Annotated in this window: 58 protein-coding genes (1 of these 58 running past the window's edge); 20 read left to right on the top strand and 38 right to left on the bottom strand. The window is 63.6% G+C overall.

Going from position 1 to position 55,433, the window contains the following annotated elements; translation table 11 throughout:
- Positions 1–269: 269 nt before the first annotated feature.
- From NCS58_RS16040 to NCS58_RS16025, 4 genes are all read right to left on the bottom strand, one after another.
- Complete coding sequence (locus NCS58_RS16040; RefSeq protein ID WP_061116003.1) at positions 270–944, bottom strand: DUF799 domain-containing protein; 675 nt, start codon at positions 942–944, stop codon at positions 270–272.
- Between the two features lie 9 nt (positions 945–953).
- The gene (locus NCS58_RS16035) at positions 954–1,316 is read right to left on the bottom strand and encodes a DUF4810 domain-containing protein (RefSeq protein WP_061116004.1); all 363 of its coding nucleotides are present in this window, start codon (positions 1,314–1,316) and stop codon (positions 954–956) included.
- A 24-nt stretch (positions 1,317–1,340) separates the two neighbouring features.
- Positions 1,341–2,018, bottom strand: a complete 678-nt coding sequence (locus NCS58_RS16030; protein ID WP_061116005.1) for a CsgG/HfaB family protein — start codon at positions 2,016–2,018, stop codon at positions 1,341–1,343.
- A gap of 176 nt (positions 2,019–2,194) precedes the next feature.
- Entirely contained in the window at positions 2,195–7,060 is a 4,866-nt protein-coding gene (locus NCS58_RS16025; protein ID WP_250538641.1) for an NAD-glutamate dehydrogenase, read from the bottom strand.
- A 224-nt stretch (positions 7,061–7,284) separates the two neighbouring features.
- On the opposite strand from NCS58_RS16025, the gene NCS58_RS16020 reads away from it, so the two are divergent.
- Positions 7,285–7,710 (top strand): cupin domain-containing protein, encoded by a 426-nt coding sequence (locus tag NCS58_RS16020; protein ID WP_061116007.1) that lies wholly within the window; start codon positions 7,285–7,287, stop codon positions 7,708–7,710.
- Here the strand turns inward: NCS58_RS16020 and NCS58_RS16015 are convergent.
- Entirely contained in the window at positions 7,707–8,201 is a 495-nt protein-coding gene (locus NCS58_RS16015; RefSeq protein WP_061116008.1) for an LEA type 2 family protein, read from the bottom strand. The genes NCS58_RS16020 and NCS58_RS16015 overlap by 4 nt on opposite strands.
- A gap of 27 nt (positions 8,202–8,228) precedes the next feature.
- Complete coding sequence (locus tag NCS58_RS16010) at positions 8,229–8,768, bottom strand: metal-dependent hydrolase (RefSeq protein ID WP_061116009.1); 540 nt, start codon at positions 8,766–8,768, stop codon at positions 8,229–8,231.
- A gap of 260 nt (positions 8,769–9,028) precedes the next feature.
- Here NCS58_RS16010 and NCS58_RS16005 point away from each other — a divergent pair, with 260 nt between their 5' ends.
- The gene (locus NCS58_RS16005) at positions 9,029–9,535 is read left to right on the top strand and encodes a M48 family metallopeptidase (RefSeq protein WP_061116010.1); all 507 of its coding nucleotides are present in this window, start codon (positions 9,029–9,031) and stop codon (positions 9,533–9,535) included.
- A 16-nt stretch (positions 9,536–9,551) separates the two neighbouring features.
- Here the strand turns inward: NCS58_RS16005 and NCS58_RS16000 are convergent, their stop codons facing one another.
- Genes NCS58_RS16000 through nthA form a run of 5 tightly spaced genes read right to left on the bottom strand, consistent with a single transcriptional unit; the run spans position 9,552 to position 12,777 of the window.
- Positions 9,552–10,253, bottom strand: a complete 702-nt coding sequence (locus tag NCS58_RS16000; RefSeq protein ID WP_061116011.1) for a 4'-phosphopantetheinyl transferase superfamily protein — start codon at positions 10,251–10,253, stop codon at positions 9,552–9,554.
- Positions 10,250–10,636, bottom strand: a complete 387-nt coding sequence (locus NCS58_RS15995; protein ID WP_061116012.1) for a tautomerase family protein — start codon at positions 10,634–10,636, stop codon at positions 10,250–10,252. The genes NCS58_RS16000 and NCS58_RS15995 overlap by 4 nt, the downstream gene beginning before the upstream one ends.
- A 23-nt stretch (positions 10,637–10,659) precedes the next feature.
- Complete coding sequence (locus NCS58_RS15990; protein WP_061116121.1) at positions 10,660–11,457, bottom strand: nitrile hydratase accessory protein; 798 nt, start codon at positions 11,455–11,457, stop codon at positions 10,660–10,662.
- A 1-nt stretch (position 11,458) separates the two neighbouring features.
- The gene (gene nthB / locus NCS58_RS15985; RefSeq protein ID WP_061116013.1) at positions 11,459–12,133 is read right to left on the bottom strand and encodes a nitrile hydratase subunit beta; all 675 of its coding nucleotides are present in this window, start codon (positions 12,131–12,133) and stop codon (positions 11,459–11,461) included.
- Complete coding sequence (gene nthA, locus NCS58_RS15980; RefSeq protein ID WP_061116014.1) at positions 12,130–12,777, bottom strand: nitrile hydratase subunit alpha; 648 nt, start codon at positions 12,775–12,777, stop codon at positions 12,130–12,132. The genes nthB and nthA overlap by 4 nt, the downstream gene beginning before the upstream one ends.
- 111 nt (positions 12,778–12,888) lie before the next feature.
- Between nthA and NCS58_RS15975 the strand changes: the two genes are divergently transcribed.
- On the top strand, positions 12,889–13,083 hold the full coding sequence (locus NCS58_RS15975; protein ID WP_061116015.1) for a DUF1059 domain-containing protein: 195 nt from the start codon (positions 12,889–12,891) through the stop codon (positions 13,081–13,083).
- Between the two features lie 17 nt (positions 13,084–13,100).
- Here NCS58_RS15975 and NCS58_RS15970 read toward each other — a convergent pair whose 3' ends face one another.
- The 5 genes from NCS58_RS15970 to NCS58_RS15950 form a co-directional block, all read right to left on the bottom strand.
- Positions 13,101–13,931 (bottom strand): GNAT family N-acetyltransferase, encoded by an 831-nt coding sequence (locus tag NCS58_RS15970; protein WP_250477342.1) that lies wholly within the window; start codon positions 13,929–13,931, stop codon positions 13,101–13,103.
- Positions 13,932–14,132: 201 nt separating this feature from the next.
- Positions 14,133–14,372 carry a hypothetical protein gene (locus NCS58_RS15965; protein ID WP_061116016.1) on the bottom strand — a complete coding sequence of 80 codons (240 nt, stop codon included), beginning with the start codon at positions 14,370–14,372 and terminating at the stop codon, positions 14,133–14,135.
- Between the two features lie 280 nt (positions 14,373–14,652).
- Complete coding sequence (locus tag NCS58_RS15960) at positions 14,653–15,159, bottom strand: cupin domain-containing protein (RefSeq protein ID WP_250538632.1); 507 nt, start codon at positions 15,157–15,159, stop codon at positions 14,653–14,655.
- 19 nt (positions 15,160–15,178) lie between these two features.
- Positions 15,179–15,973, bottom strand: coding sequence for an alpha/beta fold hydrolase (locus tag NCS58_RS15955; RefSeq protein WP_061116124.1), 795 nt, complete (start codon positions 15,971–15,973; stop codon positions 15,179–15,181).
- Entirely contained in the window at positions 15,970–17,007 is a 1,038-nt protein-coding gene (locus NCS58_RS15950) for a M14 family zinc carboxypeptidase (RefSeq protein ID WP_061116017.1), read from the bottom strand. Before NCS58_RS15950 ends, NCS58_RS15955 begins: the two co-directional genes overlap by 4 nt.
- A gap of 237 nt (positions 17,008–17,244) precedes the next feature.
- On the opposite strand from NCS58_RS15950, the gene NCS58_RS15945 reads away from it, so the two are divergent.
- On the top strand, positions 17,245–17,496 hold the full coding sequence (locus NCS58_RS15945; RefSeq protein ID WP_061116018.1) for a DUF4148 domain-containing protein: 252 nt from the start codon (positions 17,245–17,247) through the stop codon (positions 17,494–17,496).
- Positions 17,497–17,506: 10 nt separating this feature from the next.
- On the opposite strand, the gene NCS58_RS15940 is transcribed toward NCS58_RS15945, so the two are convergent.
- Together NCS58_RS15940 and NCS58_RS15935 are read right to left on the bottom strand one after the other, a co-directional pair.
- Positions 17,507–18,688 carry an acyl-CoA dehydrogenase family protein gene (locus NCS58_RS15940; protein ID WP_061116019.1) on the bottom strand — a complete coding sequence of 394 codons (1,182 nt, stop codon included), beginning with the start codon at positions 18,686–18,688 and terminating at the stop codon, positions 17,507–17,509.
- A gap of 82 nt (positions 18,689–18,770) precedes the next feature.
- Complete coding sequence (locus tag NCS58_RS15935; RefSeq protein WP_061116020.1) at positions 18,771–19,151, bottom strand: nucleotide pyrophosphohydrolase; 381 nt, start codon at positions 19,149–19,151, stop codon at positions 18,771–18,773.
- 290 nt (positions 19,152–19,441) lie between these two features.
- Between NCS58_RS15935 and NCS58_RS15930 the strand changes: the two genes are divergently transcribed.
- Positions 19,442–20,647, top strand: coding sequence for an NAD(P)/FAD-dependent oxidoreductase (locus NCS58_RS15930; protein ID WP_061116021.1), 1,206 nt, complete (start codon positions 19,442–19,444; stop codon positions 20,645–20,647).
- Positions 20,648–20,651: 4 nt separating this feature from the next.
- Here the strand turns inward: NCS58_RS15930 and NCS58_RS15925 are convergent, their stop codons facing one another.
- Both NCS58_RS15925 and NCS58_RS15920 read right to left on the bottom strand, forming a co-directional pair.
- Positions 20,652–21,635 (bottom strand): 2-dehydropantoate 2-reductase, encoded by a 984-nt coding sequence (locus NCS58_RS15925; RefSeq protein WP_061116022.1) that lies wholly within the window; start codon positions 21,633–21,635, stop codon positions 20,652–20,654.
- A gap of 71 nt (positions 21,636–21,706) precedes the next feature.
- Complete coding sequence (locus NCS58_RS15920) at positions 21,707–21,895, bottom strand: DUF2970 domain-containing protein (RefSeq protein ID WP_061116125.1); 189 nt, start codon at positions 21,893–21,895, stop codon at positions 21,707–21,709.
- 212 nt (positions 21,896–22,107) lie between these two features.
- Here NCS58_RS15920 and NCS58_RS15915 point away from each other — a divergent pair, with 212 nt between their 5' ends.
- The 8 genes from NCS58_RS15915 (at position 22,108) to NCS58_RS15880 (ending at position 29,415) form a co-directional block, all read left to right on the top strand.
- The gene (locus tag NCS58_RS15915; protein ID WP_061116023.1) at positions 22,108–23,865 is read left to right on the top strand and encodes a nitrite/sulfite reductase; all 1,758 of its coding nucleotides are present in this window, start codon (positions 22,108–22,110) and stop codon (positions 23,863–23,865) included.
- Positions 23,862–24,239: a DUF934 domain-containing protein gene (locus NCS58_RS15910; protein ID WP_061116024.1), complete on the top strand. Its 378-nt coding sequence runs from the start codon at positions 23,862–23,864 to the stop codon at positions 24,237–24,239. Before NCS58_RS15915 ends, NCS58_RS15910 begins: the two co-directional genes overlap by 4 nt.
- 202 nt (positions 24,240–24,441) lie before the next feature.
- Positions 24,442–24,876: an Hsp20/alpha crystallin family protein gene (locus NCS58_RS15905; protein ID WP_061116025.1), complete on the top strand. Its 435-nt coding sequence runs from the start codon at positions 24,442–24,444 to the stop codon at positions 24,874–24,876.
- 13 nt (positions 24,877–24,889) lie between these two features.
- A complete protein-coding gene (locus NCS58_RS15900) occupies positions 24,890–25,294 on the top strand; it encodes an Hsp20/alpha crystallin family protein (protein WP_250477340.1) in 405 nt (134 codons plus the stop codon).
- A 151-nt stretch (positions 25,295–25,445) separates the two neighbouring features.
- Complete coding sequence (locus NCS58_RS15895) at positions 25,446–26,225, top strand: ABC transporter substrate-binding protein (protein WP_061116027.1); 780 nt, start codon at positions 25,446–25,448, stop codon at positions 26,223–26,225.
- A gap of 15 nt (positions 26,226–26,240) precedes the next feature.
- A complete protein-coding gene (locus tag NCS58_RS15890; protein ID WP_061116028.1) occupies positions 26,241–27,029 on the top strand; it encodes a class I SAM-dependent methyltransferase in 789 nt (262 codons plus the stop codon).
- Positions 27,030–27,201: 172 nt separating this feature from the next.
- The gene (gene hpnR / locus NCS58_RS15885) at positions 27,202–28,740 is read left to right on the top strand and encodes a hopanoid C-3 methylase HpnR (protein ID WP_061116029.1); all 1,539 of its coding nucleotides are present in this window, start codon (positions 27,202–27,204) and stop codon (positions 28,738–28,740) included.
- Positions 28,741–28,782: 42 nt separating this feature from the next.
- Positions 28,783–29,415: an H-NS histone family protein gene (locus tag NCS58_RS15880; RefSeq protein WP_250538631.1), complete on the top strand. Its 633-nt coding sequence runs from the start codon at positions 28,783–28,785 to the stop codon at positions 29,413–29,415.
- A gap of 7 nt (positions 29,416–29,422) precedes the next feature.
- On the opposite strand, the gene NCS58_RS15875 is transcribed toward NCS58_RS15880, so the two are convergent.
- Positions 29,423–29,758 (bottom strand): hypothetical protein, encoded by a 336-nt coding sequence (locus NCS58_RS15875; protein WP_250477339.1) that lies wholly within the window; start codon positions 29,756–29,758, stop codon positions 29,423–29,425.
- 235 nt (positions 29,759–29,993) lie between these two features.
- On the opposite strand from NCS58_RS15875, the gene NCS58_RS15870 reads away from it, so the two are divergent.
- Positions 29,994–30,254 carry a hypothetical protein gene (locus NCS58_RS15870; protein WP_061116032.1) on the top strand — a complete coding sequence of 87 codons (261 nt, stop codon included), beginning with the start codon at positions 29,994–29,996 and terminating at the stop codon, positions 30,252–30,254.
- Between the two features lie 44 nt (positions 30,255–30,298).
- Here NCS58_RS15870 and NCS58_RS15865 read toward each other — a convergent pair whose 3' ends face one another.
- Positions 30,299–31,714 carry a PLP-dependent aminotransferase family protein gene (locus tag NCS58_RS15865; RefSeq protein WP_061116126.1) on the bottom strand — a complete coding sequence of 472 codons (1,416 nt, stop codon included), beginning with the start codon at positions 31,712–31,714 and terminating at the stop codon, positions 30,299–30,301.
- Positions 31,715–31,869: 155 nt separating this feature from the next.
- Here NCS58_RS15865 and NCS58_RS15860 point away from each other — a divergent pair, with 155 nt between their 5' ends.
- Complete coding sequence (locus NCS58_RS15860; RefSeq protein ID WP_061116033.1) at positions 31,870–33,198, top strand: aspartate aminotransferase family protein; 1,329 nt, start codon at positions 31,870–31,872, stop codon at positions 33,196–33,198.
- Positions 33,199–33,259: 61 nt separating this feature from the next.
- Here the strand turns inward: NCS58_RS15860 and NCS58_RS15855 are convergent, their stop codons facing one another.
- The 5 genes from NCS58_RS15855 to NCS58_RS15835 all read right to left on the bottom strand — a co-directional run bounded on the left by NCS58_RS15855 (position 33,260) and on the right by NCS58_RS15835 (position 38,959).
- Positions 33,260–33,709 (bottom strand): PaaI family thioesterase, encoded by a 450-nt coding sequence (locus NCS58_RS15855; RefSeq protein ID WP_061116034.1) that lies wholly within the window; start codon positions 33,707–33,709, stop codon positions 33,260–33,262.
- On the bottom strand, positions 33,706–35,169 hold the full coding sequence (locus NCS58_RS15850; protein ID WP_061116127.1) for an efflux transporter outer membrane subunit: 1,464 nt from the start codon (positions 35,167–35,169) through the stop codon (positions 33,706–33,708). Before NCS58_RS15850 ends, NCS58_RS15855 begins: the two co-directional genes overlap by 4 nt.
- A gap of 16 nt (positions 35,170–35,185) precedes the next feature.
- Positions 35,186–36,760, bottom strand: coding sequence for a DHA2 family efflux MFS transporter permease subunit (locus tag NCS58_RS15845; protein ID WP_061116035.1), 1,575 nt, complete (start codon positions 36,758–36,760; stop codon positions 35,186–35,188).
- Positions 36,761–36,771: 11 nt separating this feature from the next.
- Complete coding sequence (locus tag NCS58_RS15840) at positions 36,772–37,863, bottom strand: HlyD family secretion protein (protein ID WP_061116036.1); 1,092 nt, start codon at positions 37,861–37,863, stop codon at positions 36,772–36,774.
- A 157-nt stretch (positions 37,864–38,020) separates the two neighbouring features.
- A complete protein-coding gene (locus NCS58_RS15835) occupies positions 38,021–38,959 on the bottom strand; it encodes a LysR family transcriptional regulator (protein WP_061116037.1) in 939 nt (312 codons plus the stop codon).
- 176 nt (positions 38,960–39,135) lie between these two features.
- On the opposite strand from NCS58_RS15835, the gene NCS58_RS15830 reads away from it, so the two are divergent.
- Positions 39,136–39,672, top strand: a complete 537-nt coding sequence (locus tag NCS58_RS15830; RefSeq protein WP_061116038.1) for a carboxymuconolactone decarboxylase family protein — start codon at positions 39,136–39,138, stop codon at positions 39,670–39,672.
- A 1-nt stretch (position 39,673) separates the two neighbouring features.
- On the opposite strand, the gene NCS58_RS15825 is transcribed toward NCS58_RS15830, so the two are convergent.
- From NCS58_RS15825 to NCS58_RS15815, 3 genes are all read right to left on the bottom strand, one after another.
- Positions 39,674–40,441 carry a slipin family protein gene (locus NCS58_RS15825; RefSeq protein WP_061116039.1) on the bottom strand — a complete coding sequence of 256 codons (768 nt, stop codon included), beginning with the start codon at positions 40,439–40,441 and terminating at the stop codon, positions 39,674–39,676.
- A gap of 25 nt (positions 40,442–40,466) precedes the next feature.
- On the bottom strand, positions 40,467–41,873 hold the full coding sequence (locus NCS58_RS15820; RefSeq protein WP_061116040.1) for a nodulation protein NfeD: 1,407 nt from the start codon (positions 41,871–41,873) through the stop codon (positions 40,467–40,469).
- Positions 41,874–41,947: 74 nt separating this feature from the next.
- A complete protein-coding gene (locus NCS58_RS15815; protein WP_061116128.1) occupies positions 41,948–42,433 on the bottom strand; it encodes a hypothetical protein in 486 nt (161 codons plus the stop codon).
- A gap of 125 nt (positions 42,434–42,558) precedes the next feature.
- On the opposite strand from NCS58_RS15815, the gene NCS58_RS15810 reads away from it, so the two are divergent.
- The 3 genes from NCS58_RS15810 to NCS58_RS15800 all read left to right on the top strand — a co-directional run bounded on the left by NCS58_RS15810 (position 42,559) and on the right by NCS58_RS15800 (position 44,728).
- On the top strand, positions 42,559–42,978 hold the full coding sequence (locus NCS58_RS15810; RefSeq protein WP_061116041.1) for a secondary thiamine-phosphate synthase enzyme YjbQ: 420 nt from the start codon (positions 42,559–42,561) through the stop codon (positions 42,976–42,978).
- Between the two features lie 81 nt (positions 42,979–43,059).
- Complete coding sequence (locus NCS58_RS15805; protein WP_061116042.1) at positions 43,060–44,301, top strand: aspartate carbamoyltransferase; 1,242 nt, start codon at positions 43,060–43,062, stop codon at positions 44,299–44,301.
- A 94-nt stretch (positions 44,302–44,395) separates the two neighbouring features.
- Complete coding sequence (locus NCS58_RS15800; RefSeq protein ID WP_061116043.1) at positions 44,396–44,728, top strand: hypothetical protein; 333 nt, start codon at positions 44,396–44,398, stop codon at positions 44,726–44,728.
- Positions 44,729–44,865: 137 nt separating this feature from the next.
- Here NCS58_RS15800 and NCS58_RS15795 read toward each other — a convergent pair whose 3' ends face one another.
- The 6 genes from NCS58_RS15795 to NCS58_RS15770 all read right to left on the bottom strand — a co-directional run bounded on the left by NCS58_RS15795 (position 44,866) and on the right by NCS58_RS15770 (position 53,494).
- Entirely contained in the window at positions 44,866–45,630 is a 765-nt protein-coding gene (locus NCS58_RS15795) for a CDP-diacylglycerol diphosphatase (RefSeq protein WP_250490432.1), read from the bottom strand.
- 124 nt (positions 45,631–45,754) lie between these two features.
- On the bottom strand, positions 45,755–47,218 hold the full coding sequence (gene hydA, locus NCS58_RS15790; protein WP_061118159.1) for a dihydropyrimidinase: 1,464 nt from the start codon (positions 47,216–47,218) through the stop codon (positions 45,755–45,757).
- A gap of 708 nt (positions 47,219–47,926) precedes the next feature.
- Positions 47,927–49,414, bottom strand: coding sequence for an NCS1 family nucleobase:cation symporter-1 (locus NCS58_RS15785; protein ID WP_250538630.1), 1,488 nt, complete (start codon positions 49,412–49,414; stop codon positions 47,927–47,929).
- Positions 49,415–49,481: 67 nt separating this feature from the next.
- A complete protein-coding gene (gene preA / locus NCS58_RS15780; protein ID WP_061118161.1) occupies positions 49,482–50,768 on the bottom strand; it encodes an NAD-dependent dihydropyrimidine dehydrogenase subunit PreA in 1,287 nt (428 codons plus the stop codon).
- Positions 50,769–50,791: 23 nt separating this feature from the next.
- Positions 50,792–52,126 carry an NAD(P)-dependent oxidoreductase gene (locus NCS58_RS15775; RefSeq protein ID WP_061118162.1) on the bottom strand — a complete coding sequence of 445 codons (1,335 nt, stop codon included), beginning with the start codon at positions 52,124–52,126 and terminating at the stop codon, positions 50,792–50,794.
- An 87-nt stretch (positions 52,127–52,213) separates the two neighbouring features.
- The gene (locus NCS58_RS15770; protein WP_061118163.1) at positions 52,214–53,494 is read right to left on the bottom strand and encodes a Zn-dependent hydrolase; all 1,281 of its coding nucleotides are present in this window, start codon (positions 53,492–53,494) and stop codon (positions 52,214–52,216) included.
- A gap of 375 nt (positions 53,495–53,869) precedes the next feature.
- Here NCS58_RS15770 and NCS58_RS15765 point away from each other — a divergent pair, with 375 nt between their 5' ends.
- Positions 53,870–54,577, top strand: coding sequence for a TetR/AcrR family transcriptional regulator (locus tag NCS58_RS15765; RefSeq protein WP_061118164.1), 708 nt, complete (start codon positions 53,870–53,872; stop codon positions 54,575–54,577).
- 212 nt (positions 54,578–54,789) lie between these two features.
- Here NCS58_RS15765 and NCS58_RS15760 read toward each other — a convergent pair whose 3' ends face one another.
- Positions 54,790–55,113 carry a DUF4148 domain-containing protein gene (locus NCS58_RS15760; RefSeq protein WP_061118342.1) on the bottom strand — a complete coding sequence of 108 codons (324 nt, stop codon included), beginning with the start codon at positions 55,111–55,113 and terminating at the stop codon, positions 54,790–54,792.
- A gap of 303 nt (positions 55,114–55,416) precedes the next feature.
- Positions 55,417–55,433, bottom strand: partial view of an N-formylglutamate deformylase gene (gene hutG, locus NCS58_RS15755; protein ID WP_061118165.1) — the final stretch only. Its footprint extends 787 nt past the window's final position; only the last 17 of its 804 coding nucleotides appear in the window; its start codon lies beyond the right edge, outside the window; its stop codon occupies positions 55,417–55,419.

Raw genomic sequence — 55,433 nt, 5'->3', positions numbered from 1 at the left:
GGAATGGATCGCGGCAAGCGCACGCTTCGACCGCTCGTTGATTTAATGCCTCGGGTTACGCAATGTAAAGTGCCCGACCAGTGAATTCATGCATGCGATCTAGCATGTATCGGACAAAGTTGCCGATCAGATCGAAGAGCGAATGCAGCGCTTCATTCGTTTTATGTGTATTCCTTATTTAAGGATATTTTTAAGGAAGCCACGGTTTAACAGCCCAAAAAAAACGCGCCGACGAATCGGCGCGTTTTCGCTCATCCATTACGTGTCGATCAGTTCGAATCGTACTTCGGCGAGCGCGGGCCATACAGCATGCCGTTCGTTCCGCCCGTTGCCAGCAGGCGCTGGCTGGTCAGTCCCGCGACGCTCCATGCCTTGTCGGTGGTGACATTGACGACGTGCTTGACGGCGTTCTGCACGAGCGCGCCGACGAGGCCCGAGCCTACGCTGAAGTCGCCGCCGACCTCGCTGCCGTTCGCCGTCGCCGAGCCGCTCCAGAGCAGGTCGCCCGAGCGCAGATCGACCAGTTTGGCTTGCGCCGCGACCACGGTCCTGTTCGCGATGACCCGATAGGACGAGCCGTAATCGGTGATCTTCGTGTACAACGCCGCGTCCGCGCCGAAGATACTGCGCAACTTCTCGGGCGCGACATTCTGAATGTCGTTGGCAGTCGTCAGGCCGTTGCGCCTGAAGGTTTCCTCCATTTCGGCGACCGGCACCACGTAGTAACCGCCTTCGGCGAGCGGCATCGTCATCTGGGACAACATGCCGTATGTCGCGTTGACGTCGTTCGTATCGTTGAGCGGCGGCAGAACGAGAACCGAGCGCGGCTTGTTGCTGCGAAATGCCGCGTGGTCGGTCTGGCTCGGAGAATGTGAAGCGCACGCGGACAGCATCAGCAATACCGATACGACCGCGACGAGTTTGCGGGAAATAAGGAAGGTCATAGTGGGCGCTTACTGAAGTTTGCTCAACAGGAAATCCATGTACGCGGAGGATTCGGGGAAGCGTTCCTTTTCTTCCGTCAATTGCTGGCGAGCCTCGGCGCCTTTGCCGACGCTCGCGTACAGCATGCCCAGGTGGGCGCGAAAGCCGGGCGGCAACGCTTTGTTCTGCGCCAGGGTTTTCTCGCGCGAAGCCTCGAGCGCCGCGATCTGTTCGGCCGCGCCCTTTTGCCCCTTGAAGTATTCGTAGACTTGAGGCTGATAGCCGTCCCATTGATAGAGCGGCGCGGTCTGCGTTGCGCACCCCGTCAGCAGCGCGCACGCCGCCGCGACCGGCAGCGCGAGCGCGGTCAGTTTGTTGTTCTTCGAGATCATGTTCTTCGGATATGAGTGAGGAGATTACTTCGCGGTTTGCAGCGCGCCCGCATCGACTTGCTCGGCCAGACGATTGACCGCCTCGCCGATGGCGAGATCGAGCACCTTGCCGCTCAGCGTGGAGTCGTAACTCGAGGTTCCGCCGAAGCCGATCACTTCACGGGTCGACAGGCTGTACTCGCCCGCGCCCTGGCTCGACGTCACCACCTCGGAGGTGGCCGTATCGACGATATTCAGACTGACCTTCGCATAGGCCACCTGCGTTTTTCCTTGTCCGAGAAGACCGAACAACTCGCGATCGCCGACTTCCTTGCGGCCGAACTCCGTCACGTTGCCGGTGATGACATAGTTCGCGCCCCGGATCGACTGGGCCTTGTTTGCGAAGCCGGCTTCCAGTTTCGTTTCGGCGAGATTGTCGCGATCCAGCACGGCAAAGCGGCGGCTGCGCTGCAAGGAAGTGACGAGAATGGTCTTCGCCTGACCCCCGAGGCGATCGACGCCGTCCGAGAACACGCCGCGCATGTAGCTCGATTGATTGTCGAACTTGCCGATGGACACCGGAACGGCTTTGCCTGCGAAAGGCTTCTGGGCGCTCGCCAGTTCGGGTACCGCCAGCGTGCGCGACGCTTCGTTCGCGCATCCGCCCAATATCGCCGCAACGGACGCGATGACGATCGTCAATTGTCCTTTTGTGAAATTCATTAATTGCCTTTTCAACGTCGGAAATCGAAATCGCCTGTCTTTGATCAGGCGATTTCAAAAACCGGTGATTATTTGGCAATTCCGGACATTCGAAAAGAAAGAGAATTCCTAAAACTGAGCGGCGATGGCGGCGATGGCGGCGATTGCGCCGCCATCGCCGTCGTGCCTGCCATGGGTCAGGCCCGCTCCAGCACCGCCATCTCCCGCACCACCACCAGCAACATCGAAAGACTCGCCCCGCCGCTCGCGCGCAGTTCCGCCAGCAGCCGCGTATAGCGATCCAGCGCGTCCTGCCGCTTCGCACGCCAGCTCTCGACGATCACATCGGGCGCATCGATGCCGCGCGATTGTTCGAGCGCGCTCACGGTCAGCGCGCGCTTCAGGCGCGCGAGCTCTTCCAGCGCCGCCGCGCGCGCGAGCAGGTCCCAGTGCGTCGCGATCGGCAACGCCATCGCCCGTTCGGCGATGCCGCGATAGTCGAGCAGCGTGCCGATGCCGAAGTACACGCTCGCGACGAGTTCGAGACTGCGCTCCGAGCACGCCGCCACTTCGGCGCTGTCGAGCACCGCCGTCGCGATCTCGCCGCTCGCCACGCGCGCCGCGAGGCTGCTCTCGACGCCCGCATCTTCCAGTTCGCGCCGGCGCGCATACCACGCGTCGAGCTGCGGCGCGGGCAGGAGCGCGGGCAGTTGCGGCGCGAGCCGCTGCGCCGCCTCCCGGCAGCGCGCGAGCAGGCCTCGCGCTTCGTGGGCGCCCGACCCGTTGTGCTTCAGATGCCGCAGGAACCAGAGCGACGTATCGTCGAGCAGACGCACGAGATCCACGAACATGCGTGCCTGCACTTCGTCCGCGACGATATTGTCGAGCCCGTCGATGCTGCGCCACAGATCGTCGAGATCGAATACGTCACGCACCATCAATGCCGCGCGCACGATATCGCTCGGGCACGCATCGGTCTCCTCCATCAGCCGATGCACGAACGTGCAGCCCACGCGATTGACGAGCGCATTGGTCAGATGCGTCGCGAGGATTTCGCGCTTCAACGGATGGCGCTGCATCGTCTCGCTATAGCGCTGCTGCAGGGGCTTCGGGAAATAATCGGGCAGCATGTCCGCGACGAGCGCGTCTTCCGGCACGCTCGATTCGAGCAGTTCGTCGTAGAGCCACATCTTTCCGTATGCGAGCAGCACCGCGCGCTCGGGCGATGTCAGTCCCGACTTCGCCGCAGCGCGCTCGGCGATTTCGTCATCCGAAGGCAGGAACTCGATCCTGCGCTTCAGGCGGCCCGCGCGTTCGAGGAAGCGCATCATGCGCGCCTCGGCATCGAGCGTCTCGGCTTCGTGACGCTTCGCGATCGAGAGCGCCTGCGTCTGCGCGTAGTTGTCCTTCAGCACGAGCAGGCCGACTTCATCGGTCATCTCGGCGAGCAGCGCGTTGCGTTGCTTCTCGGTCATCTCGCCATCCGCGACGACGAGGCCGAGCAGGATCTTGATGTTGACCTCGTGATCCGAGCAATCGACGCCGGCGGAATTGTCGATCGCATCCGTGTTGATGCGCCCGCCGCGCTGCGCGAATTCGATGCGCCCCAGTTGCGTGAGTCCGAGATTGCCGCCTTCCGCGACGACCTTCACGCGCAGCTCCGCGCCGTTCACGCGCACGGCGTCATTGGTGCGGTCGCCGACTTGCTGATGCGTCTCCGCGCTCGATTTCACATACGTGCCCACGCCGCCGTTGTAGAGCAGATCCGCTTCGGCAAGCAGGATCGCGCGGATGAGTTCGTTCGGCGCGAGCACCGATGCGCTGATGCCGAGCGCCGCCTGCACTTGCGGCGAGATCGGAATCGACTTCGCCGTGCGCGGATAGACGCCGCCGCCCGTCGAGATCAGCGCGGCATCGTAATCGGCCCAACTGGAACGCGGCAGCGCGAAAAGACGCGCGCGCTCCTCGAAGCTCGTCGCCGCATCGGGCGTCGGATCGAGAAACACATGCCGATGATCGAACGCCGCGATCAATCTGATATGACGCGACAGCAGCATGCCGTTGCCGAACACGTCGCCGGACATGTCGCCGACGCCGACCACGGTGAAATCCGTCGACTGGGTATCGAAGTTCATCTCGCGGAAATGGCGCTTCACCGATTCCCACGCGCCGCGCGCGGTGATGCCCATTTTCTTGTGGTCGTAACCGACCGAGCCGCCGGACGCGAACGCGTCGTCGAGCCAGAAGCCGTATTCTCGCGCGATCGCGTTCGCGTAGTCCGAGAACGTCGCCGTGCCCTTGTCCGCGGCGACGACGAGATACGGATCGTCGGGATCGTGGCGCACGACGTCCGGCGGCGGCACGACGCCATCGGGCGTGCGGTTGTCGGTCACATCGAGCAGGCCGCGCAGGAACATCTGATAGCACGCGACGCCCTCGTTCAGAAACGCTTCGCGGTCCGTCGCGGGCGGCGGATTCTTCACGACGAAGCCGCCTTTCGATCCGACCGGCACGATCACCGTGTTCTTCACCATCTGCGCTTTCATGAGGCCCAGCACTTCTGTGCGGAAGTCCTCACGCCTGTCCGACCAGCGCAGCCCGCCACGCGCGACGCGTCCGCCGCGCAGATGCACGCCCTCGACGCGCGGCGCATAGACCCAGATCTCGAACATCGGCTTGGGCTCGGGCAGGCCCGGCACCTTCGACGGATCGAGCTTGAACGACACATACGGACGCGGCTGGCCGTTCGAATCGCGATGGAAGTGGTTCGTGCGCACCGTCGCCGTGATGACGCCGAGGAACTGACGCAGGATGCGGTCTTCATCGAGGTTCGGCACCTGGTCGAGCGCCGCCTCGATATCGGCGAGCACGCGTTGCGCGGCCTTGTCGCGATCCTCGGCCGACCCGCCGCGCGCAGGATCGAAACGCACCATGAAAAGTTGCAGCAGCTTCTTCGCGATCAACGGATTGCCGATCAGCGCGCGCTCGATATACGCATCGCTGAAAGTCGAGCCGACTTGCCGCAGATACTTCGCATACGCCCGCATGATGGTCACGTCGCGCGCGCCGAACTGCGCGCGCAGCACGAGACGGTTGTAGTCGTCGTTCTCGATCTCGCCCGACCACACACTCGCGAACGCGTTTTCGAAGAGCGGCTTCACACGGTCGATATCGAACTCGACGTCGTCCTGCAATTCGAGCCCGAAATCGTGGACCCATGCGTGGGGCGCACCGGTCGGCTCGATCAGATACGGACGCTCTTCATCGACACGCACGCCGAGATGTTCGAGCATCGGCAGGCTGTGCGACAGCGCGATCGGGTCGCCTACGCGATAGACCTTGAAACGGAATGCGCGGCGCCCGGCTTCGATCGGCCGGTACAGACTCATCGACAAGCCGCCGGGCCGCGTGTGCGTCGCCTCGATCAGTTCGATGTCGCGCACCGCCGTGCGCGCCGGATAGTCCTCGCGATAACCGGCGGGAAACGAATCGGCATAGCGCTGCAACAGACGATTGCCCGCCTCCTCGCCGTGACTGTCGATGAGCGCATCGGCGAGATCGTCCTGCCAGCGGCGCGCGACCTGCACGATGCGTGCTTCGAGTTCGCGCGTATCGACTTCCGGCATCGCGCCCCGGTCGGCGCGCACGACGATATGAATCCGCGCGAGCGGCGATTCGGACAGAAGCGGCGTGAACTCGATGCTCTTGCCATTGAACGCCTCCAGCAGCACTTTGCTGATGCGGCGGCGCAAGTCGGTGTTGAACTTGTCGCGCGGCACGAAGACGAGGCACGACACGAAACGGTCGAAGCGGTCGCGCCGCACGAATAGGCGCGTGCGCTGATGTTCCTGCAAACGCAGCACGCCGATCGCGATATCGAAGAGCACGTCTTCATCGGCCTGGAAAAGCTCGTCGCGCGGATACTGCTCCAGCACGGAAATGAGCGACTTCGCCAGATGACCTTTCTCGAGGAAGCCCGCGCGCCGCACGATGTTCGCGCATTTGCGGCGCACGATCGGGATTTCGGACGTCGGCACGAGATACGCGGTCGACGTATACAAACCGAGAAACCGCCGCTCGCCGGTCACCTTGCCATCGGGCGACGTGCGCTTCACGCCGACATAGTCGAGATAGCCCGGGCGATGCACCGTCGCGCGCGAATTGGCCTTTGTCAGAAAGATCGGCGCCGCGCCTTCGATGATCGCGGCCGCGCCCGGCGGCAGCGGCGTCACGTCGCCCGCCGAAGGCTCGCGCAAGGTCTCGCGCAGTATGCCCAGGCCGGAGCCCGCCACGCCGCGCAACGCGGGACCGCCTTCGTGCTCGACAAGCTCGTAATCGCGGCAGCCGAGGAAGGTGAAATGATCCGCGACCATCCATTCGAGGAATGCGCGGGACTCGATGCCGTCCGGCGTCGTGTCGCGCATCTTCAGATCGCCGATCGCGACGCGCGCCGCATCGACCACCTTCGGCCAGTCCTCGACCGCCGCGCGCACATCGCCCAGCACGCGCGCGATGTTGTCGCGCACTTCCTCGAGACGCTCGCCGTCGCCGCAGCGGTCCACTTCGAAATGGATGAACGATTCGAGCTCGGAATTGCCATCGCCCGCTTCGGCGTGGCCCTGGCCGATGCGCTCGATATCGCCCGCATGCGCGCCCTTGCCGGAGCGCCAGACGCGAAACACCGGATGAATCGCCGAATGCAGCGCGAGACCGAGGCGGTTGAGCTCCATCGTCACCGAGTCGACGAGAAACGGCATGTCGTCGTTGACGATCTCGACGACCGTGTGGTCCGAGTGCCAGCCGTGCTGTTCCAGATTCGGGTTGTAGACGCGCAGCACCTCGCGCCCGGGCACGAACTTCTGCGCCGTCTGCCAGTGCGCCATCGCCGCGCCGTAGAGATCGGCGACGTCGCGGCTCGCGATATCCTCGACATCGACCTGCTCGTAGTAATAGCGAAGCAGCGGCTCGATGACCTTGAAGGACGACTCCGGCAATCGTCCTCGCGCGAAGTCCAGAAGATCGTTGATGAGCTGTTCGACCCGCGCTTCGTTCTTGACCAGCATGGTGTCCTCCCGAGGCTTTCGGTTGCGATGCGGTTGCGGCACGCTCTTCGAATCAATCAAGGAGATTATGCGCCGCCCGGCGCCTTTGGCCCCGGGTCGGGCATGTGCGGTTGCACAAAGACGGTGCGCGCATGGCCGTACCTTAGCCGCGCCGCATGATCTTTGCGCGACAGCGGCTTTCGGCTATCGTCGATAGCGGCGCATCAGCCGACGGAGGAATCGCCATGCAGGTCACGAGGCAAGAGACAGCACAGCAAACGGTCGTCACGGTGCGGCCGCAGGAAAAGCTCGCGACGGTTCAGCATCTGCCTTATTTCATCGGATTGTCGGCGGCGACGGCCGGCACGCGCGGCCTCGCGATGCATCTCGTCGTCGTACCGCCGGGCGGCCGTGGCGAGCCGCATGTCCACGTGGGCTACGAGACGGGCATCTACATACTGGAAGGACGCATCGAGACGCGCTATGGGCCGGGACTGGCGGAATCGGTCATCAACGAGCCGGGCGACTTCGTGTTCATTCCGCCGGGCGTGCCGCATCAGCCGGTCAATCTGAGTGCGACCGAGCCTGCTCGCGCCGTGATCGCCCGCAACGATGCCAGCGAGGCGGATCGCGTCGTGCCCTACGATCCGCGGGAAGCGCAGGCGTCCTAGTAGCCGGACGCGCCCAGTCCCGGAAGATCGACGTAGCCGCTGTCGGCGAAGCGCGCGCCGCCGAACGCGCCGCCCGCGAGCTTGCCGCGCACCGCATACGAAACCTTGCTGACCGTGTCGCCGTTCGCGAAGCCGAACGCCTGGCGCGCGACCGAAAACGCCGAAACGGTCACCGGCACAGACACGATCGTCTCGCCGAAACGCGGCACCGTTCCGCGCTGATCGCTCACGCCGCTCGCGAACGCGCGGCCGTTGAGGTCGAGATCGAGCGCGACGCCGTCGAAGTCGATCGGCGCATCGTTCGGGTTCTGCACGCGCAGCTTCACGGCGAAGCGCATTTCGAGTCCCTGGCCTTCGAGCGGCTCGATGCCCGCGACGGAGACGCGCATCGCGTCGCGGTTGAAAAAGCCCGCGCAGCCGTCGAGCGCGAGCATCGCGATCAACGCAACGAAGAAGAGAAAGAAGCGATTGCGCGTGTATTTCGATTGCATGGGAATGTGACTCCTCGCGATGTCGTGTCAGGTATGCAGCGCATTCAGCAGCATGCGGCCATAGTCCAACAGCATGCGCCCATAGACATGATCAAACCAGACATCGTCGACGACAAAAAGCGCCGCAGCCCACGCACCCGCCACGATGATCAGATCGCAATGCCCGCTCGTCCACAGATTGAGCGAATGGCGCGCGACGATCCACGGCACGCCGAGTGGATTCGGCCAGTCCGCGAAGAGGTGCATGAGGCCGCCGCACGCGAAGCCGAACGCGATGGGCGCGGCCGGATGCCGCCCGAGAAAGTGATAGGACAGCACGAGAAGCGCGGCCCAGCCGACGCCCCAGTGCGTGAGCGTGCGATGCGTGATCCAGAGTTTGCGCGCGCGCGTCCACCATGCGACTTCGAGCCAGTCGGGCGCAGTGGCGCCGACGACACCGGCCAGCAGCGCAAGCACGCCCGACACCATATGCGCGCCCGCTGCCGCTCTTGCCGGATGCAGCACGACCGCCGCCGCGATGATGCCCGCCGCCCATCCGGTCGCGTGATGCGCCTTGCTCGATGCCATGAAAAAAGCCTGCCTTTGTCGCCCGTACCGAAAGAGCGCGCATGTTCGCACGGCGGGCGCATCCGGAGCCGGGCTGAAACATAAACTTACGGAATTGCGCGCGTCGAAACACGGTTGTGATCACATCGGCGGCGAGGCGGCGCCGGGTTGACTAAAATGATTGCTAGATTGCTGCGCAATCACGCTGCGGACGGTGCCCCAGGCGTCCCACGCCCGCCTGCGCATCAGGCATTGAACGTATCTATTCCAATCCGGCCGTCATGCAACACCTGAAATACCTGAGCGCCTACCCGAACACGCTACAGGACAAGGTGCGCCGACTGATCGCCCAGCAACAACTGGGCGCTTATCTCGATGCGCGCTATCCGAACAAGCACGCGGTGCAGTCCGATCGCGCGCTGTATGAGTATTGCTCGGGCCTGAAGCAGGAATTTCTGCGCGTCGCGCCCGCGATCGACAAGGTCTTCTACGACAGCAAGCTCGACGTGCTCCGTCACGCGCTCGGCCTGCACACCGCGATCTCGCGTGTGCAGGGCACGAAGCTCAAGGCGAAAAAGGAAATCCGCATCGCATCGCTCTTCAGGGACACCGCGCCCGAGTTTCTTCGGATGATCGTCGTGCATGAACTCGCGCATCTGAAGGAAAGCGATCACAACAAGGCCTTCTACCGGCTGTGCGAGCTGATGCAGCCGGGCTACCATCAGATTGAATTCGACTTGCGGCTCTATCTCACCCATCGCGACCTCGCGCGCGCCAGAGTGGCGTGAGCATCGCTGCATCGCATCAATATGACCAGGCGAGCGCGGCGGCGTACCCGGCAGGCGCATGCAGCGCAACCGCTTCGAACACGCCCGCATCGCGCGTGAGCGCATAGCGAACGCCATCGCGCGGCAGCACCGGGAAACGGTCCATCGCGATCGCCCCGCCGCCGATGCCGTCGCCGTGCGCCTTCAGCACCGCCTCCTTGGCCGTCCAGCAGTCGAAGAAGGCAGCGCTTCGGGCGGACTCGTCGGGCAGTGCGTCGATTTCGCGGCGATCCGAATCCGCCAGCACGGCGGGCGCCAGCTCGCGCCATTGAAACGTCGCGCGGGCTTCTTCGATGTCGGTGCCCACCCGCCTTGCCCGCGATACCGCGATCAGGCCATACGCGCCCGAGTGCGACACGTTGAAATCCGGTGCGTCCGGTTGCGCGAGAAACGGGCGGCCCCGGTCGTCGGCGTCGAACACGAGGCCTGCGGCATCCCCGCCCGTTGCGGCGGCGAGTACATGCCGCAACGCGCAGCGCACCGCGCCGAAACGCGCGGCATCCGCATGACGCAAAAAGCGCGCGGCGCGAGCGCGCTCGCTCGCGTTCATCACGGCGTAGGGCGCGCCGTCGATCGGCACCGAGAAGTCGATCTGAACCCGCCACACGTGCACGTCCGCGGGCGTGTCGGCGGGAAGCGGCACCGGCGCAATGCCGAAGGGAATCGTCGCTTCGGTCATTTCGGTGCGTACTGCGCCTCGCCGTTGCCGAAGGACCAGTTCTCCTTCTTCACCTCGACGAGACTGATGAATACGTCCTCGCGCCGAAGTTTCAGGCGTTCGTGCAGGCCATCGGCGACGGCCTTGTAAAACGCGCTTTTCTTCACGACATCGCGCCCTTCGTTGAGCGTGACCTGAATCACGACGCAATCATCGGTGCGGCTGATGCCGAGATACGTGCGATCGACGATGAAATCCCCCGCACCATGCTCGGCGACGATCTGAAAGCGATCGTTCTCGGGCACGTCGAGCGTCGTGCGCATCGCGTCGTACACCACGTCGCCGATGGCGGTGCGATACGCGCTGTCCTTGCCTTTTTGCAGATCGATGCGAACGAGCGGCATGAGTTTCTCCTCGTGGATGGGTTTCAGCGAAAGTACGGATGCAGCAGCAATTGCGGCAGGCCCGCGCGATCGACGTACACGACGGCGTTTTGCGCGAACTCGGTCATCAGCGCATCGGCGGTCTCGTGCGTCGCGCCGAGCACGAAGAGGCTCGATTCGGCCACCCACTCGTTCGTCGGATCGATGCCTTCGCCCGGCAGCGCGCGCAACCTCGACTGCCCGACGCGCTCGATCAGCCTGCGCTGGCGCGCCGCGTTTTCTTCGGGCGCGAGCACCTGGCCGAACGGATTGGACGCCGTGACGAACACCGCGCTCGCGACATCATGTTTCGCCAGCAACGACGCCGCCCCTGCATTCGCGACACCGACTTTCATGTCGATGCCCGGCTGCACTGCGATGCGATAGATCGCCGCGCGATACGCGTCGAGCGTCGCGGGCGGCAGTCCCTGCGTGCGCTTCAGAACGATCGGCTGGCCGTGCGGCGTCGCGCGCGCGGCCTCGTCCCATTCGACACGCCGGCGTGCGAGCGTCTCCTCGCTCACGCAGCCCTTCTCGGCCGTGAGGCGTTCGAGCGCGCTCAGCCAGTGCGTGTAGTAGGTATCGCCGTGGTCGGGATCGCCCGCCGCCTGCGCGTCCCTGATCGCGACACTCAACGCGTGCGCCCACTCCTTCCACGTGAACACGCCGCGCTCGTACAGCGCGAGCGTCATCGCGAAGGCCTGCGCTTCCCACGGTGCGCGAAACACCGGGCCGTTGTCATCGAAAGGCAATTCGGGCAAAACGGCGCGCAACGCCTGCAGCTTGGGTTCGTTCGAGGTCATGTCACGCGCGCGCGGCATCGAGATAAGGTTCCCAGCAATCGACACACACCGAGGACGCAGTCGTGTCCGGTCCCCACAATGCTTTCGCATCGAAACGCACGGTATAGAGCCACTGCGGATGCTCGCCGTGGCCGAGCGCGTTTTCATCGGGAAAGACGTGCGTGCCGCGCACCGCGACGATGCGCCCGGGCTTGCCCCGGCAATAGCGCGGCAGACGCGTGTGCGTCGGCGGATTCATCAGCTTCGTGCGAACTTCATCGCCGACGGCAAAGCGCGCGGGCGATGTCGCCGGCCGCTCGACCGGCGCGCCGCGCAACAGCGCCGCGCTCACGTCCGCGGCCTTCAGCACGCGCACGTTCGGCTTCGCGGCACAGTGCGAACGGCCGCTCGCGATTTCGTCCGCGCTCGCGAGTCCTTTTGCCATCAGCAGCTTCTTCAAGCCCTCGAACCAGATTTCGTAATAGCTGCTGCCGAGATATTGCGCGGGCGGAAGGCTTTCGCGCGCGGCCCGCGACGTGTCGATGTTCCATTGGCCCGTTGCGCCCATCGCGAGCGTGACGGCCAGAACCCGCCGCTCCCACTCCGCATGAAAAGGCGATGCGCCCGGCGCGTCGCAGGCATCGATTTCAACAGGACCGAACGCCTGCATGCCGCCCATATCGTGCGCCGCGTTCATGCCGATGCTCCCGTTGCCCGCGATGGCGCAAGCGCGAGGCCCGTGCCGATCATCGAATCGCGCGTGACGAGATCGGCGAGCGCGTCTTCGTCGAGATCATCCGTGCCGGCGGGTTGCATCGGCACGACGAGATAGCGCACTTCGGCGGTCGAATCCCACACGCGCAACTCGACATGTTCAGGCAATTCGACGCCGAAATCCTTCAGCACGCCGCGCGGATCGATCACCGCGCGCGAGCGATATGGCGCCGACTTGTACCAGACAGGCGGCAGCCCGAGCACGGACCACGGATAGCACGAGCACAGCGTGCAAACCACCATGTTATGTACGTTCTCCGTGTTCTCGAGCGCGACCATGTGCTCGCCTTGCCGCCCGGTGTAGCCAAGCGACGCGATGGCGGCGGTGGCGTCGTCGAGCAGCCACGTGCGAAACGCCGGATCGCGCCACGCCTTCGCAACGACGCGCGCGCCGTTGCGCGGGCCGACCTTGTGCTCGTAAGTCTCGACGAAGACGTCGAGCGCCTGCGGATCGACATAGCCCTTCTCGACCAGCAGCGATTCGAGCGCGCGCACGCGCAAGTCCATCTCCGGCAACGCGCTGCCGTGGGGTTCGTGTTCGTGATGATGAGGATGATCGTGGCTCATGCGCGGTCTCGCGAGTGGCACAGACGTCACACGTTACCGGAGTGCGCGCGCGCGTGCAAACGCCGGCACGCCGCCTATACTTTGATCAGCGTCTCATGCGAGGAGGATGCCATGACACGCAAGTACATCGATTGCCGCGAATGCCCGAGCGATGTGAAGTGCAGCATCGCTCTTTCCGCCGACTCCGAGGAGGAACTGATGGAAGCGGCCGTGCAGCACGCGGTCGCCGTGCATCAGCACACCGACTCGCCCGAGCTGCGTTCGCAGTTGAAGACCTTCTTCCACGAGGGCACGCCGCCTGCCTGATCGCGGTCGTCGGGTTTTCAGCCGAGTTCGAAAGTCGTCACGCCGAAAACATTCGCAAGCGGCACGCTCGGGGCCGCGCGCGTGTACATGCGCGCCGTTTCGAAGACGCTCTTCATGTCGTGCTCGACGGCGAGCGCAACCGCCGCAGGATTGCTCTCGGGCACGTCGAGAAACACGGTTTCGCCCGGCAGCGCGGACACGAGTGCGCGATAGAGCGCGCGCGCAGTCGTGAGATCGTCGGCGAAGAGCGGACCGATCTTGTGCCCCGCGCCGCAACGCCGTATCACGGCGAGCCCGCATATCGCGTCGCCATCGAGCGCGACGAGAGCGCGTGCGTCTTTTTTCGGCTGGGACAGCCACGCGCGCAGGAACGCCGCACGCTCGCACGCAAACATGCGCGTGTCGTAGTCGAGCAGGCTATCGAAAGGCACGGCGGGCGCGTCGACGATCGTCACGCCATCGACCGGCTCTTCATGCGCCGGCGCGACGCCCTCGTAGCGCACGTTGCGATACGCGAGCACGAAGCCTGATTTGCGATAGTTCGGCTGCTGCGCGAGCACGCCATCGAGCCCGATGTTGCGCGCGCCGAGATAGCGCATGCCTTCGTTCCACAAGCGCATGCCGAAGCCCTTGCCGCGCCATTGCGGACACACGATATACAGGCCGATGAAACCGAAGGCATCGCCGTATGCGACCGCGGAGATGCAGCCGACCGGCACGCCGTCCCATGTGCCCACGAAGAAGCCCTGCGGGTCGGCGGCGAAGAAAGCGCGGGCGTCGTCGAGGCCCGGATTCCATCCTTCGGTCGCGGCCCAGTCGAGTGCGATGGCGGCATGGCGCGCTGTCATGCGGCGTATGGCGAAGCGAGGATCGTCAGGCGTGGCGTGAGACGGACAGGGAACGGACGACATATGGCACGTCTTCTCGAAATGCAGGTGCATTCAGTGTCGCGCGTTTCTGATGCAGGGGAAAGATGCAGCGAGGGATGGATACAACGTGGGATGGACAGAACGGCGGGGGAACATCGAGGCGAACGTGTTTCGCCCCGATCAGGTACACCCTTGACGCCGTTCGCTACGGCTGAAACTCTGGCGCGAACGCCAGTCTTCCGAGCGCAAGACGTGCTCGCCGTCCTCGCGCGCTGCTTCCTCGGAATCGAAGCCTTCGTCGCTATACGCAACGACCTTCATTCCGCCTCCCGCCGCCCGTTCGACGGTGATGCCCCAATGCCACCCGCCTTCCTGTTGGAAGATATGCAGAGTCGGTTTCGACGATGTGGTCAGTTCCATATGTGCGGCTCCTTCAGGCGGAGATCCGTAATGCTTACCGGTCCTGCCCGATGAACGCTCTGTGTTTTCCGGCGTTTGATTGTTCGTGTCGATGTCTCGATGAAAGCGGAGACTCATGCCCCCGCCAGGAACAGCATACGCAATGCGATGCTGCGTTGCAACACGAGCTTTCCCTAAGCGTGGCCGGAATCGCACATGCTTTAGAGGCAGTAACGGGATTTAGCGCGGAAGTGCCGATCGTTGCGTGCAGTACTCATCGAGGAGGCGGCGTATGCGGCATTCACTCGCCGTCCCAGTAACCGAGCGAATCGCTGGCGCGAAAAACCGCGCGCAGGCCTTTCACGCCGGGTTCATCCGCGACCAGCACGGCCTGGCGGCCCGTGTCCGGACATTCGACCACTTCGGGCGATTGCATCGTGCTGATCGCAAGGTAGCGCAACGCCTGCGCGCCCGTGTTGACGATCTGATGCGCCGTTTCGGAATCGCCCGGCGGACAGGCGATGACATCGCCCGCGCGAATCGCATGCGTCTCTTGGCCGACACGCACTTCGCCCTCGCCTTCGATGACGAAAAACATCTCCTCGTTCACGCGATGATGATGCAACGGAAACGCACGCTTGCCCGGTTCGAGCACGATGAGGCTATAGCCGAGCTTCCTCGCGCCGAGCATGCCGCCGATACGCGCGATGCGCGGCGCATAGCGTTCGGCGGCGGCGCCGGTCGGCGCGAACTCGGGCGGCAGCGGTTGAGGATCGAGCGTATCGAGATTGACGATGGGCGGTTTCATGGGGTCTTGATTGTCGAAATCATGCGCTTGCCGCGCGAATGTCACGCGTGCGTTCATGCTCGCCGAGCCATACGGCGATCGCGTTGCACGTCCAGTCGGCATCGTCGTGCGGCAGGTCGTGGCCGGCCCACGGATGCACCCGGTGCGGCGCGCGCCATTGTTTCGCGATGCGCGCAGAGCATACCGGATCGACGAGCCGGTCAGCCGCCGACGACAGCAGCAGCACCGGACATCGCGGCCGTTCGTCACCCGCGCGAAATCGCGCAGCCGCCGCAAGTTGACGCAGCGCGCCGGCCGCGCTCGCGCCATGCGTGCGCCGCAGCCATGCCCAGCGCGCGATATCCGCGTCGCGCATGTCGTTGCGATTGCATGTGAGCACGAGAATCATCGCCTCGCATCGTTCGGGCTGCGTCCATGTGATCGCGATGCGGGCGAGCATCGGCCATGCGGCGGGACGCAGGCGTTCGGGCAGGCGCGCGAACGGGCGCATGCTGGTGTTGATGAGCACGAGCCGCTCGATCTCGTCCGCATGTCGTTCGGCCCACGCGGTCGCGACCATCCCGCCGAGCGACATCGCGAGCACGCGGCACGGCAGGCGCACCTTCAGCGCCACGGCGCGCTCGCGCACGAAGTCCATCATCGCGACGACGGAAACCGGCGCCGTATGTGCATGTTCGGCGCCATTGCCCGGCAAATCGACACACACGACACGCTCGCCCGCGCCGACGACCCCATGTGCGACGAGCGCTTCATCGAACGCGCCCCAGTGACGCGCTTCGCGCGTGAGACCGCGCAGGAGCACCCAATCGCTCATGATGCGCCCGTGCGCTGCCAGTGCTCGCGCGCGCGCCGCAGCACGTCCTCGCGGCATTCGCCGCTCGGCAGCCACCGCCGCGACGAGAACGCGGCGCGCGTGAGGAAATCGAAGAAGTTCGGATGGCGCCGCAGCACGCGCCGCGTGCGATGCGCCTTGATCGGATTGAAGATGCCGAGGCGCGAGAACAGCTGCATCGGATTCTTGCGAATCCAGCGCCACGAGCCGAGTTCGAGCGTCATCGGCAGAAAAATGCTGGGCGCGCGGGAGCGGTCATACGCGAAATCCCACAGGTCGCCGTGCAACAGGTATTGATGGCTCTGCGGCTCGAATGCATAGCCGTGATGCGGATACGACGCCTCGAACATCGTCTTCAGCAGGAACATTTCCGGCAGATGCGCCATCTGGCGCTCGGTGCGCGCGTAGGGAAACCAGATGCTGTCGTCCCAGCCGAAACCCGAATGACAATCGAGCGCGAAACTGAGCGGCCGCGACATCAGTTGCTCCTCGACGACGGAAAGCAGCGCCGCGCTCTCCACTTCCATGCGACCGTCGAGAGGCCCGCGATACCACGGCAGCCACGGCCCGATGCGCTGGCCGCCCGCGAGAAACGGCACGCGTCCCTCGGCGCTTTGCGGCGCGTTGCGCATCAGGTCGACGCCGTTCGGATTCGCGCGCGTGCGCGCGAACATGCCGCCGGGATTGACGATCGGCATGAAGACGAGACGGATCGCGCGCAACTGATGATGCAGCGTCTCATCCCATTCGAGGCGGCGCAAAAGCGCACGCATGTATTCGAGGACGAGCTGCGTGCCGATGCATTCCAGCCCGTGCACGCCGCCGAAAAAGCCGATCGCGGGCGCTTGCGGATCGTCCGAGCCGATCGACGCGGTCAAAATTGGAAACGATTGACGGCGCGCCTGCACTTCGCCGATCGTGCGCCACGCGAAGCGCGCGCCGCCCGCGATGCGAATCGCCTTCAGTTCATCCATCTCCGGAAAACTGCTGGTCACGGCGACGCTCGAAGTGCTCATGACTGCGGCCTTGTCGTCTTGTATTAATCGGCTCGGGCGGCGGCTCGGTTTTTGCGCCGGGAAGTCCGTGCCCGGAAAGATCGAGTATAGGGCGCATCGTCAATACACGACATATCGGATATCACGCAGCCGTACGCGAACCGTCATGTATGGGGCGTCACCAGAACGGTGCCCTGCACGTTAGCGTCGTGTCACCTAGAATGAAATCGCCGTGTCATGCGGTGTGAGGGTTCTGTCATGTCATCCATCCCCCGTTTCATCGTCGGCGCGCTAGCGTTGTGCTGCGCGGCCTCCGCGCTCGCGCAACCGCAGGCGCAAACCAGTGATCCGAACGCGCCGAAAACCCGCGCGCAGGTCCAGCAGGATTTCCTGCTCTGGCGCTCGGCCGGCTACGATCCGAATGACTGGCTGAATTATCCCGACAATGCGTTGCGCGCGAGCCGCATCATCGCGCAGCGCCAGGCTCGCGGCGAAAACACGGTGCAGTGAGCCGCATTCGTCAGGCGGATTCGGGGCGCGGCTTTTGCCCGCGCAGAATGCGCCGCGCGATGCTCCAGCGATGCACTTCCGACGGACCGTCGTAGATCCGGAACGCGCGCATGTCCGCGAAAATCCGCGCGACGACGGTTTCATGCGTGACGCCCTGACCGCCGAGCACCTGCACCGAGCGGTCGACGACGCGCCACAGCGCCTCCGATGACACCACCTTCGCGATGCTCGACTCGTGCTTGCCGAGCACGCCCTGATCGAGCACCCATGCGCAGTGCCAGATGGCGAGGCGCGTCACGTGCAGATCCATTTCGTTGTCCGCGAGCATGAAGCCGACGCCTTCGTGCTCGCCCAACACACGGCCGAACGCCTGACGCTGCCGCGCATACGCCGTCGCGACATCGTGCGCGCGCCGCGCGGCGCCGAGCCAGCGCATGCAGTGCGTGAGACGCGCGGGCGAGAGCCGCACTTGCGCATAACGAAACCCTTCACCCGGCTCGCCCAGTACGTTCGCTTTCGGCACGCGCAAGCCCTCGAAGCGCACGACGCCGTGGCCACCGGGAAAGCACGTGTCGAGCGAATCCATCGCACGTTCGATGACGATGCCCGGGCTCGACATATCGGCGAGGAACATCGTCGCTGGGCCGTCGGCGAATTTCGCCATGATGATCGCGACCGCCGCGCCTTCTGCGCCCGTGATGAACCACTTTCGTCCATCGATCACGTATTCGTCGCCGTCCTGCGCCGCCGTGGTCTGCAGCATCGCGGGATCGGCGCCCGCGCCCGGCGGCGGTTCGGTCATGCAGAAACACGAGCGGATCTCGCCCGCAGCCAGCGGACGCAGCCAGCGTTCCTTCTGCTGCGGCGTGGCGATAGCCTCGAGCAGATGCATGTTCCCTTCGTCGGGCGCAGCAATGTTCAGTGCGACAGGGCCGAGCGGCGAATAACCCGCTTCTTCGAACAGAATGGCCTTGGCGACGTGATTCAGGCCGAGGCCGCCGAATTCAGGCGAAACGTGACTCGACAACAGCCCCGCCTTGCGCCCTTTCGCGACCAGCTCGGCGCGCAGCGCCTCGTTCGGGCCATGCGGCGTGCAACGCGGATCGCGCTCGAAGGGCATGATTTCTTCCGCGATGAAAGCGCGCACGCGCGCCTGCAGATCGATGAGTTCGGGCGAGAGCGAAAAGTCCATCAACAATCCTCCAGGGGAACGGGGCGAACCCAAGCTTAACCGCCCGGGCGCGTTGCGCGCCAGAAGCTTTCGCGAAGGCCGCTCACTCGTCGTACTCGGTGTATTTGCGCGCGTCGCCCTTTACTTTGTGTACCGGATACTTCGACCGGTTCAGCGCCATTTTCTCGATCAGCGCCCGATGCAAATCGACATCGAGCGAGTCCGCGAGCATCACGAGATAAGCGAGCACGTCCGCCATTTCGTGACGGATCGCTCGTAGCTTCGCTTCGTCGAGCTCGGCCTTGTCGCCGCTGGCGAGCCACGTGAACGGTTCAAGCAATTCGCTCGCCTCGACGGACAACGCCGCCGCGAGGTTTTTCGGCGAGTGAAAGCGGCTCCAGTCCCGCTCGCTGACGAACTCGCGCAGCATGTCGCGCATCCGGACGAGTTCGCTTGTGCCTTCTTGCTGGTCGTGCTGATCCATGACCTTCCTCTGACGTTTCGTTGCGTGCCTTTAGCTTAGCGCGACGGCGGACTCCTTCGGCTTTCGCGGCTTTTCCGCTTTCCAACTGCGCCTTGCCTTGTCCCAGATCAACGTTCTGATGTCTGGAACTCGCTTACCTCGAATTCCGATCCTCTAACCTGAGACATTTTGACACGCGCCGGAAAATTTTCTTGCCTCGATTAACTACGACTCATAAAATCGCAGTTAATCGATGACGACGATAACCGTCCGTCGAACGACCCCAATATCGAAATCCACGGAGCATCGAAATGTCCAAGCGCATTCTGGTAGTCGGAGCCGGCTTCGCCGGCATGTGGAGCGCCCTGTCCGCCGCGCGCCTTATCGATCAGCACGGCCGCACAGATATCGAAGTCGTGCTGGTCGCGCCGGAGCCGCATCTGCACGTGCGTCCGCGTCTGTATGAAGAAAATGCAGCGGGCATGAAGGCGCCGCTTCTGGACATTTTCGCGTCCACGGGCGTGAGATTCATTCAGGGTACGGTGGAGCGCATTCACGTCGAGCGCTCCGAAGTCGACGTGCTCGGCGCGCACGGCACGCCGTCGTCGATAAACTACGACCGACTCGTTCTGGCGACGGGCAGCCGCCTGTTCCGCCCGCAGATTCCGGGGCTTGCAAAGCACGCGTTCAGCGTCGATCAGGTCGATGAAGCCGCCGCGCTCGAAGCGCATATCAAGGCCCTCGCGACGCAGCCCGACACGCTCGCGCGCAACACGGTGGTCGTCGCCGGCGGCGGCTTCACGGGCATCGAAACGGCGGCGGAAATGCCCGCGCGCCTGCGCGCGGCGCTCGGCGAGAACGCGAAGGTGCGGGTCATCATTGTCGAGCGCGACAAGGAAATCGGTCCGGACCTGGGCGCGGGTCCGCGTCCGGTCATCGTCGAGGCGCTCGAGGCGCTCGGCGTGCAGTGGCGGCTCGGCGCGGCGGTGACATCGGTCGATGCGGACGGCCTCATCACGTCCGAAGGCGAGCGCATCGAAGCGAGCACGGTGATCTGGACCGCCGGCGTGCGCGCGAGCGCGCTGACCGCGCACATTCCCGCCGAGCGCGACGCGCTGGGGCGTCTGCATGTGGATCGCAATCTGCGCGTGCTGGGTGTCGACACGGTCTATGCCACGGGCGACGTCGCCTACGCCGCCACCGACGACGACGGCAATCACGCGATGATGTCCTGTCAGCACGCGATGAACCTCGGCCGATCGGCGGGCCACAATGTTGCAGCGGACCTGCTGGGCGAAGCGCCGATCCCCTACAGCCAGCCGAAATACGTGACGTGTCTCGATCTGGGACCGTGGGGCGCGGTCTATACGGAAGGCTGGGAGCGTGAAGTGAAGATGTCTGGCGCGCAGGCAAAGGAACTGAAGACGCGCATCAACACCGAGTGGATTTATCCGCCGAGCGCGGAGCGGGCCGAAGCGTTCGCGGCCGCGGACCCGCTGCGTATCGTCGTGGCGTAAAGGCTCACGCCGCCGGATAGAGGCCCAGCGTGCGCGCGTGCAGGCGCGCGAGGCCCAGCAGGGCATCGGTGAACGGCGTCTGCACGCCGGTTATCGCGCCCAGCTCGCGCACCGAGGCGACAAGCGCATCGAGCTCGACCGCCTTGCCTGCCTCGACGTCCTGCAACATCGACGTTTTCATCGCGCCGAGCTTGAGCGTGACGGCGTGACGATCTTCCGGATCCTGGTCGATGGGAATGCCGAAGCGCGCGCCGATCTCCTTCGCTTCGAGCATGACGTTCGTCACGAAGCCGCGCACGAGATCGTCGCTCAGGATGCGGTCGGTGGTCGCGCCGGTGATCGCGCTGATGGGGTTCATCGTCATGTTGCCCCACAGCTTGAACCAGACGTCGCGTTGAATCTGCGTGGAGAGCGTGGCGTCGAAGCCGGCCTTCGAGAAGAGCGACACGAGCGATTCGGTGCGTGCGGTGGGCGCGCCCGTCGCTTCGCCGAGAATCAGGCCTCTGCCCTGACGATGCCGGATGACGCCCGGCGCTTCGACGAAGCAGCTAGCATGCACGACGCAGCCGACCGTCTGCGCGCCTGGAATCGCCGCGGCGATCGTGCCGTGCGGATCGACCGACGAGAGGCGCTTGCCCGCGAAAGGCTCGCCGAGACCGTCGCAGAACCACCAGGGCACGCCGTTCATCGCGGTCAGCACGGTCGTGTCGCTTGAAAGCAGCGGCGCGATATGCATGGCGACGGATTCCATCGCGGGCGCCTTCACCGCCACGATGACGAGATCCTGCGCGCCGAGATCCGTGGGTTCGGCGCTTGCCGCGACCTTCACCGTATGCGTCGCATCGGTCTCGACGAGCCGCAGCCCTTCTTTCTTCAACGCGTCGAGCGTCGCGCCGCGTGCGACCACGCCGACATCGCAGCCCGCCTGCGCGAGCTTCACGCCGATCCATCCACCGATGGCGCCCGCGCCATATACGCATACTTTCATGGTCCCGATCCTCGCTCATGGCAATCATCCGATCGCCATTGTAAGAGCGGGACGCGCTGCGCGCCGCGCAATCAGTGCGCGATGCCCGTGGCGAGCTTCGCGACCGTCAGCAGCGTCAAACCGAACGCGCCCGCGAGCATCACGGCGATGACCGGCAAGAGCGGCAGCTTCACATGCGCGAAATCGGCGTTGTGCGACGCGCGCTTGCGCACGCCGAAAAAGCTCCAAAACACGATGCGCATCATCTTCAAGAGTTCCATGAGCGGCTCCTTCACGTGGGTCCGAATCGATCTTTCATGCATCGATGTTGCGCGCCGCGTCATGTGAAAAACAGCAGCAGATGCGGTGTATTCGGCGGTAGCAGAACGGCGCGTGGCATTGACTGCTACCGTCGAATTCATCGCAACTGCTGCTTTCGGAATGCGGCGACGCCCTCTATCGTTGGCCTTCTTTCCGCCATGCCGCTGCTTCCATGTACCAATACACCGAGTTCGACAAATCCTTCGTGAGGAGCCGCGCCTCGCAGTTCCGCGATCAGCTCGAGCGCTGGCAGGACGGCCGTCTGAGCGAAGATGCGTTCCGTCCGCTGCGCCTGCAAAACGGATGGTACGTGCAGCGCCATGCGCCGATGCTGCGCGTGGCCGTGCCCTACGGCGAGCTGTCGAGCGCGCAATTGCGGATGCTCGCGCGCATCGCCCGCGAATACGACAATCCCGATCCCGAAGTCTATCGCGCCGCCAGCGAGGCTCAGCGCAAGCTCGGGACCGAACGCCTGCCGACGCATTGCGCGCACTTCACGACGCGCACCAACGTGCAATTCAACTGGATCCCGCTCGACAAATCCGCCGACGTGATGGACCTGCTCGCCACCGTCGACATGCACGGTATTCAGACGAGCGGTAATTGCATTCGCAACATTTCCTGCGATGAACGCGCGGGCGTCGCGCCCGACGAAGTGGCCGATCCGCGTCCGTTCGCCGAGATCATGCGGCAATGGACGACGCTGCATCCCGAATTCGCCTTTCTGCCGCGCAAGTTCAAGATTGCGATCACGGGTGCGAGCGAGGATCGTGCGGCGACCGCGTGGCACGACGTCGGCCTGCAACTCGTGCGCAACGATAGCGGCGAGCTCGGCTTTCGCGTGAGCGCGGGCGGCGGCATGGGGCGCACGCCGGTCATCGCCACGTTGATGCGGGAGTTTCTGCCGTGGCGGCACATCATGAACTACATCGAGGCGATCGTGCGCGTGTATAACCGCTACGGACGCCGCGATAACAAGTACAAGGCGCGGATCAAGATTCTGATGAAAGCCGAGGGCCAGCGCTATATCGACGATGTCGACGAAGAGTTCCGGCAGATCGTCGAGCACGACGGCGCGCCGCATCTCATCTCGCAGACGGAACTCGACCGCGTGAGTGCGTCGTTCGTGCCGCCCGCGTTGAATGCGCCGCTTACAACGTTCGATGACATCGACCCGGACGCCCATCCGCTCTTCGCGCGCTGGCTGCAACGCAACGTGGCGCGGCATAAGGACCCCGCGCTGCGCATCGTGACGCTGTCGTTCAAGCGGCTGTTGCAAGCACCGGGCGATGCGAGCGCGGACCAGCTCGACATCGTCGCGAATCTCGCCGATCGCTTCTCGGCAGGCGAAGCGCGCGTCACGCACACGCAGAATGTCGTGCTGCCTTGGGTGCGTGCAAACGAGCTATTCGCGCTATGGCAAGCCGCGCGCGAAGCGGGCTTGGCGAGCGCGAACGTGCAGCTTCTCACCGACATGATCGCGTGTCCCGGCGGCGACTTCTGCGCGCTCGCGAATGCTCGTTCACTGCCGATCGCGCAGGCGATTACCGAGCGCTATGAAGATCTCGACGAGCTCGACGATATCGGCGAAATCGATCTGCATATCAGCGGCTGCATCAACTCGTGCGGGCATCATCACAGCGGGCATATCGGCGTGCTCGGCGTCGACAAGGACGGACGCGAGTGGTATCAGCTCACCCTCGGCGGATCGGACGGCAGCGCGGCGAGCGGCACGGCGCAGCCCGGCAAGGTGATCGGCCCGTCGTTCAGCGCAGCCGAAGTGCCGGATGTGATCGAGGCGATTCTCACGACTTATCGCGACACGCGCGAGCGCCATGAGCGCTTCATCGACACCGTGCGCCGAGTAGGCCTCGAACCCTTCAAGGCCGCAGCCCATGCAGCCCGAACGAACGACGAGGAGACGGCATGAACGACATTCGACGCATGCGCATTCTCGCGCATCAGGATCGCGACGCGGATACGAACGAACGTGTCGCGATCCTCGCAAACGACGACGATCCCCGATCGCTGAAAGATCGTTTCGCGGAGATAGATCGCATCGAACTGCACTTTCCGCACTTCACCGACGGGCGCGCTTATAGCCAGGCTTATCTGCTGCGTCGGCGTCTGGGTTTCGAAGGGGACTTGCGCGCAACCGGCGACGTGTTGATCGATCAACTCGTGCAAATGGAGCGGACGGGGTTTTCGAGCGCGGTGCTCAAGGAAGGGGTGGATATCACTGATGCCGAACGACAGTTCGCACGTTTCGCCGGCTACTACCAGGGCGATCTGGCGTCAAACTGAAGCGCGCATTCGGATCGAAATAAGAACACTTCGACGCCTTTCAAGAGCCGCCACGCGAAAAAAAATTGCACTGGAAACATAGCGCTCCGGTATTGAAACGATAGCCTTCGCTCCTACTTTGAATGCACAGGCAGCGATAACCGCGCTGTCGTTTCAACTTCCTGCTGCCGGCCACGTTGGGCCGCATATCGGAGACTGGACCATGAGTGACTTTTATTTTGGCGGCGACGTTTTTTCGGAGCTGGATCGCATGCAACGGCAGGTGTCCTCGCTCTTCGGCAATCTTCCTTCCAGCATTCGTTCGAGCCGTGCGGATGCTTTCCCTCGTCTGAACATCGGCAGCACGGATGATGCGATTCACATCGTCGCGTTTGCGCCGGGCGTCGAGCCCGCTTCGCTCGATGTGACCGTCGACAAAGGCACGCTCACCATCAGTGGCGAGCGCAAGGCGCAAGCAACAGTGGAAGGCGCCCGCACTTATGCAAAAGAACGCTTCAACGGCAGTTTCCGCCGCGTGATCGAGTTGCCGCAAAATGCGGACGCCGACAAGGTCGAAGCGCGCTATGAGAACGGCACGCTGTCCATCACCATCGGCAAGCGCGAAGCGTCGAAGCCGCGCGCGATCACCATTCAGTAAGAGGGAAAACATCATGACCGATAATACGCAAGTCGCCCCGCAAGGCACGAACGAAGTGGCGCGCAAGAACGAAGACGCGGTGCGCCGCGCAACGGTGACGCCGGCGGTCGATATCGTCGAGGATAGCCACGGCATCACGCTCTGGGCCGATCTTCCCGGCGTGTCGCGCGAGAAGCTCGACGTCAAGGTGCACGATGCCCGCCTCACCATCGAAGCCGAAGCGGAGCTGCCCGTGCAAGGCGCGGTGCGTGTGCATCATGCTGAATTGCGCGCACCGCGTTTCGCACGCGCCTTCACGGTGAGCGACGACTTCGACACGACGAAGATCGACGCGAATCTCACCAACGGCGTCCTCAGGCTGACGATTCCGCGTCGCGAGGAAGCCCGTCCGCGCCGCGTCGAAGTGCGTGCAGGATAAGCGCTGACAACAACGCTATAACTTTCGCTTCGAACGGCCGCGACCTCTTCGCGGCCGTGTTTCTTTTTTTCGCTGCACGCACGCCTCTATAATCGTCAGCGGCGGCTTAAAGCCGCCTCCGCTCAAATACTCATGGAAAGAAGGGACTATCGTGAAGAGGCTGTTGACGGTGTTGTTGGGTTCGATGCTGGCCGTGTCGATCGGAGTGCATGCAAAAGAATGGTCGACTATCCGCTTCGGTGTCGATGCAAGTTATCCGCCTTTCGAATCGAAAGCACCAGACGGCACGCTGGTCGGCTTCGACATCGATGTCGGCAATGAACTCTGCCGGCGTCTCAACGCGAAATGCGTGTGGGTCGAAAATGCATTCGACGGCATGATTCCCGGCCTCAAATCGCGCAAGTTCGACGGCGTGCTCTCCACGATGTCGATGACACCCGCGCGCGTCAAGCAGATCGCGTTCTCCAGCAAGCTCTTTCATGTGCCCACGCGCCTCGTCGCCAGACGCGATTCGAACATCCAGCCGACGGCGGATTCGCTTGCGGGCAAGACGGTCGGCGTCGAGCAAGGCTCGATGCAGGAAACGTACGCGAAGGCGCATTGGGGCGCGAAGGGCGTGAAGGTCGTGTCCTATGCGGATCAGGATCAGGTCTATCAGGATCTGCTCGCCGGCCGCCTCGACGCGTCGCTGCAAAATGCCGTACAGGCCGAACGCGGCTTTCTCGAGACGCCGCGCGGCAAGCCCTACGGCTTCGCGGGCGGCGCACTGGAAGACAGCGCGATCTTCGGGCCCGGCACGGCCATCGGCTTGCGCAAGGAAGACACCGACCTGAAGGAAAAGCTCGACGGCGCCATCGCCGCGATGATCAAGGACGGCACCTACAAGCGCATCGAGCGGAAGTACTTCGACTTCGATATCTACGGCGAATAACGTGAGTTAACGACGATGACGCAGCCCGCGAACGATCGATCGACTGTGCATCGCGCAGCCGTGCAAGGCTATACGGCCAACGCGGATAGCTACGTGCTCGGGCGGCCCGACTATCCGCCGGCACTCGCGGGCTGGCTCACCGATACGCTCGGGCTGAAACCCGGCGCGAGCGTCGTCGATCTCGGCGCGGGCACCGGAAAGTTCACGCCGCGTCTCCTGCAGACGGGCGCGCGCGTGATCGCGGTCGAACCGGTCGATTCGATGCGCGTCAGGCTCGCGGCCGCGCTGCCCGATGTCGAGGCGCTTGCCGGCACCGCGCAATCGATGCCGCTCGGGAACGCATCGGTCGATGCGGTCGTGTGTGCGCAGTCGTTTCACTGGTTTGCAAGCCGCGCCGCGCTCGACGAAATTCATCGCGTGCTGAAGCCGGGCGGCCGCCTCGGCCTCGTGTGGAATCTGCGCGATGCGCGCGTGCCGTGGGTCGCGAAGCTCGATGCCATCGTCAACCGATACGAAGGCGACGCCCCGCGCTATTACACGGGCGCATGGCGCAACGCATTTCCGCATGAAGGCTTCGGTCCGCTCGTCGATACGCATTTCTCGCTCGGCCATACGGGTTCGCCCGAAGATGTGATCGTGCATCGCGTCCGCTCGACGAGCTTCATTGCGTCACTGCCTGAAGCAGCGCGCGCCGAAATCGATGCAGCGGTGCGCAAGCTGATCGAATCTCAACCCGAGCTCAGCGGCAAGCATGAAGTCACCGTGCCTTACGAGACCGCCGCGTTCGTTGCGATCAAGTTATGAGCATCGGCACGCAAGCGAGCACTGCGCACGAGCCGACAGTAGAATGAATACCGCCTTCGCATTCCTTTTCCGAAGGCTGAGAATGGAACAACGGCCCCAACACCGACAACGAGGCCGCGCCCGAATGGAGATGTGATCCGCACGATGTGATTCGTTCCCGCGAGGAGAGTCCATGAAAGTGCTCGCCGTTCATCCCAGCGGCCTGATGTACACCCGCGTGTTCCTCCGACTCGAGCCGCTCGGACTCGAAACCGTGGCGGCGGCCGTGCGTCAGGCAGGACACGATGTGCGCCTGATCGATCTGCAAGTCGAAACGCACCGCGACTTCGACCGCCTCGTGCGCGCATGGCGCCCCGACGCGCTCTGCTTCTCCGGCAACTATCTCGCCAACATCCCCGAAATCATCGATCTCGCCAGGACGGTGAAGACGCTGCTGCCCGATTGTTTCGTGTTCGTCGGGGGACATAGCGCATCGTTCACCGCAAGCGACATCCTGCGTCATGCCGAAGGCGCGATCGATTGCGTGCTCAAGGGCGAAGGCGAGGCATCGGTGAATGCTCTGCTTCAGGCGGCCGCGACGAAGAGCGACCTGCTCGCGGTTCCCGGCGCGGTCACGACCGACGGCTCGGGGCCGCCGCCGCGCTTCGTCGAAAGCCTCGACGACGTGCTGCCCGCGCGCGATCTGCTGCGGCATCGGCGCAAATATTTCATCGGCACGCTGGACCCGTGCGCATCGATTGAATTCGCACGCGGCTGTCCGTGGGACTGCACCTTCTGCAGCGCGTGGACTTTCTATGGCCGAAGTTATCGTTCGCGCAGTCCCGAGATCATTGCAAAGGAACTTGCGTCGATACGCGAGCCGGGCGTGTTCATCGTCGACGATGTCGCGTTCGTGCACGCGGAGCACGGCATGGAGATCGGCCGTGCAATCGAGCGGCACGGCATCCGCAAGAAGTACTACCTCGAAACGCGCGGCGACGTGCTCCTGCGCAACAAGGACGTCTTCCGTTTCTGGCGCACGCTCGGTTTGCAGTACATGTTTATCGGCATGGAAGCGATCGACGCCGAAGGACTGAAAGCGTTTCGCAAGCGCATCACGCTCGACAAGAATTTCGAAGCGCTCGAATTCGCGCGCTCGCTGGGCATTACCGTCGCGCTCAATCTCATCGCCGATCCCGAATGGGACCGTGAACGCTTCGAAACCGTGCGGCAATGGTGCCTCGATATTCCTGAGATCGTGAACATCAGCGTCAACACGCCCTACCCCGGCACGGAGATCTGGCTGCGCGAACAGCGGCGTCTCACCAGCCTCGATTACCGGCTCTACGACATTCAGCATTCGGTCTTGCCGACGCGCCTGCCATTGCCCGAGTTCTATGCGGAGCTCGTGCGCACGCAGCAAGTACTCAATCGCAAGCACATGGGCTGGGCCGCATTGCGCGGCGCGGCGGGTCAGGCCATGCACTTGCTGATGCATGGACAGACGAATTTCGTGCGCATGCTGTGGCGCTTCAACTCGGTATTCGATCCGCGCCTGCAACTGGCCGATCATGCGCGCGAGGCTCGCTACCTGATGACGCCGCCGCCCGCGCCGGACGCATCCGCGAACGTCAAGGCCGTTTATGTTCACGGTCCTGCGGGACGCAGGTCGCGCCGCATCGACGATGCAACCGAGAAGTTCGTCGACGAAACGAGAATGGGCGCCGATTAGCGCCTCCCCAACAACCCACAAGCAACGAAAGAGGAGACAGCGATGGCGACACTCAAGCAGATGCAGGCGAAACTGAAGAAGCTGCAGGCGCAGGCCGAGCAATTGATCGCGAAGCGCGCGCAAGCCGTGCTCGACGATATTCGCGCGATGATGGACAGGCACGGCCTCACGACCGCGGATATCGACCGGCACGGCAGGAAGGTCAAACGCGCCGCGAAGCCGCACGTGGCCTTACCCGCGCCGGCGGGTCGCCACGAAGCGATGACGAAGCTCGCAAAGAAAGGCAAGCTGCCCGCGAAGTACCGCAATCCGAAGACGGGCGAAACATGGAGCGGCTGGGCGCGCCCGCCTGCGTGGATAGCCGGCGTGAAGGATCGCAGCAAGTTTCTGATCGACGCGGAAGGCGCGGAGAAGCCGGTCAAACCCGAGGCGGCCAGCAAGAAAGCGGCGGTTAAAAAGCCTGCGAAGAAAGCCATGACAGCGCAAACGAGCACGCCGGCGGCGAAGAAAAAAACTGCGGCGCCTGCTGCGAAAAAAGCGTCTGCGGCCAACGCGGACGCGAAGCGCAGCGCGCCGCGCAAACGCGCTGCGAAAGCGGCACCGAGTGCCGCGACCGTGCCTGAGCAGGACAATGCGGACGCGGCGCCGGCGTCGGGCGTCTCGTCATCGGTTTGAGCTTTATTCAGGAACGAGCGGAAGAATCGAAGGATGCGCGGCAAGCGCCGCGCGCCCATAAAGTTTCTGGCGTCGGCATGGTGCTTGCGTCTATCCAGATACACACGCCGACAATGCCGAGGACGCCATGCATCAGTCGATCGAATCGCACGAACTGACGAAGATCGATATAGCGCGCTTTCAGGTCGTGCAAGTCTCGGATGGCACTTTCACGGTCGTACTGTGGGAAGCCCCCGACACCGACGCGGATGATCCGCCCGCGCTGCGTCCGCAGGCGTCGACACTCACCATTCGACTGTGCGATCCGCTCAATGCAGTGCGCCGAAAAGATGTCTGCGAACATTTGCGGGCGCAGCTTGCGGCGTCGCGGGCCAGGCAAATGCATAGCTTGGCCGCCGCGTAATCCCATTGTTTGAGATCGGCGAAAACTCAATTGGCTTTTCGTGCGATTAAAAAACAGCTCAGTCCTTCTACACTCCGTTCGCATGTCGGGAGCGTTTTGTAGCGAACAACGCGCCTCTCCGATTGCAGTTGTTACTGTCAGACAACTGCATCCTTATTTTCGACGGAGCAATCTCGTGAACAAGCGACTCGTAGTGGGCTTTGCTATTGCATTGAGTTCTCTTTTCGCCGGTTCGGCATTCGCAAGCGGCTATGGCCCGGCGCCGCATTATCGTCCCGATACCGGCGCGCCTGCTTCACAGCGTGGCGTCAGCGCGCAAACGTTCGCGGCGGAAGAAGCCGCGCAAGGTCGCAGTGATTTCGGCAATACGGAACGCACCGCACAGATTCAACGGGGACAGGTTTCCGCATCGGCTTCTTCTCAAGCCGCGCAATAAGATCAATCGGGCGGACATGATGATTCGATTCGCCGTGTCCGCTTCTAAAAACCCTTAATCGCTTTATCCAGAAAAGTCCAAAGCGCATCATCCAGAGAATACGGGACGTTGAAACGAAAGCACGCGCTTTCTGCATCATCGGGACGGAAATAAGAACCGGGCGCGAGCCATATGCCGTGCTGCAACGCGCGCGTTGCGACTGCGCTTCCGTCTGCGGGATCGATCGGCAACGCACCCCACACGAAAAGTCCCGCACGCGGACGCCGGAACAGCTCGACGCCCAATGCGTCCATGCGCTCCTCCACGAGCGCATGCGCGTCTTTCAGCTTTTCCACGACGAATTCCACATGCCGCGCATAGCGCCCTTCCGTCAGCACTTTCTCGACGATGCGCTCCGTCGCCTCCGATGACGTCAGGCCCACGGCCATCTTCGTGCGCGCCAGTTCGCGCAACACATCGCGTTCAGCGACGACATAGCCGCAGCGCAGCGCGGGCGTGATCGTTTTCGCGAAACCGCCGACGTACAGCACGCGGCTCAGCCCTTCCATCGCCGCGAGCAAGGGCGCGCCGGGCGGCGCGAGCTCGCGGTTCACATCGTCCTCGACGACCCACAGGCCGTGGCGTTCCGCGATCTGCATCAGACGAAACGCCGACGCCATGCCGAACGTCGCGCCCGTCGGATTCTGCAAGGTCGTGTTGAGGAACACCGCTTTCGGCCGATGCTCGACGACGATGCGCTCGAACACGTCTGTATCGATGCCCGCGGCCGTGCGCGGCACGCCATGCACCTTAAGACCGGCGAGCCGCAGAATCTGCAGCAGATTGCAGTAGCCCGGATCTTCGACGACGACCGCATCGCCCGGACGCAATAACGTGCGCACGATGAGATCGAGCGCCTGCGTCGCGCCCGCCGTCAACAGCACGTTCGTCGCGGCATCGACCGGCAGGCCGTGACGGTCCATCTGCTCCGCGATCCGCTCGCGCAGCGGTGCGAAGCCATACGGATGCCCGTAATCCGCGATGCGCGCCGCCGGCACGCGACTCACCGCGCGCAGCGCATGTTGCAGGCCGCTCTCGTTGACCCATTCGTTAGGCAGCCAGCCGCAGCCTGATTTGATCGGCACCGAATGATCGGCGAATACGTCCGAGAGAAGCCACGTCGCGGTGAGGCTCGGCGGCTGCCAGGCGACCGCCTGCACGCGTTCGCTGCGCCCGCGCGCGGCCACGCGATAGCCCGAGCCGCGCCGCGCGGTGACGAGGCCCATCGATACGAGCCTGCCGTACGCCTCCGTCACCGTGAACGTGCTGAGGCTTTCAGCCTCGGCGAGACGCCGCACCGACGGCAGGAGCGCGCCCGCGCGCAGCGTCTGCTCTTCGATCGCCGTGGAAAACGCGTGCACAAGTTGTTCGACGAGCGTCGGCGCCTGCCGCGTGCCGCGCTCCAGCTTGAGTTCGATCATGGATTCGAGAATAGCGCGGCCGACGCGCGCCAACCAATACAGTCCGCAGCATTTTGCCAGCACAGTTGGCAGCGCAGTGATTCAACTGTCTATGCCGTGCAATTTTGCCGAGGAATACAGTGCAGTGACCGTTCTTTCCGAGGAGGAGACCCGCCATGAATGCTCGCCCCGTCATCGATGACCTTTCGTCGTTCTGGATGCCGTTCACCGCCAATCGCCAGTTCAAGGCCGCGCCGCGCCTGCTCGAAAGTGCGAAGGGCATGTATTACCGCTCGACCGACGGCCGCGAAGTGCTCGACGGCACGGCGGGCCTCTGGTGCGTGAACGCAGGCCATTGCCGGGACGAGATCGTCGATGCGGTGCATAAGGCGCTTTCGACGCTCGACTTCGCGCCGACCTTCCAGATGGGTCACCCGCTCGCATTCGAAGCCGCGACCAGGGTTGCCGATCTGATGCCCGAAGGACTCGACCGCATCTTCTTCACCAACTCGGGCTCGGAGTCGGTCGATACGGCGCTCAAGATCGCGCTCGCCTATCATCGCGCGCGCGGCGAAGGCCAGCGCACGCGACTCATCGGCCGGGAACGCGGCTATCACGGCGTCGGCTTCGGGGGGATTTCGGTCGGCGGCATCGCGCCGAATCGCAAGACGTTCTCGGGCGCGCTGTTGCCGTCGGTCGATCATCTGCCGCATACACACGATCTCGCGCACAACGCGTTCACGAAAGGGCAGCCCACATGGGGCGAGCATCTTGCCGAGGATCTGGAACGCATCGTCGCGCTGCACGATCCGTCGACGATCGCGGCCGTGATCGTCGAGCCGCTCGCCGGTTCCACGGGCGTGCTCGTGCCGCCGCAGGGCTACTTGCAGAAGCTGCGCGAGATCTGCACGAAATACGGCATTCTTCTGATTTTCGATGAGGTCATCACCGGCTTCGGGCGTCTGGGCAAGGCGACGGCGAGCGAGTACTTCGGCGTGACGCCCGATCTCATCACGATGGCCAAGGCGATCAACAACGCGACCATTCCGATGGGCGCTGTGGCCGCGCATCGCAACGTGCACGACACGGTCGTCAACGCGGGCGCCGCTAACGCCATCGAACTGTTCCACGGCTATACGTATTCAGCGCACCCGGTTGCGACTGCCGCGGCCATCGCGACGCTCGATCTGTATCGGCGCGACAAGCTGTTCGAGCGCGCGGCGTCGAAGGCCGAAAAGTTCGAAAGCGCCGCGCACGCGTTGCGCGATGCGCCCTTCGTGAAGGACATCCGCAATCTCGGGCTCGTCGCGGGCATCGAGCTCGATTCCCGCGACGGCGCGCCGGGCGCGCGTGCGTATGAAGTCTTCGTCAAGTGCTTCGAGGCGGGCGTGCTCGTGCGCTATACGGGCGATATCCTCGCGTTCTCGCCGCCGCTCATCATCGAAGACGATCAGATCGACCAGATCTTCGGCACGGTGAGGAAGGCGCTGGAAAGCGTGAAATAAGCGGCTTTCTCGTCGAGCCGACAGCCCGGTTCCTCGCGACGAGGCACCGGGCTTTTTTCTTTCATCGCTCCATGACGAGCAACGTCGATGTCGCCGATGCGAACAATCTGCCGCTCGCATCCCTCAAGGTCGCTTCGGCGAACGCGGCGCGGCGTCCGATCGACAGCACGCGACCCTCCGCGCGCAGCAAACCCGTATCGCGCGTGAGCGCCTTGTGATACGCGACCTTCAACTCGAGCGTCGTATAGGCTTGCGTCGCGGTCAGGCACGAATGCACCGAGCAGCCGCACGCGGAATCGAGCAGCGTCGCCGCATAGCCGCCGTGCACGGTGCCGATCGGGTTATACGCGTGATCGCCGGGCACGCCCACGAACACCGCCCTGCCCGCCTCCACTTCGATGAACTCGAAATCCAGCGACACCATGATGCCCGGCTTGCGTGCGCACGCGATCAGCTTGCGCAGTTGCGCGAGGCCGTCGAGGCCGGCGGCGGTTTCTTCGATCAGGCTCATTTCGTCGTCTCCGTTTTTTCGCTGGCGGTCTTGATTACGTCGTCGTCGCCGGTCACGCTCCAGCCGCCGCCCAGCGAGCGATAAAGCGCCACCGCCGCGAGCGCGTGTTCGCGTTTCGATTGATTCAGCGCATCGGCGTCGCGCAGATAGGATTGCTGGGCGTCGAGCACATCGAGAAAACTGGCCGCGCCGCCCTTGTACAACTGCGTCGAGAGCGTCAGCGACTGGCCCGATGCAGAGAGCGCATCGGTCAGGCGCGCGGTCGATTCGGTCGTGCTGACGAGATCGCTGCGCGTATCCTCGACATCCTTCAGGGCTTCGAGCATCGTCTGACGCAGACGCAGTTCCGATTCACGCATCTTGCTCTGGTTCTGCTCGATCTGCGCCGTGATGCGCCCGGCGTTGAAGATCGGGCTCGTCGCGTTGAGCGCGGCCGAGAACAGGTTGTCAGTCAGCGTCGGCAAGCCGAGATACGACGATGCGAGCAAGCCATCCGACAGTCGAAGCGAAAACTTCGGATAGCGCTCCGCACGCGCGACCCCGACTTCCGCCGCGCGCTGCTGCACGGTCGCGTACGCGACGAGCACATCGGGACGGCGCAACAACGCTTCGGACGGCAACATCTGCGGCGCGCCGCTCGCGGGCACCGGAATGACGGGCGCCGCGCCCGGATTCGCGAGCATCAGCTTGTCGATGGATTCCGGCGTGCGTCCCGAATACACCGCGATCAGGCTCAACTGATGCTGAATCGTCGCCTGCGTGCGCGGTACGCGCGATTGCAGATCGCTCAACTGATTCTGCGCCCGCGCGACATCGAGCTTCGTCGAGAGACCGTATTGCAGACGACGTTGCGTGAGCTTCAACGCGCGCTCGCGAATCTCCAGGTTGTCTTGCAGGATCTTCAGTTCGGCTTGCGCCCAGCGCAGATCGACATACGCGGCGGCCGTGTCGGCGGCGAGCGCGAGCCTGATGTGATCGGCCGCGTGTTCACGCCCGACGAGCTGCGCCTGCGATGCGAGCAATTCCAGGCGCTCGCCGCCGAACACATCGGGCGTCCAGCTCAACGTCAGGCCGAAGCCCGCCTGCTTCACATAGCCGAGCGGCGGCGGCGTGTTCTGGCGCGAGTACGATCCGCCCGCGCCCGCATCCAGTTGCGGCAGCAAGGCCGCGCGCCGTTGCGTCGTGAGCGCCTCCGCCTGCTTCACGCGCTCGACCGCCGCCTGAACATCGAGGTTGTCGTTCAACACCGACGCGACCAGTTCATGCATGACCGGATCGTTGAACTGATTCCACCATGTAGCGGGATCGACGGCCTGTTTCGGCACATCGACACTCCAGTCCGCGGGCGCGGTCGCGTTCACGGTCGCGGGAAGATCGGCGTGCGTCTCGGGCTGCACGGCGCACGCGGCGAGCGTCAGACATGTCACGCCTGCAAGTATGTGGGCGAGAAGTTTCTTCATGATCGAAGCATCCGGTTCAATGCGCATCCGAGGAAGGCGGCGCGCTCGTGATCGGCTTGGCGAACATCACCGTCATCAGGCCGAAAAGAAAGCACAGGGCGAGCACGTAGAAGCAATCGGCGAAGGTCAGCACGAGGGCTTCGCGCATCACGAGCGCATGCAGCGATGCCAGACCCGCCTGCGACGCATTCAGCGCATCGCCCGCGACGGATGCCAGATGCGCGGAGCTGCGCGAGAGCAGATCGTCGATGACAGGCCTGCCGATCGTCACGTTCTCATTCAGGCGCAGGTAATGCAGGTTGAGGCGATCGTTGAGCATCGTCGCGCTCACCGCGATGCCGATCGCGCCGCCGAGATTGCGCATCAGATTGAAGAGCCCGCTCGCCGACTTGAGCCGCGACGGCGGCAGCGAACCGAGGGCCATCGTCACGATGGGCGGCACCGCGAATTGCTGACCGATGCCGCGCAGTGCCTGAGGAAGAAGGAACTGTTGCCAGCCCCAGTCGTGCGTCAGCGGCGTATAGAAGTAACAGCCCGCGCCAAAGCAGAGCAGCCCGAATGCGAGCAGCACGCGCATGTCGATGAAACGCGACGCGAAACCGTACACGCCGATGGAAAGCAACTGGAAGCAGCCGACCGACAGCAGCGCGAGACCGGTATCCAGCGAATCGAAGCCCCGCACGCGGGCGAGAAACACCGGCGTCAGGAACACCGACACGAAGATGCCGATGCCCGTCACGAACGACAGCACACTGCCGATCGCGAAGTTGCGCACGGCGAGCGCACGCAGATCGACGATCGGGTCCTTCGCCGTGAATGCATGCACGAGGAACAGGAATCCGCAGATCGCCGAAATCCACGTACACGCGATGATCACCTCATCGCCGAACCAGTTCTTGCGCGGCCCTTCCTCGAGCACGTATTCCAGACAGCCGAGAAAGCCCGACATCAACACGATGCCGAGATAGTCGCCTTTTTTCAGCAGCGAAAGATCGGGCGCATCGACATGCACGTACTTCGGCACGAGCAGCGCGACGACGAGACCCGGCACGACGTTCAGATAGAAGAGCCAGTGCCACGACCATTGATCGGTGATCCATCCGCCGATCACGGGTCCGATCGCGGGCGCGAGCGACGCCAGCGCGCCGATCGTGGTCGATGCAATCAATCGCTGCTTGCCGGGAAAGAGCACGAACGCGGTCGTGAACACGGTCGGGATCATCGCGGCGCCGAGCGCGCCTTGCAGGCCGCGAAAGAGGATCATCGAGTTGATGTCCCAGGCCATGCCGCACAGCATGCTCGTGATCGTGAAGCCGACCGCCGAGGCAACGAAGAGCCAGCGCGTGGAGAACACTTTCGAGAGCCAGCCCGACATCGGAATGACGAGAATTTCCGCGATCAGATACGACGTCTGCACCCAGGACAGCTCATCCTGGCTCGCGGACAAGCCGCCGCCGATATCCTTCAGCGACGAGGCCACGATCTGAATATCCAGCGTCGCCATGAAGAAGCCGAGGCACATCAGCGCGAACGCGAACACGCGCTGTTTTATCGGCTGGCTCGCGGGATCGGAGGGAATGGTGTGGGTCATCGCCGCGCTCCTCAGCCGTTCGACTGCTTGCCGAGATGAACCTTGACGGTCGCCGAAAGGCCGGGACGCAGGACCGATTCCATGCCCTTCGGCACATCGAGACGGATGCGCACGGGCACGCGCTGCACGATCTTCGTGAAGTTGCCGGTTGCATTCTCCGCCGGCAACACACTGAAGGTGGCGCCCGTGGCAGGCGCGAGACTGTCGACGTGGCCGGTGAGCGGCACGCTCGATGCGTCCAGCTCGATGTCCGCTTCGTCGCCCGCGCGCATCTTCTTCAGCTGGTCTTCCTTGAAGTTCGCATCGACCCAAAGGCCGCTGGAAGGCACGATGGTCAGGAGCGAAGTACCGACGTTCGCGAGCACGCCCACGCGCGCCGTGCGATTGCCGACGTAGCCATCGACGGGCGAGCGGATCGTCGTGTACTCGACATTCAGTTGCGCGACGCGGCGTGCCGCTTCGGCCGTCGCAACGCGCGCCTGGGCATCCGCGATCTGCGCTTCGATCACGCTCGACTGGCGCTTGGCCGCCACCAGCGACGCGCCGCTTCGATCCACCGCCGCCTGCGCCTTCGTATAGTCGGCGTCCGCGCGTTCGACGATCTGGTTCGACACCGCATCGTCCTTCACGAGCTCGCGATAACGCGAGCGATCCTGTGCGCTGCGCGTGAGTTCCGCCGACGAAGCGCGCACTTCCGCCTGCTGCTGGTTGATGACGGCCGCCTGCAACGCATCCTTCGCCTGCAACTCGATCACCGCCGCACGCGCGCCCGCCAATTCGGCGTCGGCTTGCGCGAGGCGTGCGTCGTAGTCGCGCGCATCGAGGCGGATCAGCACCTGTCCGGCCTTCACGCGCTGGTTGTCCTGCACGAGCACATCGGTGACGAAGCCGTTGACCTTCGGCGCGAGCACCGTGACATCGCCGCCCACGTAGGCATCGTCGGTCGTCTGAACGAAGCGCAGCACGAGCGCCCACCAGGTCGCCGCGGCGATCAGCGCGAGCCCGACCAGCCCGAGCGCGAGCAGCATCCAGGGAATCTTGCGCGCCGGCCGCGCGAGGGCCGGCGCCGCGACCGATGGAATATTCGTCGTAGGTGTCGTCATTTGTGGTTATAGTGCATATGCACAATCTGAATTGAAGAAAGGGCAAATCCGCTGCCCGTCATAGCCCGGAAGACTAGATGTGCATATGCACCACGTCAACCGTCACGGCGCGCACGAATGAATAACGCTGGCGGAAAGAATCGCGGCGAGCCTTGCGTCACAAGGCTTGCAGGCCAGTTTTTGGCTCGCCGGACAGCACGCCTTCGTCGGCGCAAAAGCGCACCGCATGCTCGACGAACGCGCGCACCTTGGCCGGCAGGAGCGCGCGCGTGCTGTAGGCGATGCGAATCTCGATGGCGGAATCGACGCGCTCATACGCGTCGAGCAGCGTGACGAGCCGCCCCGCCCCGACTTCCTGCGCGATGAGCGCCGTCGGCAACACGCCGATGCCGAATCCCTGCAGCACCATCTCGCGATTGAACACCGCGCTGTTCGACGCGATGTCGTGATCGAGCGGCACGCGCAATTCCTCGCCGCCGATGCGAAACGTGAGCGCGGGCTTGCGGATCGACGGCGACATCGGCACGAACACATGATCGACGAGTTCGGACGGGTGACGCGGCGCGGGACGCTGCGCGAGATACGCGGGACTCGCGACGAGGACGAGCGGAATGGTTTCGAGCAGGCGCGTGACGGCCGTATCGGTGGAGAGCATGAACGGCAGCACGATCGCGAGATCGTAGCCCTCGCCGACGAGATCGATGGGCCGCTCTGTCAGCGTCACGTCGAGGCGCACCTGCGGATGCGCGCGCCGGAAACTCGCGACGAGCGGCGCATAGCGGCTCGTCATCACCGTCGTGTGCGCCACGAGCCGCAACAGCCCCGTCGCCTCGCTCGCGCGGTTCGATGCGCGCTCTTCCATCGCCTGGAGTTCGTCGAGCAGGCGCGAGCAGTCGGAGAAGAAGCGTTCCGCGGTCTCGGTCAATGAAATCTGCCGCGTCGTGCGATTGAAAAGCCGGCTGCCGAGTCGCTCTTCGAGGCCCGCGATCGCGCGCGACACGACGGGCGGCGACAAGCCGAGTATGTCGGCCGCACGCGCGAAGCTCTTCGCTTCGACCACCGTGCAAAACACCTTCAGGCTCGTCAGATAGTCCATGTGCGTGATCGTGATGCGCGCGCAGAGCCTCGATCATGGCATGAAGCGGCTGCCTTCGCACGATGAGACGATCGCGCGGCTTAACGAGCCGCGCGAGCATTCACGCGAAAGACGCATGCGCCTAAAGTTCGATCCATGCCATCGCGATGGCCAACCACTGAACGAAGGAGCACACCATGTCACGTCTATCCCAGATCAACGTCAACGAAGCAACGGGCGCTACCGCCGACCTTTTCGCCGCCATCAAGAAGGCCGCCGGCCGCGTGCCGAATGCTTACGCGACCATCGGCACGCACAGCCCCGCCGCGCTCGGCGCCGCGCTCAACGGCGATGCGATTCTCGCGAAGAGCAGCCTCGACAAGGCCGACGTCGAAGCGATCAAGCTCGCCGTCAGCGAACTCGTGGGTTGTGACTACTGTGCCGCCGCGCACACTGTCGTCGGCAAGATGGTCGGGCTCTCGCAACGGGAAACGCAGCAGATCCGCGCGGGCGAAGCGACCGGCAATGCGAAGCGCGACGCGCTCGTGCGCTTCGTGCGGCACGTCGCGGGTTCCACCGGCACGGTCGATGCGGCGCGTCTGAATGAAGTGCGCGAAGCGGGCTACACGGAGGCGCAAGTCATCGACACGCTGTTCGCGATGAGCGTCATCAACTTCACGAACCTCGTGAATCGCGTGAACGACACGACGCTCGACTTCCCGGCGCTCGTCTGAGCTACGCCGAGCCCTTGGTCAACCGGTCGATGACGGAACTCACGAGATCGACCGGCACCGGAAAGATGATCGTCGAGTTCTTGTCGCCGGCGATCGACGTCAGGGTTTGCAGATAGCGCAGTTGCATCGCCTGCGGCGCCTGCGCGAGCATCTGCGCGGCCTGCAAGAGCTTTTCGGACGCCTGCAACTCCCCTTCCGCATGAATGATCTTCGCGCGGCGCTCGCGCTCCGCTTCGGCCTGTCGGGCGATCGCGCGGATCATCGTCTCGTTGATGTCGACGTCTTTGATCTCGACGTTCGATACCTTGATGCCCCACGCGTCGGTCTGCGAATCGAGCACACGCTGAATGTCGGCGTTGAGGCGCTCGCGCTCGGACAGCAGTTCGTCTAGCTCGTGCTTGCCGAGGATCGCGCGCAGCGTGGTCTGCGCGAGCTGGCTCGTCGCTTCGAGAAAGCGGGCGACCTGGATCACCGCCTTCTCCGGATCGACGACACGAAAGTACACGACCGCATTCACTTTCACCGAGACGTTGTCGCGCGTGATGACGTCCTGCGGCGGCACGTCGAACACGACGGTGCGCAAGTCCATGCGCACGACCTGCTGCACGACCGGAATGATCAGCACGAGCCCCGGTCCTTTCACTTTCCAGAAGCGGCCGAGCATGAACACGACGCCGCGCTCGTACTCGCGAAAGATGCGCACCGCCGATGCGACGATGAAGATGACGAACGCAATCAGGATGCCGCTGAAACCAAAGGTAAGCCCCATTTTCCAAGCCTCTTCGTCGATGTGTTCAGGAATGACCGGCCTCGCGTTCGCCGTCGATCGGCTCGACGGTCAGCGTCAGGCCTTGACGCGAGATCACGCGCACGCGCGCGCCTTCGTGCGGCAACGCCCGCGACGCGGCCGGCTGCACGCGCCATCGTTCGCCCCGCACGCGCGCCCAGCCGCTTTCGGACTCGTGCGCCAGCATCACGCCGATGCTGCCGAGCATCGCTTCGCCGCCGCTCACGACAGGCCGCTTGCGCGCCCGCAACGCGACGCCCGACACGGTGAAAACGAACAGCGCCGTGAAAAGCGCGAGCCCGATGACGACGCCGATGGGAATGCCGAAGCCCGGCACGTCCGTATCGATCAGCATGAGCGCGCCGATCGCGAACGCGATGACGCCGCCGATGCCGAGCGAGCCGAACGTCGGCAGAAACATTTCCGCGACCAGAAAGCCCATGCCGAGCACGATCAAGCCGAGTCCGACGAAACTGATCGGCAATAGTTGCAGAGCAAACAATCCGACGAGCAGGCAGATCGCGCCCGCCACGCCCGGCAGCACCATGCCGGGATTCGCGAACTCGAAGAAGAGCCCGTACATGCCGATCATCATCAGAATCAGCGCGACGCTCGGGTCCGTGATCGTCGCGAGAAAGCGGCTGCGCCAGTCGGGTTGCACGACGACGAGCGGCGCGTGTTTCGTCGCGAGAACGTGATCGCCGCTCACGGTTTTGACACGACGGCCGTCGAGCTTGGCGAGCAGGTCGGGAACATCGTTGGCGGTGAGGTCGATGACGTTCTGCGCCAGCGCTTCCGTCGCCGACAGCGCGACCGCCTCGCGCACCGCGCGCTCCGCCCATTGCGCGTTGCGTCCGCGCAGTTGCGCGAGGCCGCGGATGTAGGCGGCGGCGTCCTGCATCTGCTTGCGGGTTTCGGTCGATTGCCCGGCGGGTTCGGCGCGTGCGCCCGATGCGGCCTTGCCCGTGCCCGCCGGCTCGCGCTCCGGTCCGCCCAAGCCGAGCTGCACCGGCGACGCCGCGCCGAGGTTCGTGCCCGGCGCCATCGCCGCGACGTGGCTCGCGTAGGTGATGTACGTGCCGGCGCTCGCCGCACGCGCACCGCTCGGCGCAATGAACGCGGCCACCGGCACCGGGGACGCAAGGATCGCCTGGATGATCGAGCGCATCGAGAGATCGAGCCCGCCCGGCGTATCGAGTTCCAGCACGGCGAGCTGCGCGCGCTCGTCCGCTGCCCGGGCAAGCGCGCGCACGACGAAATCCGCGCTAGCCGGGCCGATCGCACCCTTCAGCGGAATCACGACGACCGGCGCGGTCGCGGCGGCGGGCGCGCTCATCGGCGCGAGTGCAAACCCGATCAGCAACAGCGCGCAGCGTGCGCAAGTCCACAGCCAGTCGGCGAGGTTCGTTCTCATCGGCGAAAACCGGGCGCGCGCGTGCGCGGCGGTTCCTCGTTTGGTCTCTCTTTTAGCTTAGGTCAATTGCGAAATCACGGCCGCCGTGTCGTGCGATCGATGACTTTTTCGACATCGGCCGTCTCACCGAGTGCCGACACGAAGCGCGCCGTGTCGAAATCGCGCGACACGCAGCCGTCGAGATAGATGAAGCGGCGCTGCAGCGTGAGCCAGAGGCTCGTCTTCTCGCGCCATTGCAGCGACGCGTTCAGCGAATTCAGGCGGCGCGTCACGCTTTCGGCGATCTCCTTGTCGTAGAGATAGCTGTTCGAAAGGCGGCAGCGGCCCGCGATCCAGCAGCTATTGCCGCGCTCGATCCGGTAATGCGCTTCCTCCAGCCATTCGTGCGGGGTTTCGAACGGGCCGCGCGGCGCGGCGCAATCGGCGATGGCGCTCGATACGTGCAGGAAGGGATCGTTGCCGCGATTCTCGCGTTCGTCGTCGGCGGCGCACGTGAGCGACGACGCCGCCAGCACGACGATGAACGCGAGCGTTTTTCTCTCTGAAAGCATTCGGACCATCGTGCGCGCCTTGCATCGAGCCATCGTCCAGACAGCATAGTTCATGGAATCGGAACGAACCGGCGCGCGGGAAGCCGGTAAACTCAGGAGGCGGCGCATCGCCCATTTCTCGCACCGAGACCGACATGAAACAGGCACTCCACCATCTGACGGTCGCGACAGGCTCGCGCGGCCTGCACGAAGTCACCCGCGACATCGACCGCTGGATCGATCTTCAGGACATTCGCACCGGCCTGCTCACGCTGTTTTGCCGGCATACGTCGGCATCGCTGCTGATTCAGGAGAACGCCGATCCCGACGTGCGCGCGGACCTCGAGCGCTACTTCGAGGCGGTGGCGCCCGAAGCGCCCGGCCGCTACGTGCACGACACCGAAGGCCCCGACGACATGCCCGCGCACCTGCGCACCGCCCTCACCTCCGTGCAGCTTTCGATTCCCGTCGAGGCGGGCCGCATGGTGCTCGGCACGTGGCAAGGCATCTACATCTTCGAGCATCGGACGGCGCAGCATCAGCGCGAGCTCGTCTTGCATCTGATCGGCGAGTGACCTAATATACGCACCGCGTATATTCAGGGAGCGGTGACGGTGACTCAGGACCTTCAGCAGCAGACGATTCTTCGTGACGCCATGCGGCGTCTGAACATGACCCGCGATGCCTTCGCGTCGCGCATCGGCGTGACACGGCGGGCGCTCGATACGTGGCTGCTGCCGGACGAATCGCCGGAATCGCGGGCGATGCCGGAAATTGCGGCGCGCTATGTCGGCGAGATTCTGGGCGGCATGCCGGAAGCGGGTACATATACGCAAAGCGCATATCAGACAATCGAATTCGAAGGCCGCCCGCAACTGCTCTCGATCGACCAGTTTTCGCGCGAATCCGCCGAGGCGCTGTTTCGCACGGCCGACATGATGCAGCCCATCGCGCGCCGCAAGAAGATCACGCGCGTACTGGAAGGCGCGGTGCTGGCCAACCTGTTCTTCGAGGCCAGCACGCGCACGCGAGTGAGTTTCGGCGCGGCGTTCGCGCGTCTCGGCGGCTCGGTCTGCGACACCACGGGATTCACGTTTTCGTCGATGGCCAAGGGCGAGTCGATTTACGACACGAGCCGCGTCATCAGCGGTTACGCGGATGCGATCGTCGTGCGGCATCCCGAGCAAGGCTCCGTCGCGGAATTCGCGCGCGCGACGAACATTCCTGTCATCAACGCCGGCGACGGTCCGGGCGAGCATCCCAGCCAGGCGCTGCTCGATCTCTACACGATCCAGCGCGAGTTTTCGCGTCTCGGGAAGATCGTCGATGGCGCGCATATCGCGATGGTCGGTGACCTGAAGTACGGCCGCACCGTGCATTCGCTCGCCAAGCTGCTCTCGCTTTACAAGGGGCTGAAGTTCACGCTCGTCTCGCCGCGTTCGCTCGAAATGCCGGCACATATCGTCGAGCGCATCGCGCGTGGCGATCACGTGATCGAACAAACGAGCGACCTGCGCGCGGGGCTCGCGGGCGCGGACGTCGTGTACGCAACGCGCATTCAGAAAGAGCGTTTCGCCGACGAACCCATCGAAGGTTATACGCCCGATTTTCAGATCAACCAGGCGCTCGTCGATGATGCGTGCGGACGCGATACGCTCATCATGCATCCGCTGCCGCGCGACAGCCGCCCAGGGGCGAACGATCTCGCCACCGATCTGAATCACGACTCGCGCCTCGCCATCTTTCGCCAGACCGACAACGGCATTGCCGTGCGCATGGCGATCTTCGCGGTGCTGCTGGGGGTCGAGCATCAGGTGCGTCATTCGATGCGCGACGCGGCGTGGAAGTCGCCTGCTTCCATCGGCCCGGACGATGCCGTGTTCCCGGGTTTCGATTGATACGTTTTTTACACGCCGCGGCGCTCTCTTAGCGTGACGTTGACGAAACCCGACCTATGCTTCTACACAAGGAAAACGTGATGGAGCAACGGTCATGGATATGTCGCTTGCGTGGGTTGCCAGCCGCGGAACATTACACGATGAAGGGTTCGGCACGTGCCAGCGAGTGCGCGTTCTGGCGCTGGCGCATTTCGCGGATAGCGAGGCGTCGCGGGAGCGCATACGCGCGCTGTTTCATTCGCCGCTTGGCATTTATGTGAGTCAGGCGCAGCGAGAAGGCTGCGAATTGCGACTCGAATTCGATACGGCGAGTGAAGATCTCGCCTTTACGTTGCGCACGCTGAAACGCGTGCTGCCGGAAGCGCGTGTCGAGGGAATCGCGCCGCGCGTGTTCGCGCATCGGGCATGCGCGCGCGGCGGGAGCTGACCACTCATGTTTTCAATCGCTCGATCAGATCAGGATGATCCAAAGTAGACGTGACAAGGCACGAGAGTTCTGATTTGTGGATCGTCTTTTAATCCGAACTCCGAATCATTCGCGTCACTTCATTCTTCTGCAAAGCCTCAAGGCTTTTCTATAGAACGATTAGCCAGCGCGCACGTGTGATCCTGAAGCTCCTCGGACGACGCCCAGTCGCCTGGTTGAACGTGATCGTTGAGCAGAAAGAACGCCGGTGCGCCATCGCTGCGCACAGCGCCCGCGAGCAGCAGCGTCTGTTCGCCCATCGTCTGACCGCGACTGGCGGCGTAGGGCGCGAGCAGCTTGAAGGGATCGACGTGGGTGAGATCGGCATCGTCGATGCGCATCGCGCTGTAGACATGACCGCGCAGTCTCACCGGCAGCGGCTTCCACTCTGTGCCGATGCCCGGCCCCACTTCGCGCAGCGTCTGCGCGACATCGGACGCGAGGCAATCGATATGAATGTGGAACTGATTCTGCGTGCGCCCGCTCGCGGAATTGATTGCAAGCGAAACTTCATCGCGCGGCAACGTCCGGCGCAATGCGCGATCCACATAGCCGCGCGCGTGCCACGCGTCGCGGAAATAGTTCGGCGCATCGGGTTCGAGCAGCGCGGGACTTTCGATGCCGCTCACGCGCGCAGTCGGAATCAGCAGATACTGCGCGACGCCGACGATATCTTTCAACACCGCATAGCCGCCCGCGAGATTTACATCCGCGCATTTCTGCTGAACGTGCGCGCCTTCGGCCGCCGGCTCGCAATAGTCATGGACGATCTCCCACAGCGCGTTCGGGTTCGCCGCGCATGCGAGCGGCAAGCAGAGGACGCCGATTGCGGCGAGACGGCGAAGTCTGATCGTGATTTTCATCGGCATGATCCGGCTGCGCATAACTAGACAGCCTGCCAGATTTTGCTTGCACACATGTGAAAGCACTCGAAATGTGACAAAGCCCCGCATCGCAGGGATGCGGGGCTTTGCGTTCAGGCGCGCCTCAGGCCACTGACGCGCGATTCACCGGATGCGGTTCCTTCAGCTTGTTCGCGACGCGCGCCGCCTCGAAGTAGGACGCGTTCGGCGGACGCTTGAGATATTGACCCGCGCCGCGCTCCGCGCGCAGATCGCCGTTCGCCCACGCGAGCGCGCCGCGCGCGAGCGTGTGCGTCGCGACGCCTTGCACCGTCATGCCTTCGAATACGTTGAAGTCCACCTTCTGATGATGCGTCTTCACGGAGATCGTGCGTGTCGCTGCCGGATCCCACACGACGAGATCCGCGTCCGCACCCACCTGCACCGCGCCTTTTCGCGGATAGAGATTGAAGATCTGCGCGGCATTGGTCGACGTCACGCGCACGAACTCGTTCGGCGTGAGACGCCCCATGTTCACACCGTGATGCCACAGCACCGACATGCGATCCTCTACACCGCCGCAGCCGTTGGGAATCCGGGTGAAGTCCTCGCGACCCATCGCCTTCTGCGATGCGCAGAACACGCAGTGATCGGTCGCGGTCGTGTGCAGTTGGCCGGACTGCAAGCCGCGCCACAACGCCTCGCGATGCTCGCTCGTGCGAAACGGGGGGCTCATCACATGCGCGGCGGCGCGCGTCCAGTCGGGATCGCGATATACCGATTCGTCGATCACGAGATGCCCCGGAAGCACTTCGCCGAACACACGCAGTCCGTCGTTGCGCGCCTTGGCGATCACATCGACGGCATCCTTCGCCGAAACGTGCACGATATAGAGCGGCACGCCGAGCACCTGCGCGATGCGGATCGCACGATTCGCCGCCTCGCCCTCCACTTCGGGCGGACGCGACAAGGGATGCGCCTCCGGTCCCTTGAAGCCCTTGGCCAATAGCTGCTTCTGCAACTGAAAGACGAGCTCGCCGTTTTCCGCGTGCACGGTCGGCAGCGCGCCGAGTTCGAGCGAGCGCGTGAAGCTGTTCACGAGCACTTCATCGTCGGCCATGATTGCGTTCTTGTACGCCATGAAGTGCTTGAAGCTCGACACGCCGTGTTCGTGCACGAGCAGCCCCATCTCGCGGTGCACGGACTCGCCCCACCACGTCACCGCGACGTGAAAGCCGTAGTCCGCCGACGCCTTCTCCGCCCAGCCGCGCCATTCCTTGAATGCGTCCATGAGCGGCTGCTTCGGGCTTGGAATCACGAAGTCGATGATGCTCGTCGTGCCGCCCGAGAGCCCCGCCGCGGTGCCGGTGTAGAAGTCGTCGCTGGCGGTCGTGCCCATGAAGGGCAGTTCCATATGCGTATGCGGATCGATGCCGCCGGGCATGACGTATTGGCCGCCGGCATCGACGATACGCGTGTCCGCGGGCATGTCGAGATCGGTGCCGATGGCGAGGATGGTCCCGCCCGCTTGGGGGTCGGCGCATAGCACGTCGGCGCGGTAGGTGCGGTCTGCGTCGATGATCGTGCCGCCGCGAATCAATGTTGGCATTGTGGTGTCCTCCTTGGCTTTGTTTCGTTCGCTTTGCTTTGCTTTGCTTCGCTGTGCTTTGCGTTCGTGAAATCCTGTGTTCGTGTCGGTCTATTTGCTCTGCCCCTGTGCGGGGCGGCAGTCACTTTCTTTGCTGCTGCAAAGAAAGTAACCAAAGAAAGCAGCTTGTTAGGCCCGCGGTCACACGCAGTTTGGCCACGCGTGCCATGTGATCGTGGGCTGCCTAAGTGTCGCCCTCACAAGACTAATCGGCTTGGCTCGCGCACGGTCTGTCGCCTCGCGTCGCATGGCGGAGCGGTTCAGCACCAAATGGCTCCGGCCCGCTTCGCGGCCGACCGGTCAATCGGGTCCGCTCGTGCTTCCTTACTAGCGCCTCTATCTCACTGCATTGGTTATCCGTTGGTTTCCCTTGCAGACCCGGCGGCAGCGCGTAGCGCTGTGCCGGCGCTATTTCGTGCTGCACCAGTCTCCTTAGAGGGCTAGCTCGTCAGACCGTGTGCGATCCACGCCCGGTTGGGCCTTTGAGGGCGACACTTAGGCAGCCCACGATCACATGGCAAGCATGGCCAAACTGCGTGTGACCGCGGGCCTAACAAGCTGCTTTCTTTGGTTACTTTCTTTGCAGCAGCAAAGAAAGTGACTGCCGCCCCGCATAGGGGCAACGCTAATAAACCAATAACAAAACGGGATCCGCCGAAAAACAAAAAATCAAGCACTCAAAACCCCAGCCCTCGGACTACCCCGCAACTTCATCCAAGACCCATAAACGATCGCGGCAAGCACGAGGCCAACGAACCACGCATACGTGTAGAGCGTATTGAAGAACACAGGCACACCTGGAAACGATGCAGGAAACGCCGTATGCAGAAACCCCGGCAGATTCGGCAACACACCGACGAGCAACGCCACCACCGCCGCCACGTTCCATCCACCGCTATACGAATACTCGCCGTCCTCGTCGAAAAGCTCGCGCTGATCGAGCCGCGTGCCGCGAATGAAGAAGTAATCGACCATCAGAATCCCCGCAACCGGCCCGAGCAGCGCCGAATACCCGACGAGCCACGTGAAGATATAGCCCTGCGTAGTCGCAAGAATCTTCCACGGCATCATGACAATGGCGATCGTCGCCGTGATCATGCCGCCCGCGCGATACGAAATGCCCTTCGGCCACAGGCTCGAAAAGTCATACGCGGGTCCAACGAGATTCGCCGCGAGATTGCAGCACATCGTGTCGAGCGTAAGGATGACGAGGGCGATGCCCACGCCTATGCCCGTCATGCGGCTCGTGAGATCGATAGGGTCCCACATCGCCTTGCCGTAGATCACGACCGTCGCCGACGTGACCACGACGGAGATGACCGAGAGCAACGCCATCGGTACGGGCAAGCCGATCGTCTGCCCGATCATCTGATCGCGTTGCGTGCGCGCGAAGCGCGTGAAGTCGGGAATGTTGAGCGCGAGCGTCGCCCAGAAGCCGACCATCGCGGTGAGACCCGGCCAGAACGTCGCCCAGAAGAGCCCTTCCTTCTTGCCGCCCGCGACGAACTGCGACGGCGACGAAAGCATCGAACCGAGTCCGCCCGCCTTGCTCGTCGCCCACCAGACGAGCGCGACGCACATCACGACCTTGATCGGCGCAGACCAGCTTTCGAGCCAGCGGATCGAATCCGTGCCATGCCAGATGAAGTAGAGCTGCAACGCCCAGAACACGAGAAAGCACGCGAGCTGTCCGACCGAGATGTCGATGAGCGGCAGCGCCGCGCCATGCAAGGCATTGCCCGTGAGGATATTCGCGAGCGTATAGATCGCGCTGCCGCCCAGCCACGTCTGAATGCCGTACCAGCCGCACGCGACGATCGCGCGCAGCATCGCGGGCAGCTTCGCGCCCTGCGTGCCGAACGACGAGCGCACGAGCACCGCATACGGAATGCCGTGCTTCGCGCCCGCATGACCGATCAGCAACATCGGCACGAGCACGATCAGGTTGCCGAGCAGGACCGTCAACACGGCCTGCCACGGCGACATGCCCTGATCGGTGAGACCCGCGGCCAGCATGTACGAAGCGATGTTCATCACCATCCCGACCCACAACGCCGCGAAGTGATACCACTTCCAGGTACGCTGCGCCGGGCCGGTCGGCGCGAGATCGTCGTTATACAGGCTGCTCGTCTCGACGTTATGCGCTGTCTGATTCATCGGATGCACTCCGTTTGACTGTGCGGTTGATCATGAGGGTTCAACGACGACGAGCGCTGCATGATGTTTATGCCGCTTTAGCGGGTTCCTCCGCATCCACGCGAGCGGGATTGTTCGGGTGCGTGGTCCAGTTCGCGTATTCGCCCGCATCGACGCGTTCCATCGTGATGCACTGCTCGACCGGGCACACATGCATGCAGAGATTGCAGCCGACGCATTCCGAATCGACCACTTCGAAATGCCGCTTGCCGTCCTTCTCCTTCAGGATCGCCTGATGCGATGTATCCTCGCACGCGATATGACACAGCCCGCACTGAATGCACTTGTCCTGATCGATACGCGCCTTGATGTCGTACTTGAGATTGAGATACTTCCAGTCCGTGACGTTCGGCACGGCGCGGCCGCGGATGTCATCGAGCGTCGCGTAGCCTTTCTCGTCCATCCAGTTCGAAAGGCCATCGGCGAGATCGGAGACGATACGAAAGCCGTAGTGCATGGCCGCCGTGCACACCTGCACACTGCCTGCGCCCAGCACCATGAATTCCGCCGCATCGCGCCAAGATGAAATGCCGCCGATGCCCGAGATCGGCAGATTCGGCGTCTCTGGATCGCGCGCGATCTCCGCGACCATATTGAGTGCGATCGGCTTCACGGCGGGACCGCAATAACCGCCGTGCGTCCCTTTGCCATCGACGGCCGGCATCGGCGCCATCTGGTCGAGATCGACCGCGACGATCGAGTTGATCGTGTTGATGAGCGACACGCCGTCCGCGCCGCCCTTGAACGCGGCGCGCGAACCCATGCGAATATCGCTGATGTTCGGCGTGAGCTTCACGAGGCACGGCAGCTTCGTGCCTTCCTTCACCCAGCGCGTGACCATTTCGACATACTCGGGCACCTGTCCCACCGCCGCGCCCATGCCGCGCTCGCTCATGCCATGCGGGCAGCCGAAGTTCAGTTCGACCGCATCCGCGCCGGTGTCCTCGACTTGCGTCAAGATCCACTTCCAGTCCTTCTCATTGCACGGGACCATCAGCGAGACGATCAGCGCGCGGTCCGGCCAGTCGCGCTTCACTTGTTCGATCTCGCGCAGGTTCACGTCGAGTGGGCGATCGGTGATCAGTTCGATGTTGTTCAGTCCCGCGATGCGCTGCCCGTTCCATTGCACCGCGCCATAACGCGAGCTCACGTTGACGACGTGCGGATCGAGCCCGAGCGTCTTCCACACCACACCGCCCCAGCCCGCCTCGAAGGCGCGGTTGACGTTGAAGGCCTTGTCCGTCGGCGGCGCGGACGCGAGCCAGAAAGGATTCGGCGATGTAATGCCGGCGATGTTGCAAGTCAGATCGGCCATGTTGAGGCGGCTCCTTATGTTCGTCAGGCGGCTTTGATCGAAGTCAGCTCGAACGACGCGTCGATGGACGCAGCCGCGAGCTTGCCGTCCTGCACGGCCTGCACGGTGAGATCGAGTCCTTCATGCGTCGCGCAATCGCCGCCGGCCCACACTTTCGCGAGCGTCGTCTGTCGATTCTCGTCGGTGACGATGCGCCCGCCGTCGAGCGTCAGCAACGCCCGGTCGATGCCGATGGGCACGAGCGTCTGACCGATCGCCTTCAGCACCATGTCCGCATCGATGACGAAGCGCTCCGCGTCGCGCTCGAACTCGACGCCGGTCACGTGCCCGTCAACGCCGATCAGACGCGTCGGCTTCGCGTGCGTGACGATGCTCACGCCATTGGTCTGCGCGAACTCGCGCTCGGCCCACGTCGCGCTCATGTTCTCGACGCCGCGCCGGTACACCATCGTCACGTTCGTTGCGCCGAGCTTCGCGGCCTGCACGCACGCATCGACGGCCGTGTTGCCGCCGCCGATCACGACGACGCGCCGACCGACCGGCACATTCGCGAGATCGTCGGCCTCGCGCACCTGCTCGATGAAATCGACCGCGTTCATCACGCCGTCGAGCGCTTCGCCTTCGAGCGCCAGTTCGCGCACGCCCGCAAGACCGAAGCCGATGAACACCGCGTCGTATTGCTTGCGCAGCTCCTCCAGCGTGAAGTCACGGCCGAGCGCGTGACCCGCCTTGATCTCGATGCCGCCGATCGAATGCAGCCATTCGATTTCGCGCTGCGCGTAATCCTCGACCGTCTTGTAGGCGGCGATGCCGTATTCGTTCAGGCCGCCGGGTTTCTCGCGCGCATCGAAAATCACCGCGCGATGTCCCGCCAGCGCGAGCCGATATGCACACGCGAGCCCCGCCGGCCCCGCGCCGACGATCGCCACGCGCCTGCCCGTCTCCGGCGCGCGTTTGAAAAGCGGCTCGCCTTTTGCCATTGCCCAGTCCGTCGCATGACGCTGCAATGCGCCGATTTTCACGGGCGCATCGCCCGGATGGTTGCGTACGCAACTACCCTCGCAGAGAATCTCGGTCGGGCACACGCGCGCGCACATGCCGCCGAGCGGATTGGCGGACAGGATATCGACCGCCGCGCCTTTCAGATTGCCGTTGCCGATCTTGCGGATGAAGCTCGGTATGTCGATGCTCGTCGGGCAGGCCTGCACGCACGGCGCGTCGTAGCAGTAGTGGCAGCGGCTCGCGGCGGCAGCCGCGGCGGTGGCGTCGAGCAACGGCGCGACATCCGAGAACTCGCATGCGAGCTGTTCGTGCGTGAGGCGATGGCTCGCGATATCGCCGGTCGTTTTTGTGGTCATGTGCGTTCCATGTGAGGACGTACGAGTGCCCGTCATCCGCGCGCATTGGCCCGGACGACACTGAACGTGAGACGAAGCGCGCTGTTTCTACGAAGCCGGTTCCGACGCGCGCTCGAGCATCGCGTGCAGAAGCACGTTCGCGCCCGCCTCGATCCACTCCTGAGACGCGTCTTCGATTTCGTTATGGCTGATGCCGTCGACGCACGGCACGAACACCATCGATGTGGGCGCGACTTGCGCGAGATAGCACGCATCATGGCCCGCGCCCGACACCATGTCGCGATGCGAATAGCCGAAGCGCTGCGCCGCCGCGCGCACGGACGCGACGCAGGCGGCGTCGAATCTGACGGGCGCGTAATAGAAGATCTGCTCCAGTTCGGTCTGCAAGCCGATCTCTGCGGCGATACGCGCGACACCCTCGCGCAACGCGGCGTCCATGCGCGCGAGCACGGCATCGTCGGGATGACGGAAATCGACGGTGAAGAACACGCGGCCCGGAATCACGTTGCGCGAGTTCGGATGCACCTGCATCATGCCGACCGTCGCGCAGGCGAGCGGCGCGTTGTCGAGGCCGATGCGGTTCACGAGGTCCACGACGCGCGCTGCGCCGAGCAGCGCGTCCTTGCGGCGCGGCATGGGCGTCGGGCCCGCGTGCGCTTCCTGGCCCGTGAGCGTGATCTCGTACCAGCGCTGGCCTTGCGCGTCGGTGACGACGCCGATCGTCTTGTTCTCGGCTTCGAGAATCGGACCTTGCTCGATGTGCAACTCGAACGCCGCGTGCAGCTTGCGGCCGCCGCACGGCAGATCGCCGGCGTACCCGATGCGCTTCAACTCTTCGCCGATCGTCTTGCCGTCGACGTCCTTGCGCGAGAGGCCGTAGTCGAGCGGGAACACGCCCGCGAAGACGCCCGATGCGACCATCGCGGGCGCGAAGCGCGAACCTTCCTCGTTGGTCCAGATGACGACTTCGATCGGATGCTCGGTCTCGATGCCGCGATCGTTGAGCGAGCGGATCACTTCGAGTCCGCCGAGCACACCGTAGATGCCGTCGAAGCGCCCGCCCGTGGGTTGCGAATCCGCATGGGAGCCTGTCATGACCGGCAGCGCCTCGAGGTTGCGCCCGGCGCGACGCATGAACACATTGCCCATCTGATCGATGCTCACCGTGCAACCCGCTTCCTTCGCCCAACTGACGATGAGATCGCGCCCTTCCTTGTCGAGATCGGTGAGCGCGAGCCGGCACACGCCGCCCTTGGGTGTCGCGCCGATCCTGGCCATCGTCATCAGGCTGTCCCAGAGACGTCGACCATTCACCTTGATGGACGTATCGAGACCGGCCTCTCTGATTGCATCCGTTACGACGTTCATTCGCCTCGCTCCTTACGATCGACTTCGTATGTGAGTGACTTCGTTTCGTGCATGCCGGGCGTTTGCGGTGCGATGCCGCACGCGCCCGGTGCACGTTTCTGTTATGCGATGAATGATGCGAACGACACGCTTCTTCAATACTTCGAGCGCTTCTCAAATCCTGTCCGAATGGACAGGTTGTAGCCGATTAAAATAAGCAAATCAACGTCTTTCGTGTGCGGACAAACACGGAGCGAAATGAAGCGATAAGCGTGCCATTGCAATGCAGCATCGGCGGGCACTGGGCGCGGCGGCGTTTTCGACGCGATGCAGCGCCGCGTGCATGAACGGCGCGAATGAGGCACGATGCGGCACACACGACAGAAAAATTCGACGATGAGACACGACGACGCGGCTGACGACATTACCGAGCGCGAGCATGCCGCAACACCTTTGCGGCGACGCAAGGCGCAGATCCGCGAGAGCAACGAAGCGCAGCTTCTGGCGTGCGCCGAAGAAGTGTTCGCCGAGAAAGGACTGGAAGGCGCGAGCACGGCGATGATCGCCGAGCGTGCCGGACTGCCGAAGGCCAACCTGCATTACTACTTCCCGACGAAGCTCGCGCTCTATCGCCGCGTGCTCGAAGATTTGTTCGAAGACTGGCATCGCGCGGCGGACACCTTCGAATGCAGCGACGATCCGGTGGAAGCGATCGGCGGTTATGTGCGCGCGAAGATGGAATTGTCGAGACGTCGGCCGCTCGGCTCGAAGGTGTGGGCGAGCGAGATCATTCACGGCGCGCATCACATGCAGGACATTCTCAACGAGCGGGTGAAGCCGTGGCTCGATACGCGCGTCATCGTGATCGAGAGCTGGATCGCGCGCGGCCTGCTCGCGCCGGTCGAGCCGGACACGTTCATGTTCATGATCTGGGCGATCACGCAGCACTACGCCGACTTCGATGCGCAGATCCGCGCATTGAAGGGCAAGCGGGCACTGACGCGCAAGGCCTTCGATGAGCAGACGGAAGAAGTCGTGCGACTCGTGATCCGCGCATGCGGCGCGGTGTCGCCGCGCGTCGAAGCGAAAGAGGACGCGCAATAAAAAACGCCGGTCGCTCGATAGCGGCCGGCGTTCGACTTGCTGCTTGCTGCTTGCTGCTGTGATGCTTCACTGCGTGACTGCGGTGCTGCCAACTGCGGTACTGCTACTGCATTTCTCGCAAGATATTGCTACTGCCAACGCTTGCTGCACCATCTACCGCTGCTACTGCTCACTGCCACCTGCTTTTCGTCGAGCTCGACTTCGAACTCCGATCAATGACCGAAGTAGACCGAGTTGCGATCCGACATCGACACGTTAGCGCGCGCGACCGGCGCCGCTGCGCCCGATTGCGAAGTACCAGCCGTCGAAGGACCGTAGGCCGAGCTACCGTTTTCGGCGTTCACACGCGCTTGTGCCGCCTGAATGTTTTGCGGATAGTCCACGCGATCGGTCGACGGGTTGTAGCCGGCCTTTTCCAGTTGAACCAGTTCCGCACGCACTTGAGCGCGGGTCACCGGGCCGTTGCTTTGCGCAGACGCGAAAGTCGGAGCGGCCAGAGCGGTGGCGATGACGAGTGCGGGAACGAATGCCTTGATCATGATGAACCTCCAGTAGTCTTGTTTTGAAATCGAAACTGAAATCGGAAGCTTTTTAAGCGGTTTCTGATTTCGTTTCGCTTGAAGACAGTGTAGGAGGTGGTCGTCTTAGGGGAAACCCCAATTTGCACGAAACATAATTGTCGAGTCAGCAACAATCCGTTTCGCGTCACGAATCGCGTCGAGAGCCCTTACGACCATCTAAATAATTGATTTATATCGATATTCAGACGCGCAGGACGGATCGCGGCAACGCATCGCCATTACGATATCGCCAGCCAATCGCCATTCAGATGTCAGCTTCTACGCGGCCGTCGCGT

The sequence above is a fragment of the Caballeronia sp. INML3B genome, assembly GCF_023631305.1.
Classification (GTDB): Bacteria; Pseudomonadota; Gammaproteobacteria; order Burkholderiales; family Burkholderiaceae; genus Caballeronia; species Caballeronia turbans.
The sequence above is the reverse complement of the archived record's forward strand: the minus strand, read 5'-3'. Positions and strand labels throughout refer to the sequence as shown.

Bases quoted from the DNA above. Each gene is read 5' to 3' on its own strand.
- NCS58_RS16040 (WP_061116003.1), bottom strand. From the start codon at position 944: ATGACCTTCCTTATTTCCCGCAAACTCGTCGCGGTCGTATCGGTATTG.
- NCS58_RS16035 (WP_061116004.1), bottom strand. From the start codon at position 1,316: ATGATCTCGAAGAACAACAAACTGACCGCGCTCGCGCTGCCGGTCGCG.
- NCS58_RS16030 (WP_061116005.1), bottom strand. From the start codon at position 2,018: ATGAATTTCACAAAAGGACAATTGACGATCGTCATCGCGTCCGTTGCG.
- NCS58_RS16025 (WP_250538641.1), bottom strand. From the start codon at position 7,060: ATGCTGGTCAAGAACGAAGCGCGGGTCGAACAGCTCATCAACGATCTT.
- NCS58_RS16020 (WP_061116007.1), top strand. From the start codon at position 7,285: ATGCAGGTCACGAGGCAAGAGACAGCACAGCAAACGGTCGTCACGGTG.
- NCS58_RS16015 (WP_061116008.1), bottom strand. From the start codon at position 8,201: ATGCAATCGAAATACACGCGCAATCGCTTCTTTCTCTTCTTCGTTGCG.
- NCS58_RS16010 (WP_061116009.1), bottom strand. From the start codon at position 8,768: ATGGCATCGAGCAAGGCGCATCACGCGACCGGATGGGCGGCGGGCATC.
- NCS58_RS16005 (WP_061116010.1), top strand. From the start codon at position 9,029: ATGCAACACCTGAAATACCTGAGCGCCTACCCGAACACGCTACAGGAC.
- NCS58_RS16000 (WP_061116011.1), bottom strand. From the start codon at position 10,253: ATGACCGAAGCGACGATTCCCTTCGGCATTGCGCCGGTGCCGCTTCCC.
- NCS58_RS15995 (WP_061116012.1), bottom strand. From the start codon at position 10,636: ATGCCGCTCGTTCGCATCGATCTGCAAAAAGGCAAGGACAGCGCGTAT.
- NCS58_RS15990 (WP_061116121.1), bottom strand. From the start codon at position 11,457: ATGACCTCGAACGAACCCAAGCTGCAGGCGTTGCGCGCCGTTTTGCCC.
- nthB (WP_061116013.1), bottom strand. From the start codon at position 12,133: ATGAACGCGGCGCACGATATGGGCGGCATGCAGGCGTTCGGTCCTGTT.
- nthA (WP_061116014.1), bottom strand. From the start codon at position 12,777: ATGAGCCACGATCATCCTCATCATCACGAACACGAACCCCACGGCAGC.
- NCS58_RS15975 (WP_061116015.1), top strand. From the start codon at position 12,889: ATGACACGCAAGTACATCGATTGCCGCGAATGCCCGAGCGATGTGAAG.
- NCS58_RS15970 (WP_250477342.1), bottom strand. From the start codon at position 13,931: ATGACAGCGCGCCATGCCGCCATCGCACTCGACTGGGCCGCGACCGAA.
- NCS58_RS15965 (WP_061116016.1), bottom strand. From the start codon at position 14,372: ATGGAACTGACCACATCGTCGAAACCGACTCTGCATATCTTCCAACAG.
- NCS58_RS15960 (WP_250538632.1), bottom strand. From the start codon at position 15,159: ATGAAACCGCCCATCGTCAATCTCGATACGCTCGATCCTCAACCGCTG.
- NCS58_RS15955 (WP_061116124.1), bottom strand. From the start codon at position 15,973: ATGAGCGATTGGGTGCTCCTGCGCGGTCTCACGCGCGAAGCGCGTCAC.
- NCS58_RS15950 (WP_061116017.1), bottom strand. From the start codon at position 17,007: ATGAGCACTTCGAGCGTCGCCGTGACCAGCAGTTTTCCGGAGATGGAT.
- NCS58_RS15945 (WP_061116018.1), top strand. From the start codon at position 17,245: ATGTCATCCATCCCCCGTTTCATCGTCGGCGCGCTAGCGTTGTGCTGC.
- NCS58_RS15940 (WP_061116019.1), bottom strand. From the start codon at position 18,688: ATGGACTTTTCGCTCTCGCCCGAACTCATCGATCTGCAGGCGCGCGTG.
- NCS58_RS15935 (WP_061116020.1), bottom strand. From the start codon at position 19,151: ATGGATCAGCACGACCAGCAAGAAGGCACAAGCGAACTCGTCCGGATG.
- NCS58_RS15930 (WP_061116021.1), top strand. From the start codon at position 19,442: ATGTCCAAGCGCATTCTGGTAGTCGGAGCCGGCTTCGCCGGCATGTGG.
- NCS58_RS15925 (WP_061116022.1), bottom strand. From the start codon at position 21,635: ATGAAAGTATGCGTATATGGCGCGGGCGCCATCGGTGGATGGATCGGC.
- NCS58_RS15920 (WP_061116125.1), bottom strand. From the start codon at position 21,895: ATGGAACTCTTGAAGATGATGCGCATCGTGTTTTGGAGCTTTTTCGGC.
- NCS58_RS15915 (WP_061116023.1), top strand. From the start codon at position 22,108: ATGTACCAATACACCGAGTTCGACAAATCCTTCGTGAGGAGCCGCGCC.
- NCS58_RS15910 (WP_061116024.1), top strand. From the start codon at position 23,862: ATGAACGACATTCGACGCATGCGCATTCTCGCGCATCAGGATCGCGAC.
- NCS58_RS15905 (WP_061116025.1), top strand. From the start codon at position 24,442: ATGAGTGACTTTTATTTTGGCGGCGACGTTTTTTCGGAGCTGGATCGC.
- NCS58_RS15900 (WP_250477340.1), top strand. From the start codon at position 24,890: ATGACCGATAATACGCAAGTCGCCCCGCAAGGCACGAACGAAGTGGCG.
- NCS58_RS15890 (WP_061116028.1), top strand. From the start codon at position 26,241: ATGACGCAGCCCGCGAACGATCGATCGACTGTGCATCGCGCAGCCGTG.
- hpnR (WP_061116029.1), top strand. From the start codon at position 27,202: ATGAAAGTGCTCGCCGTTCATCCCAGCGGCCTGATGTACACCCGCGTG.
- NCS58_RS15880 (WP_250538631.1), top strand. From the start codon at position 28,783: ATGGCGACACTCAAGCAGATGCAGGCGAAACTGAAGAAGCTGCAGGCG.
- NCS58_RS15875 (WP_250477339.1), bottom strand. From the start codon at position 29,758: ATGTTCGCAGACATCTTTTCGGCGCACTGCATTGAGCGGATCGCACAG.
- NCS58_RS15865 (WP_061116126.1), bottom strand. From the start codon at position 31,714: ATGATCGAACTCAAGCTGGAGCGCGGCACGCGGCAGGCGCCGACGCTC.
- NCS58_RS15860 (WP_061116033.1), top strand. From the start codon at position 31,870: ATGAATGCTCGCCCCGTCATCGATGACCTTTCGTCGTTCTGGATGCCG.
- NCS58_RS15855 (WP_061116034.1), bottom strand. From the start codon at position 33,709: ATGAGCCTGATCGAAGAAACCGCCGCCGGCCTCGACGGCCTCGCGCAA.
- NCS58_RS15850 (WP_061116127.1), bottom strand. From the start codon at position 35,169: ATGAAGAAACTTCTCGCCCACATACTTGCAGGCGTGACATGTCTGACG.
- NCS58_RS15845 (WP_061116035.1), bottom strand. From the start codon at position 36,760: ATGACCCACACCATTCCCTCCGATCCCGCGAGCCAGCCGATAAAACAG.
- NCS58_RS15840 (WP_061116036.1), bottom strand. From the start codon at position 37,863: ATGACGACACCTACGACGAATATTCCATCGGTCGCGGCGCCGGCCCTC.
- NCS58_RS15835 (WP_061116037.1), bottom strand. From the start codon at position 38,959: ATGGACTATCTGACGAGCCTGAAGGTGTTTTGCACGGTGGTCGAAGCG.
- NCS58_RS15830 (WP_061116038.1), top strand. From the start codon at position 39,136: ATGTCACGTCTATCCCAGATCAACGTCAACGAAGCAACGGGCGCTACC.
- NCS58_RS15825 (WP_061116039.1), bottom strand. From the start codon at position 40,441: ATGGGGCTTACCTTTGGTTTCAGCGGCATCCTGATTGCGTTCGTCATC.
- NCS58_RS15820 (WP_061116040.1), bottom strand. From the start codon at position 41,873: ATGAGAACGAACCTCGCCGACTGGCTGTGGACTTGCGCACGCTGCGCG.
- NCS58_RS15815 (WP_061116128.1), bottom strand. From the start codon at position 42,433: ATGGTCCGAATGCTTTCAGAGAGAAAAACGCTCGCGTTCATCGTCGTG.
- NCS58_RS15810 (WP_061116041.1), top strand. From the start codon at position 42,559: ATGAAACAGGCACTCCACCATCTGACGGTCGCGACAGGCTCGCGCGGC.
- NCS58_RS15805 (WP_061116042.1), top strand. From the start codon at position 43,060: ATGCGGCGTCTGAACATGACCCGCGATGCCTTCGCGTCGCGCATCGGC.
- NCS58_RS15800 (WP_061116043.1), top strand. From the start codon at position 44,396: ATGGATATGTCGCTTGCGTGGGTTGCCAGCCGCGGAACATTACACGAT.
- NCS58_RS15795 (WP_250490432.1), bottom strand. From the start codon at position 45,630: ATGAAAATCACGATCAGACTTCGCCGTCTCGCCGCAATCGGCGTCCTC.
- hydA (WP_061118159.1), bottom strand. From the start codon at position 47,218: ATGCCAACATTGATTCGCGGCGGCACGATCATCGACGCAGACCGCACC.
- NCS58_RS15785 (WP_250538630.1), bottom strand. From the start codon at position 49,414: ATGAATCAGACAGCGCATAACGTCGAGACGAGCAGCCTGTATAACGAC.
- preA (WP_061118161.1), bottom strand. From the start codon at position 50,768: ATGGCCGATCTGACTTGCAACATCGCCGGCATTACATCGCCGAATCCT.
- NCS58_RS15775 (WP_061118162.1), bottom strand. From the start codon at position 52,126: ATGACCACAAAAACGACCGGCGATATCGCGAGCCATCGCCTCACGCAC.
- NCS58_RS15770 (WP_061118163.1), bottom strand. From the start codon at position 53,494: ATGAACGTCGTAACGGATGCAATCAGAGAGGCCGGTCTCGATACGTCC.
- NCS58_RS15765 (WP_061118164.1), top strand. From the start codon at position 53,870: ATGAGACACGACGACGCGGCTGACGACATTACCGAGCGCGAGCATGCC.